Source organism: Sphaerotilus natans (genome assembly GCF_900156335.1).
Classification (GTDB): Bacteria; Pseudomonadota; Gammaproteobacteria; order Burkholderiales; family Burkholderiaceae_C; genus Sphaerotilus; species Sphaerotilus natans.
The window spans coordinates 221306-277032 of record NZ_FTMZ01000001.1 but is presented as its reverse complement, the minus strand read 5'-3'; the positions used below and the strand labels follow the sequence as shown (position 1 = coordinate 277032).

The window sequence follows — 55727 nt, the reverse complement described above, 5'->3', positions numbered from 1 at the left end:
ACGAACAGCGCCATGTCGTTCAGGAGGTCCATGTGGATTGCTGCAAATATGGATTGGTCACTTCCATTGTGCCGTCTTTATCCCACTGTTGATTACCCAGAAGATCTCGCCATCGACACCGCGGCGCCCCGGCACCGGCACCGCACACACCACCGGAGACCCGCGCCATGACCGCCTTCGCACGCCAGCAGCGCATGAACCACGGCCGCCAGTTCCATGCCTATGGACTGCATGCCGCGGAGCTGACCAATCCCTTCCTGGGCATCGACCACGCCTGGATGAGCGGCCCGACCTTTCCGCCGCATCCGCATGCCGGCTTTTCTGCGGTGTCCTACCTGTTCCTGGACTCGCAGACCTGGATCGAGAACCGCGACTCGCTGGGCGGGCGCCAGAAGATCCTGCCGGGCGGCCTGCACTGGACGGCCGCCGGCCGCGGCGTGGTGCACGAGGAGAACCCGGCCGAGCCCGGCCAGACGGTGCACATGCTGCAGATCTTCGTGAACCTGCCGCAGCACCGGCAGGGCGACGCGCCCTTCGCACTGGCCCTGGCACCGCAGGACGTGCCGGTGGTCACGCGGCCCGGCGCCCAGGTGCGCGTGCCGCTGGGCGAGTTTGCGGGCCAGCGCTCGCCGCTGCGCCCGCCCACCGAGGTGCAGCTGCTCGACATCGCGCTGGACGCCGACGCCGAGCTGAGCGTGCCGGTGGCCGCCGGCCTGACCCACTTCGTGCTGCCGATCTCTGGCCGGGTGGCGATCAATGACCATGTGTTGGACAGCAGCACCGGTGCACCGGTGCCGGTGCAGGTGGCGCAGGCAGTGGCCAGCAGCACCCGCCTGCACGCCATCGGTGGCCCCGCCCAGGCCGTGCTCTTTGCGGGCCAGCCCTTGAATCAGCCGGTGTTCTGGCAGGGACCGCTGGCCATGGCCTCGGCCGGGGCGCTGCAGCAGGCCCTCAGCGCTTACCGGCGCGGCGAATTCGGACAGATCTGATCCGCGATGGGGCCGGCGCACAGGCCCCGACTCCCCCACCCCCGACGTTCACGTCACCCCTGAATCCCAAGGAGCAATCACATGGCCTTCAACAAGTTCACCGCCGCCGACACCGCCCTCCTGCTGATCGACCACCAGGTCGGCACCATGGGCTGGGTCAAGTCCATCTCGTTCGACGAGATGAAGCGCAACGCCGTGATGCTGGCCGAAACCGCCCGCATCCTGAAGATCCCCACCGTGCTGACGTCCAGCATGGAGGAATACACCCAGGGCCCGCTGCTGAGCGAGCTGCAGAAGTCGCTGCCCCAGGCCTTCGAGCAACGCATCAAGCGCATGGGCATCGTCAACGCCATGGACGACGCCAACTTCGCCGCCGCGGTGACCGCCACGGGCCGCAGGAAGGTGGTCGTGGCCGGCGTGACCAACGACGTCTGCACGGTCTACCCGGTGCTGACCCTGATCGACCAGGGCTACGACGTGCAGGTGGTGGCCGACGCCGGCGGTTCGCCCACCAAGCTGGCCGATGAGGTGTCGCTGCGTCGCATGGAGCGCCACGGCGCCACGATCACCACCACCAACCAGCTGATCGCCGAACTGGCCGGCACCTGGGCCACGCCCGAAGGCGGCGAGCTGGTGCAGCTGATCATCGGCGCGCTGCAGGCCTGATCGGCGCGATGGCGGTGGCAGCGACTCGTGTCAGCCGCGCAGCGCAGCGTCGAGCACTTCCACCCAGTGCCGCACCGGCGTCGCGCAGCCGGCCTGCAGGTGCGTGATGCAACCGATGTTGGCCGACACGATGGTGTCGGGCGACAGCGCCGCCAGGTTGGCCTGCTTGCGCTCGCGCAGCTGCTTCGAGAGCGCCGGCTGCAGCACCGAGTAGGTGCCGGCCGAGCCGCAGCACAGGTGGCTGTCGGCCGGCAGCGCCACGGTGAAGCCCAGCTCGCGCAGGCCCGCCTCCAGACCGCCCTTGAGCTTCTGCGCATGCTGCAGCGTGCACGGCGGATGCAGCGCCAGCCGCCCGGCCTGCGCGGCCGCCGCCAGCTTCGGCTTGAGCACCGGCACCAGCGCGGGCAGCAGCTCGCTGAGGTCGCGCGTCATCGCGCTGACCTTCGCCGCCTTGGCCGCGTAGGCCGCGTCGCCGGCCAGATGGTGGCCGTATTCCTTGACGGTGGCGCCGCAGCCCGAGGCGTTCATGACGATCGCCTCGACCTCGCCGCGCTCGATCAGCGGCCACCAGGCGTCGATGTTGCGGCGCATGTCGGCCAGGCCGCCGTCGCGGTCGTTCAGGTGTGCGCGGATCGCGCCGCAGCAGCCCGCGCCCGCCGGCACCACCACCTCGATGCCCGCGGCGTCGAGCACCCGCGCGGTCGCCGGGTTGATCTCGGGCGACATCGCCGGCTGCACGCAGCCGGCCAGCATCAGCATGCGCCGCGCATGGCGCTTCTGGGGCCAGCCGCGCGCATCGGCCTCGCGGCGCTCGGGCACCTTGGCCTGGAGCGTCTCGGGCAGCAGCGGGCGCATCACCTGGCCAAGCTGCAGTGCCGGCGCGAACAGCGGCGAGGTCAGGCCTTCCTTCAACGCCCAGCGCACCAGGCGCTCGGTGGCCGGGCGCTCGACGCGCGCATCCACCAGCCGGCGGCCGATCTCGGCCAGCTCGCCATACTGCACGCCCGACGGGCAGGTGCTCTCGCAGTTGCGGCAGGTCAGGCAGCGGTCGAGGTGGGTCTGCAGCTCGCGGGTGGGCGCCTCGCCTTCGAGCAGGTTCTTGATCTGGTAGATCCGCCCGCGCGGGCCGTCGAGCTCGTCGCCCAGCAGCTGGTAGGTCGGGCAGGTGGCGGTGCAGAAGCCGCAGTGCACGCATTTCTGCAGCAGGGCCTTCGCGGCCTCGCCGTCGGCGGTGCCGGCGTGTTCAGGAGACAGTTCGGTGTGCATGACAGGCTCGGGATCAATCGCGGGTGAACAGGCCGTGCGGGTCGAAGGTCTGGCGCAGGCGGCGCTCGATCTGCGCCTGCACCGCCGGCAGCGGCGCGGCGCGGGTCTGGCCCGGCGCGCCGCCGGCCTGCAGCTCGGCATGGCCGCCGGCCTCACGGGCAGCGGCGTGCACCGCCTCGGCCGGCTCGTCGCTGAGCCACCAGCGCTGGCCGCCGTGCCACTCGATCAGGCCGCTGCCGCGCAGCTTCAGCGTCGGCGCATGCGGCGCCACCGCCAGACGCCACAGCCGCTGCCCCGCCGGCAGGCCCTGGGCCGCGAACTGCCACAGCGCATGGCGGCGGTCGCGCAGCGCGGTCCAGAAGGTCTGCGCCTCGGCCGTCGGCACCGGCTCGCCGCCGAGCTCGCGCCGCGCCGCGTCCACCGCCGCCTGCGCGCCGGCCAGGCGCAGCATCAGCACGCCCTCGTGCCAGGCGCTGGCCTGCAGCGGCAGCGGTCGGCGCGACCAGCCGGTCAGCGCCGCCAGTGCCTCGGCCTGGCCCATCGCGAAGCGCAGCGTCAGGCCCGCCACCGGCTCGGGCAGCACCTTCAGCGAGACCTCGCACAGCACGCCCAGCCGGCCCCAGGAGCCGGCCATCAGCCGCGAGACGTCGTAGCCGGCGACGTTCTTCATCACCTGGCCGCCGAAGCTCAGCAGCTCGCCGCGACCGTCGAGCATCGTCACGCCCAGCACATGGTCGCGCACCGAGCCGGCGGCCATGCGCGCCGGGCCCGACAGGCCGGCGGCGACCATGCCGCCCACCGTGCCGCGCCCGCGCGCGCGCGGCGTCTGCAGCCGCGGCGGCTCGAAGGCCAGATGCTGGCCCTCGGCGGCCAGCGCAGCCTCCAGCACCTCGATCGGCGTGCCGGCGCGCACCGTCACCACCAGCTCGCTGGGCTCGTGGGCGCTGATGCCCGACAAGGGCGTCAGGTCGAGCGGCTCGGCGCCGTCGGCCGGGCGCGCGTCATCGGGCACCAGGCCCGCCTTCGAGCCGTGGCCGCAGATCGCCAGCGGCGTGCGGGCACGGCCGGCGGCCAGGATGCGCTCGCGCAGCCGCGCCAGCGCGGGATCGTCGTGCGTGACGGCGGAGGAAGTTGCGGCGCTCATCAGAAACGCTCCAGTTCGGGAAACGGCAGCAGGCCGCGACGCACATGCAGACGGCCGTACTCGGCGCAGCGATGCAGCGTCGGGATGACCTTGCCGGGGTTGAGCAGACCGGCCGGATCGAAGGCGGTCTTCAGCGCCAGCATCGCCTCGCGCTCGGCGGGCGAGAACTGCACGCACATCGAGTTGAGCTTCTCCACGCCCACGCCGTGCTCGCCGGTGACGGTGCCGCCCATGGCGACGCTGGTCTCCAGGATGTCGGCGCCGAAGAGCTCGCAGCGGCGCAGCTGGTCCGGGTCCTGCGCATCGAACAGGATCAGCGGGTGCAGGTTGCCGTCGCCGGCGTGGAAGACGTTGCAGCAGCGCAGCTGGTACTTGCGCTCCATCTCGGCGATGGCGCGCAGGATGTCGGCCAGGCGCTTGCGCGGGATGGTCGAGTCCATGCACATGTAGTCGGGGCTGATGCGCCCCGAGGCCGGGAAGGCGTTCTTGCGGCCCGACCAGAAGCGCAGGCGCTGCGCCTCGTCGCGGCTGACCTCGATGCGGCTGGCGCCGCAGCGCGTCAGCACCGCGCTCATGCGGCCGATCTCCTCCTCGACCTCCTCGGGCGTGCCGTCGCTCTCGCACAGCAGGATGGCGGCGGCGTCCAGGTCGTAGCCGGCGTGCACATAGTCCTCGACCGCGGCGGTCATCGGCTTGTCCATCATTTCCAGCCCGGCCGGGATGATGCCGGCGGCGATCACCGCCGCCACCGCGTCGCCGGCGGCCTCCACCGTGGGGAAGCTCGCCATGATGCAGCGCGCGAGCTGGGGCTTCGGGACCAGCTTGACCGTCACCTCGGTGATGACCGCCAGCATGCCCTCGCTGCCGACGACCACGCTCAGCAGGTCCAGCCCCGGCATGTCGGGCGCCTCGCCGCCGAACTCGACCCGCTCGCCCTCGGCGGTGAAGCCGCGCACCTTGAGCACGTTGTGCAGCGTCAGGCCGTATTTCAGGCAATGCACGCCGCCGGAGTTCTCGGCGACGTTGCCGCCGATGGTGCAGGCGATCTGGCTGGACGGATCGGGCGCGTAGTAAAGCCCGTAGGGGGCGGCGGCCTCGCTGATGGCGAGGTTGCGCACGCCGCACTGCACGACCGCCAGACCGGCCTGGGCATCGAGCCGCAGGATGCGGCTGAACTTCGCCAGCGACAGCGTGACGCCGTCGCGGTGCGGCATCGCCCCGCCCGACAGGCCGGTGCCGGCGCCGCGCGCCACCACCGGCACGCCCATCGCGTGGCAGGCCTTGAGCACCGCGGCGACCTGGTCTTCGGTCTCGGGCAGGGCGACCAGCAGCGGGCGCTCGCGGTAGGCGGTCAGGCCGTCGCACTCGTAAGGGGTCAGCTCGCCGCGGCGCGACAGCAGCGCGTGCGCCGGCAGCACCTCGCGCAGGCGCGCCAGCACCTGGGCGGCGTCAGTGGAATTGGTGGGATCGCTCATGTCTCCTCCCGAACGGGAGGCCGATCTTCAAGGCTGCCTCCGGGGCGCGGATTGAGAGTTGTTGGGGCCGACGATGAAGCTTTTTCAAGCCATCCCCCGCCACGGTTCGCCGCCGTGCCATGATTTCGGCCCCAACGAACCCGATCCGCGCATGACGACGCCTGCCCCCGATGCCCTGACCGTGGCCCTGCAGCCGCTGATGATTCCCGCTTTCACGCTGTGGGAGGCGCCCTTCACCTGGCTGGAAATGGTGGCCTTCGTGCTGTCGCTGGCGATGGTGGCGGCCAACATGCGGGTGATGCCGGTGGCCTGGCCGCTGGCCATCGTGTCCTCGCTGCTGTATTTCGGGCTGTTCTGGAGCTACCAGCTCTACGGCGACGGCTCGCTGCAGATCTTCTTCGCGGTGGTCTCGCTGTGGGGCTGGTGGCAGTGGCTGCGCGGCACCGACCAGGGCGCACCGCTGCAGGTGCGCCATCTGCCGCGCCGCGCCTGGCTGCCGGTCTTCGGCGCCGGACTGCTGCTGTGGCCGGCCATCGGCTGGTTCCTCGACACCCGCACGCCCACCGACGTGCCGTACTGGGATGCCTTCCCGACCGCCTTCAGCCTGATCGGCCAGTGGCTGCTGGCGCGCAAGTATGTGGAGAACTGGCCGACCTGGATCGGCGTCAACCTGGTGGCGACCGCGCTGTTCGCCTACAAGGGCCTGTACCTGACCGTCATCCTGTACGCGATCTTCGTCGTGCTGTCGGTGCTGGGCTGGAAGGCTTGGCGCGCGCAGGTCCGCCAGCCGTGAACCCGGGCCTGCGCGCGGCGCGGCCGGCGGCGCTGATCGCCATCGTCGGCGCCGAGAGCTGCGGCAAGTCGACGCTGGCACGCGCGCTGACCGCGCGGCTGCGCGCCGACGGGCTGGAAGCCGTCTGCATCGACGAATACCTGCGCGAGTTCTGCGAGCAGCACGGCCGCACGCCCCGCCCCGACGAGCAGGCCGCGATCGCCGCCGAGCAGAGCCGGCGCATCGCGGCGGCGCGGCAGTCGCGGCTGCTGCCGGTCGACGTGGTGGTGGCCGACACCACCGCGCTGATGACCGCGGTCTACAGCGAGCTGATCTTCGATGACCGCTCGCTGCACGAGGCTGCACTGGCCGCGCACCGCCAGGCCGACCTGACGCTGCTGATGGCCACCGACCTGCCCTGGGTCGCCGACGGGCTGCAGCGCGACGGCCCGCAGGTGCGCGCGCCGGTGGACCGGCTGCTGCGCGGGCTGCTGCTGGGCGCGGGGCTGGGCTTCTCGGTGATCGCCGGCCAGGGCGAGGCGCGGCTGCAGGCGGCGCTGTCGGCCTGGGAAGCCTGGCAGCGCGGGCGCAGCCCGAAGCCGAAGATCCGGTGGAATCATGTCTGCGGCCGCTGCGGCGACCCCGCATGCGAGCGGCACGGTCTCGGACAATCAGCCCGGATGTAACAGGGTGTGGCAGCATCGATCGGGTGAAGTCGACCGCCCTGCCCTCCACCTCGAACGCCGCCCGCCCTGCCCTGGGCGGCCTGCCGGAGCACCTGCCCTCGCTCGACGGCCTGCGCGGCCTGGCGATCGTGCTGGTGCTGCTGCACAACCTCGACGTGCTGGCGCCGGCCGCCGACCGGCCGCTGGCGGTGGCGCTGCTGAAGGAGACGCTCTATGTCGGCTGGATCGGCGTGCAGCTCTTCTTCGTGCTCAGCGGCTACCTGATCACCCGCGGTCTGCTGGCCAGCCGCGGCCAGCCCGGCTGGATGCGCGACTTCCTGGTCAAGCGCGGCCTGCGCATCCTGCCGCTGTACTGGATCGCGCTGCTGCTGCTGACCGTCGTGCTGCCGCTGCTGGGCGTGACGCTGCCGCACCCCTCGCACTTCAGCACCGCCTGGCTGTGGCTGCATCTGTCGAACTGGACCACGCCCTTCGAGCCCGGCGGCGGGCCGCTGCCGCATGTCTGGTCGCTGTCGGTGGAGGAGCAGTTCTATCTGCTGTGGCCGCTGCTGCTGTGGCGCATGGGCCTGCGCGATGTCTGGCTGCTGTGCCTGGTGCTGATCGCCGCCAGCCCGCTGGCACGGCTGCTGATGCTCAACCTGGGCCTGCCGCAGGAGGCGGTCTACACCTTCACCGTCAGCCGCATCGACGCGCTGGCCGCCGGCGCCGCGCTGGCGGTCTGGGACGCCGGCCGCGCGCTGCACGGCGCGACCCGCTGGCGCAGCGCGCATCTGCTGCGGCTGGCGATCGTGCTGCTGCTGCTGACCGCGGCCTTCAGCGGCGGCTTCCGGCGCCTGGGCGACGCGGCGCAGATCGGCGGCTACACGCTGCTGACGCTGAGCTGCACCGCGATCATCGCCTGGGCCATCCTGGTGGACCGCGCCCACGCCCGCGGCGCGCTGCAGGGCGGCGCCAGCCGGCTGCTGCGCGGCCGGGTGCTGGCCAGCTTCGGCCGCTACAGCTACGCGATCTACCTCTTCCACAAGCCGGTGCATGACCTGATCGGCCTGCCGCTGCTGCGCCAGCTCACCGGCAGCGACAGCAGCGCCGATCCGGCGGTGGCGCTGCTCTACCTGCTGGCCAGCGGCACGCTGTGCTGGGCGATCGGCTGGCTGTCGTGGCGACTGATCGAGCGCCCGGCGCTGGCGCTGCGCCGGCACTGGCTGTCACGCCCGGCGCCGGCGCAGATCGCGCAGGCCCCCGCCCCCGCAGCGCCGCCGCTCGACCGCGCCACCTCGGCGGTGGCGCGCGGCCGGGCGGATGCGGCACGCCGGCGCGACTTCAGGGCGCCGGCACGTCCGTGGGGGATCCTGACTCGAGCCAGGCCAGCTCGGTCTCGCTGAAGCCGGCGTCCAGCCGCGCCTGACGATTGAAGGGCGGGCGCAGCCGCGGCGGCACGTACTGGCGCACCAGCTCGCGGTAGTGGCTCACCGGCTCGAGCCCCTCGCGCTCGCAGGCCCATCGGTACCAGTGATTGCCGATGGCGACATGGCCGATCTCCTCGCGCAGGATCACGTCGAGGATCTCGACCGCACGCAGGTCGCCCGCACGGCGCAGCTTGGCCTGGATGAGCGGCGTGGCGTCGAGTCCGCGGGCCTCCAGCGTGCGCGGCACCAGCGCCATGCGGGCGACGAAGTCCTCGCGGGTCTTCCAGGTCATCGTCCACAGCCCGTCATGCGCCGGAAAGTCGCCGTAGGCATGGCCGAGCGTGGCCAGATGCCCGGCCAGCAGCAGGTAATGCTTGGCCTCTTCCGCCGCGACCCGCATCCAGTCGATGTAGAACGCCTCCGGCAGGCCCGAAAAGCGAAAAACGGCATCGGCGGCCAGATTTTGCGCGTTGAACTCGATGTGCGCGATGGCGTGCAGCAGCGCCGCGCGCCCCTGCGGCGTGAAGGGCGAGCGCTGCGGCACCTCCACCGCCGGCACCAGTGGCGGCCGCTCAGGCCGGCCGGGCAGGTCGCCGGGGTCGGCGATCACCGCCTCGGTGTCGATGCGCAGGCCCGGATCGCGTGCCTCCAGGCGCGCCCACAGCGACTGCAGCGCGTATGCTTTGCGCACCGGATCGGTCACGCACAAGGCCTCCAGGGCCATCTGTCTCAGGTCCATCCGTAGAATTCTGCCCCCTCCCGCCGCACCGTTCCGTTTCAAGGAGAGACGATGGCCCTCTATCAGCTCGGCGAGCACATTCCGCAGATCCACGAGACGGCGCACATCGCCGACAGCGCCGACGTCATCGGCCAGGTCGAGATGGCCGAGCACAGCAGCGTCTGGTATGGCGTCGTGGTGCGTGCCGACACCGACCGCATCCGCATCGGCCGCGGCAGCAACATCCAGGACAACACGGTGCTGCACACCGACGCCGGCATCGAGCTGGTCATCGGCGAGAACGTCACCGTCGGCCACCAGTGCATGCTGCACGGCTGCAGCATCGGCGACGGCTCGCTGATCGGCATCGGCGCGATCGTGCTCAACCGCGCGCGCATCGGCCGGCACTGCGTCGTCGGCGCGGGCGCCCTGGTCACCGAAGGCAAGGAGTTTCCCGACTACGCGATGATCCTGGGCAGCCCGGCCAAGGTGGTGAAGACGCTCAGCCCCGAGGAGGCCGAGCGCTTCCAGCACGGCGCGGCGCACTACGTCGAGAACGCGCAGCGCCACCGCACGCAGCTGCGCCGCATCGACCGCTGACCTTGACTTGCGCCCCGGTGCCCGCACCTGCCTCCCCTTTCTTTCCGAACAAGGACCTGTCCATGACCATCCACGGCGGCGAGCTGCACAAGTTCATCTTCGAAGGCCTGCCGGTGCGCGGCGTGCTGGTGCGCCTGACCGGCGCCTGGACCGAGATGCTGGCGCGGCGCCAGGGCGCCGGCGGCTACCCCGCGCCGGTGCAGCAGCTGCTGGGCGAGATGAGCGCCGCGGCCACGCTGATGCAGGCCAACATCAAGTTCAACGGCGCGCTGGTGCTGCAGATCCAGGGCGACGGCCCGGTCAAGCTGGCGGTGGCCGAGGCCCAGCCCGACCTGACGGTGCGCGCCACCGCCAAGGTCGTGGGCGACGTGCCGGTCGAGGCGAGCCTGAAGTCCATGCTCGACGCCCACCGCCAGGGCCGCTGCGTCATCACGCTCGACCCCAAGGACCGCCAGCCCGGCCAGCAGCCCTACCAGGGCGTCGTGCCGCTGCACGGCGAGCACGGCGAGCCGATGCAGCAGCTCTCCGAAGTGCTCGAGCACTACATGCTGCAGTCCGAGCAGCTCGAGACCCGCCTGATCCTGGCCGCCGACGACCAGGTCGCCGCCGGGCTGCTGATCCAGCGCCTGCCGCTGGAGGGCGCCGGCAACCTCGAGGTGCGCTCCGAGGACGAGGAGGCCCGGCTGCACGAGGGCTACAACCGCATCGCCCACCTGGCCGCGACGCTCAAGCGCGAGGAGCTGCTCTCGCTCGACACCCCGACCATCCTGCGCCGGCTGTTCTGGGAAGAAGACCTGCGCCTGTTCGAGCCGCAGACGCCGCGCTTCGGCTGCACCTGTTCGCGCGAGCGGGTCGCGCGCATGCTCGTCGGCCTGGGCCGCGAGGAGGTGGAATCGGTCATCGCCGAGCGCGGCGAGATCGAGGTCGGCTGCGACTTCTGCGGGGCCAAGTACGCCTTCGACAGCATCGACGCCAGCGCGCTGTTCGTGCCGGCCGCCGATCATCCGAGCAGCAGCGGCACGGTGCAGTGAGGCCGCGCCCGGAGCGTCGTGCGCGCGGAGATCCGCCCCGCGGGACGCCAGGCCGCCCGCACCGGACGGTTTTCCGTGCGATCCGGGCGATCGGGAAACACCGCAGGCCGCATCCGGCCCCGGCATGGAATCTGCGTTGAGTCAGGACTCCAGCTCCGGGCAGTGGCCACCCGTGCGGACGGCCCCTAAACTGCAAGGTACTCCTGTATTCCCAGAAGGACTTCCATGACGATCTCCCTGACCACCCGACGTTTCCTGAAGACCGGCGCCGCCCTGGCCGTCGCGCTGACCCTGGCCGCCTGCGGCAAGAAGGAAGAAGCCGCGCCGGCGGCGGCCGCCTCGGCCGCGGATGCGCCGCCCGCACGGGTCTATGTGGTCGGCACCGATGCCGCCTACGCGCCGTTCGAGTCGCAGAACGAGAAGGGCGAGATCGTCGGCTTCGACATCGACGTGGTCTCGGCGGTGGCGCAGAAGGCCGGCATCCAGGTCAAGTTCGTCAACACGCCCTGGGAGGGCATGTTCAACACCGTCGCCCAGGGCGACCGCGACCTGCTGGTGTCGGCGATCACCATCACCGATGAGCGCAAGCAGACGATGGACTTCTCGGCGCCCTACTTCGACGCGCAGCAGCTGATCGCGGTGAAGGAAGATTCCAAGGTCGCCAAGTTCGAGGACCTGAAGACGCTGAAGGTCGGCGTGCAGACCGGTACCACCGGCGACGAGGTGGTGACCAAGCTGATCGGCAAGGAAAGCACCGCGATCAAGCGCTTCGAGTCGACCCCGCTGGCGCTGAAGGAGCTGGAGTCGGGCGGCGTCGACGCGGTCGTGGCCGACAACGGCGTGGTCATCCACTATGTGGCCAACAACGCCGGCTCGAAGTTCAAGACCGTCAGCGACACCTCCTTCACGCCCGAGCAGTACGGCATCGTCGTCAAGAAGGGCAATGCCGAGCTGCTGGAGAAGATCAACAAGGGCCTGGCCGACATCAAGGCCGACGGCACCTACGACAAGATCTACGCCAGCTGGTTCGGCGCCGCGCCGGCCGCCGCTTCCGCATCGAAGTGATCCTGCCGCCCCGGTGACGGGGCCCAGACCTGCCACCAGGTCTCGAACTCGGCCGGTGGCATCGCGTGCGCGAACAGCCAGCCCTGGCCCTGGGCACAGCCTTCCTGCTCGAGCAGCTCGCGCTGGCCCTCGGTCTCGACGCCCTCGGCGACCACCGTCAGGCCCAGGCCGCGCGCCAGCGCGATGATGGTGGTGGCGATGCTCAGGTCACGGCGGTCGCTCTCGATCGCCGCGACGAAGCTGCGGTCGATCTTCAGCGTGTCGACCGGCAGTCGCTTCAGGTAGGACAGGCTCGAGTAGCCGGTGCCGAAGTCGTCGATCGACAGCTTCACGCCGGCCTGGCGCAGCTCGGCCAGACGCTGCTCGGGCGCGCCGCCGGCGGTCATCAGCATCGACTCGGTGATCTCCAGCTCCAGCACGCCCGGCGGCAGGCCGTGGCGCTCGCGCAGCGCCTGCAGCCGCGCCGGCAGGCCGGCGTCGGCGAAATGGCGCGCGCCCAGATTGACCGCCACCGGCAGCCAGCCGCGGCCTTGCGCGTGCCAGCGCGCGACCTGCGCCGCGACGGTGTCGAGCATGCGCTCGCCGATCGCCACGATCAGGTCGGTCTGCTCGGCCACCGGGATGAACTGCGCCGGCGACACCCAGCCCAGCTCAGGATGCAGCCAGCGCACCAGCGCCTCGGCCCCGACCAGCTCGCGGCTGTGCAGGTCGAGCTTGGGCTGGTACCAGGCGTGCAGCTCGCCGGCCGGCACAGCCCGGCGCAGCGACGACAGCAGCAGCAGCCGCTCCAGCGAGGCCTGGTGCTGCAGCGGGTCGTAGCGGCGCAGCGTGTTGCGGCCCTCGCCCTTGGCGCCACGCAAGGCGCTCTCGGCGTGGCGCAGCAGCGTGTCGGCGCTGTCGCCGTCCTCCGGAAAATGCCCCAGACCGATCGAGACGGTGATGGTCACCGCATGGCCCTGCAGCTCGATCGGCTCGGCCAGCGCGGCCAGCCAGTCGCGCGCCTCGGCCTGCACCCGCTCCAGCCCGGCATCGACCCGCATCACCACGAACTCATCGCCGCCGAGCCGGCCGACGAAGCTCTGGCCGCCGGCCAGCACCCGCAGCCGCTCGGCCATCTCGACCAGTACCCGGTCGCCGGCGGCGTGGCCCAGCGAGTCGTTGATCGACTTGAAGCCATCGAGTCCGATGACCAGCAGCGTCACCCCGCCGGAGCGATCGCTGCCGCGCCGAGTCTCGATCGCCTCGTGCAGCCGGGTGGCGATCACCTGGCGGTTGGGCAGATCGGTCAGCGTGTCATGCAGCCGCAGGTGATGCGAGCGCTGCTCGGCCTCGTGCAGGCGCGACAGATCGGCGCCGACGCCGACATAGTGGGTGATGCGCCCGACCTCGTCGCGCAGCACGGTGATGGTCTGCAGCAGCGGATACAGCCGGCCGTCGCGCGCCCGGTTCCAGAACTCGCCCTGGAATCGGTCGTGCACCGCCAGCTGGCGCCACATCCGGGCCGCGAAGGCCGGCCCCTGGCGGCCGGAGCGCAGCAGGCGCGGATTGCGGCCGATCACCTCCTGGGCCGGATAGCCGGAAATCCGGCTGAAGGCGGCATTGACCGCGACGATGTCGCCTGCCGCGTCGGTCACCAGGATGGACTCGCCGACCGACTCGAAGATGCGCGCGGCCAGCCGCAGCGCCTCGTCCTGGTGATGCTGGCGGGTGATGTCGCGCGCCACGCCCAGCACGCCGATCAGCACCTCGTCCTGACCGCGCAGCGGCGTCTTCAGCACCTCGTAGCGGCGGCGCTCGCCGGTATCGCGAAAGGTCAGCCATTCCTCGTTGACATGCAGCCCGTCGCGCTCGAGCGCGCCGCGGTCGTTGCTGCGGAAGAAGGCGGCCTCCTCGGCGGAAAAGACATCCACATCGGTGCGACCGCGCAGCTCGGCCTCGCTGCAGCCGACGATGCGCTCGAAGGCGGCGTTGCAGCTGAGATAGCGCCCTTGCGGATCCTTCAGCCAGGCCAGATCCGGCAGGCCCCGGAAAAGAATCCGCGCAAGATCGGCCCCGGCGGCCCAGAGGCTGCCCCCGTCCTGCGCCGCGACGCCGCTGGCGCCACGCGCGTCTGCTCCGACTCCCTGAGCGTCCATGATGCCGACGACCTCGAGAAATTGATGCACTGCAGTAGACCTCAGGAAGCGGTCGCGCCCAAGAGAAATTGCTCCTTTTCGTGACATATTCTGCGATGGCACCCCTCTTGCTCGCTGAAGTCATGGCGGCGCCATGCACGGGCTGTGCCGAGACGGGCCCCTGCCGCTCAGGGTGGGTCCGGCTCAACATCGACCGGCGTGGCGCGTAGACTCGCGCACCTGCCACGGGCACGACCCGCCCGTCCCGAACCTTCCACCCTCTTTTCCTTCCTTCCCGATCATGGATCTTCGCTGGGACATCCTCGCCGGCTACGGCCCGCTGTTCGCCGCTGGCGTGGTGACCACCATCAAGCTGACCCTGGTGGCCATCCTGGCCGGACTGGTGCTGGGCGTGGCCTTCGGCCTGATCAGCAGTTCGGCCAGCGCACCGAAGCCCCGCTCGGGCACGACGGCCCTGCTGATGAAGCTGCTGCGCGGCCTGACCACCGCCTATGTCACCTTCTTCCGCGGCACGCCGCTGTTCGTGCAGATCCTGCTGGTGCATTTCGCGCTGATGCCGGCGCTGGTCCATCCCGAGACCGGCCTGCTGCTGTCGGGCGAGGTCGCGCGCACCTTCCGCCAGGAGCACGGCGCCTTCTTCTCCGGCTGCGTGGCGCTGAGCCTGAATGCTGGCGCCTACATCTCGGAAATCTTCCGCGCCGGCATCCAGAGCATTCACCTCGGCCAGACGCAGGCGGCCTACTCGCTGGGCTTCACGCACGCGCAGAGCATGCGCTTCGTGATCCTGCCGCAGGCCTTCCGGCGGATGGTGCCAGCGCTGGTCAACGAGGGCGTCACGCTGATCAAGGACTCCTCGCTGGTGTCGGCCATCGGCCTGGCCGAGCTGGCGCTGGCCGCACGCACCGTCGCCGGCGCCTACTCGCGCTACTGGGAGCCCTATCTGGCGATCTCGGCGATCTACCTGATCCTGACCCTGGTCCTGACGATGCTGGCGCGGCGGCTGGAGGCCCCGGCACACCTGCGCGGCCGCTGACACGCCGGACGTGGCGGCACCGCCTCAAGCCCTGTGTGGTGCATCACGCCCGGGACGGAGGCGGTGGCTGCACAAGCCTTGTGCCGCGTTGTTTCATCACAACGAAACACACCGTCTTCCGTCACGTCAAGCGCGTCAAATCAGCATATCCCCGAATCTTCGCTCCTAGAATGGATCGCAATCGGCGCCTTTCGAGCAAGCCGTGGACCCCGAATTCACTCCTCTCCTCTAGGACGAAACTCATGATCAAGCGCTCCATCGCTCTGGCCGTGCTGGCCACCCTGGCCTCCGGTGCGGCTCTCGCCCAAAGCTCCGTCACCCTGTACGGCCGCCTGAACGTGACCGCCGAGCGCCAGAAGGTCGGCAGCGCCGACGCCGTGGTCGAGCTGAACAACACCGCTTCGCGCATCGGCTTCAAGGGCGAAGAAGATCTGGGCGGCGGCCTGAAGGCCGGCTTCATCATCGAGCACGGCTTCGACCCGACGACCGGCGCTGCTGCCTCGACCTTCTGGGGCCGCCAGTCCGAGGTCTACCTGTCGAGCAAGCTGGGCATGCTGCGCCTGGGCAACTTCACCCAGGAATCGATCAATGCCACCGCCGACGTGGTGAGCATGCACAACCACGACACCGGCACCTCGGCCGACGCGCTGTACAGCTACTTCGGCAGCGACGTGAACAAGGTCGCCTACCGCACTCCGGAATTCGTCAAGGGCCTGTGGGCTGAAGCCTCGATCGCCGAAGCCACCGCCGGCACCGGCGGCAAGCGTCCGGTCGACCTGGCCGTGAACTACGACCTGGGCGCGCTGCAACTGGGCGCCGGCTACACCAAGGCCGACCAGGACAACCAGTTCGCCGTGCGCGCTTCCTACGGCATGGGCCCGTTCACGCTGGCCGCCTACGCCCAGCGCACCAAGAGCGATGACGTGTCGCGCAACGCCTTCCGCGTCGCCGGCATGTACACCCTGGGCGCCTCGGAGTTCCACGTCAACGTCGGCTACGCCGGCAAGATCGGCGACGTGGCCAACACCCAAGCCACCCAGGCCACGCTCGGCTACAACTACAACCTGAGCAAGCGCACCAAGGTCTACGGCTTCGTGACCAAGGTCGACAACAAGGCCAACGTCGGTTACGCCACCGGTGTCGAAGGCGCCGACTTCAGCTCGGTCGCCGTCGGCGTGCGCCACAACTTCTGATCGATCCTTCGGGATCGCGGACCGGCCCGGCCGGTCCGTCAGAAGACAAGCCATGCAGAAGGGCCGGTCTCGCGACCGGCCCTTCTTCATTCCAGCGTCAGCTTCTGCTTCTCCACGACCTGCCGGTAGACCTCGAACTCCGAGCGGATCTGCGCGGCGAACTGCTCGGGCGTGTTGGCCACGATCAGCGAGCCGGTGTCCTCGATGCGCTTCCTGACCGACGCATCCTCGAGCGTGCGCCGTGCCGCGGCCGAAACCTTGTCGACCACCTCGCGCGACAGCCCCTTCGGGCCGACGAAGCCGTAGAAGGCCATGCGGTTGACCGGCTCCAGCCCGACCTCCTTGAAGGTCGGCACGTTCGGCAGCACCGCCAGACGCTCGGGCGCGGCCACCACGATCGGGATCAGCCGCCCTTCGCGGATGAAGGGCAGCGCCGAGGGCAGGTTGTCGAAGATGATCGGCACCTGACCGGCGACCGTGTCATTGAGCGCCGGTCCCGCGCCGCGGTACGGAATGTGGGTGACAAAGACACCGGCCAGGTTCTTGTAGAGCTCCATCTGCAGATGCCCGATGCCGCCGGTGCCGGAGCTGGCGTAGCTATATCGGCCCGGGCTCTTCTTCAGCACCTCGAGGAACGTCCTGTAGTCGCGCGCCGGAAAGCTCGGATGCACCGCGATGACATTGGGCGTGGCCGCCAGATTGATGATCGGCGTGAAGTCGCTCAGCGGGTTGTAGGGCGTGCGCGGATTGATCGCCGGGTTCGAGGCCACCGTCGAGACGGTGGCCATGCCCAGCACATGGCCGTCGGCCGGTGCCTTGACCAGCTCGGCCGCACCGACGATGCCGCCGCCACCGGCCTTGTTCTCGACCACCACCGTCTGCCCGAGCGCCGCGCCCATGCGCTCGGACAGGATGCGGGCGATGATGTCGGTGGTGCCGCCCGGCGCGAACGGCACGACGACGCGCACCGGCTTGGACGGATAGCTCTGCGCCAGCACCGGCAGCGACAACGGAGCGACGGCCAGCGAGGCCAGGGCAGCAAGGACCGGACGACGATTCATTCAGCGGACTCCAGGAAAGCGGCAGCAAGGACAAGGATCGCGCGATCCTAAGGCCGCCGCCGCGGCTGTGGATCGCGCGTAGTGGAAAACCTCGAGCGTCGGGCTACGCTGCGGTCATGCTCGACACCGCCCTGCTGCTGCTCCCGGACTTCCTGCTGATCGTCGCCGGCTGGACGATCTGCCACCGCACCGCGCTGAACCGCCCGGTCTGGGACAGCGTCGAGCGGCTGGTCTACTGGCTGCTGTTCCCGGTGCTGCTGTTCGTGTCGATCGTGCGCAGCCCGCTGGCGCCGGCCGCCACCGCCGGCCTGGCGGCGGGCGGCGTGCTGACGGTGCTGGCCGGCATCGCGCTGGCGACCGCGCTGCGCGGGCTGCCGGGCATCGACCCGAAGCTGCAGGCCAGCGGCGCGCAGGTGGCCTTCCGCTTCAATTCCTATGTCGCGCTGGCCCTGGCCGAGCGTCTGGGCGGCGCGCAGGCGCTGGCCTGGGTGGCGCTGCTGATCGCGCTGTGCGTGCCGGTGTGCAATGTCGGCGCGGTCTGGAGCCTGGCGCGCCACGGCGGCCACCGCATCGGCGCCGAGCTGGTGCGCAATCCGCTGATCCTGGCCACCGTGGCCGGACTGGTCTGCAATCTGGCCGGCCTGCAGCTGCCGACGCCGGTGGCCACGACGCTCTCGCGCATCGGCGCGGCGGCGCTGCCGCTGGGGCTGATGGCGGTGGGCGCGGGCCTGCAGTTCGGCGGGCTGCGCAAGGCGCCCGGCCTGGCGGCGGCGCTGCTGTCGATCCGCCATGCGCTGCTGCCGGCCGTCGGGCTGGGGCTGGGCCTGCTGCTCGGGCTGCCGACCGGACAGGCGCAGGTGCTGCTGCTGTTCGCCGCGATGCCCACCGCGTCGAGCTGCTTCGTGCTGGCCGCGCGCATGGGCGGCGACGGGCCGTATGTCGCCGGGCTGGTCACCGCCTCGACGCTGCTGGGCATGATCGGCCTGCCGCTGGCGCTGGCGGCCTTCCAGGCGCTGCACGGCGGCTGAGCACCCCACGGCGCGCGCCCTTCACGCCCGCTGCGCCAGCGCCCAGTCGATGTGCTCGGCCAGCAGCGCGTCGGCGCCGTCGCGGGCGGCGCGCAGCGCCTCGGCCAGCGCCGGCTCGCCCGTCTCGCGCCAGGCATTGCCCAGCGCCACCGCCAGATTGCGCCGCCAGCGCGCATGCCCGATGCGCCGGATCGGGCTGCCCTCGGTGCGGCGCAGGAAGCTCGCCTCGTCCCAGGCCCAGAGCTGCAGCAGCGTCGCGCCGCCCATGCCGGGACGCACGTCGAAGTCGGCCAGCGTGCTGGTGCGCGCGTACTTGTTCCACGGGCAGACCAGCTGGCAGTCGTCGCAGCCGTAGATGCGGTTGCCCATCGCCGCGCGCAGCTCGACCGGAATCGGGCCGTCGTGCTCGATCGTCAGGTAGCTGATGCAGCGCCGCGCATCCAGCCGGTAGGGCGCGACGATGGCCGCGGTCGGGCAGGCGTCGATGCAGGCGCTGCAGCGCCCGCAGCGCGGCTCGGCCGGCGCGTCCACCGGCAGCGGCAGGTCGACGAAGAGCTCGCCCAGGAAGAACATCGAGCCGGCCGAGCGGTCCAGCAGCAGCGTGTGCTTGCCACGCCAGCCCAGGCCGGCGCGCCCCGCCAGCTCGACCTCGAGCACCGGCGCCGAGTCGCAGAAGACCCGGTGGCCAAAGGGGCCGATCTCGGCGGCGAGCCGGTCGGCCAGGCGCTGCAGCCGCGCGCGCACCACCTTGTGATAGTCCCGCCCGCGGGCATAGACCGAGATCACCGCCTCGCCGGGCTGCTGCGCACGGGCATGCTCGATCGTGCGCCAGTCGGTGCCCGTGTCCGGCGGCAGATAGGGCATGGCCACGCTGATCACCCGCACCGTGCCCGGCACCAGCTCGGCCGGCCGCGCGCGGCGCAGGCCGTGCGCGGCCATGTACTGCATCGAGCCGTGAAAGCCCGCCTCCAGCCAGGCCAGAAGACCCGGCTCGGCTGTAGCCAGATGTACATCGGCCACGCCGATCTGGGAAAATCCCAGCGCATGCGCCCACTCGCGCAGCTGCCGCACCAGCCGAGGCCCGTCCAGGGCCGGCTGCCCCTCATTCCGATCGTCATCCGTCATCCGGTGATTCTAGAAACCCGCCACCAGACCTGGGCCGACGAGGCCGACTGCGAGGCCGCCGCGCAGGCGCTGGCCCGCGCGCCGCAGGTCCGCCGCGCCTGCATCGCCCTGCATGGCACGCTCGGTGCCGGCAAGACCACCTTCGTGCGCCACCTGCTGCGCGCGCTGGGCGTGCAGGGGCGGATCAAGAGCCCCAGCTATGCGATCGTCGAGCCGCACGAATTGCCGGATTGGCCGGATCTGGGCGTCTGGCACTTCGATTTCTATCGCTTCGGCGACCCGCGGGAATGGGAAGATGCCGGCTTTCGCGACCTGTTCGCCAGCCCCGGGCTGAAGCTGGTCGAGTGGCCCGACAAGGCGGCCGGCCTGCTGCCCCAGCCCGATCTGGTGCTGACCCTGGACCTGCAGACCGACGGACGGCGCCAGGTGACCTGGCAGGCAGGCAGCCCCGAAGGCCGCCAGCTGCTGGACGCCCTGGGCCTGATGAACCCAGCCCGATGAACTGAAGAACCGGACGCGAGGAGGACCCGATCATGACCACCCCGTTCCATGCCCCCCAGGAAGAAACACTCCGCCACGCCGATGCTCCCGAGGAGCCGGCCAGCGACCGCCGCCGCTGGCTGCGCCAGGCCGGCGCGCTGGTGCTGACGCTGGGCGCCGGCGATCTGGCCTTCGGTGCGACGCTGGTGGCGGTGCGGGTCTGGCCCTCGGCCGACTACACCCGGGTCACGCTCGAGTCCGATGTCGCGCTGGAAGCGCAGCATTTCATCACCGAAGGCCCGGCGCGGCTGGTCATCGACATCGACGGGCTGGAGCTCAGCGCGCAGCTGCGCGAGCTGGTGGCGCGCGTCGGCAGCGACGATCCGCAGATCGCCGGCGTGCGCATCGGCCAGAACCAGCCGCGCCGGGTGCGCATGGTCTTCGACCTGAAGCGCCAGGTCGCGCCGCAGGTCTTCACGCTCGCGCCGATCTCGCCCTATCGCCACCGGCTGGTCTTCGACCTCTACCCGAGCAAGGCACCCGACCCGCTGCTGAGCCTGGTCAAGGAGCGCGAGAGCGCACCGGTCGCGAAGGCGCCGGTCAGCGCAAGCGGCATGAACAGCGCGAACAGCGCCGACAGCGCGGAGGCCTCGCAGCGGGCGGCCTCCGACATCGAGGATGCGCTGGGCGAATTCATCGGCCGGGTCGATCGCCCGGTGGCGCCGCAGGACGGCGCACCGGTGCCGCCGTCTGCATCGCCCCAGCCGCCGCGTGTGGCCGCCTCGCCCGCACCGGCGCCGGCGGAAGGCGCACCCGCGGTGCCGCCCGGTCGTGGCGGCATCAACCGGCTGGTCATCGTCGCGATCGACCCGGGCCACGGCGGCGAGGATCCCGGCGCGATCGGACCGACCGGCCTGCGCGAGAAGGATGTCGTGCTGGCGATCGCCCGGCAGCTGCAGGAGCGCATCAACGCCCGCCCGGGCATGCGCGCGATGCTGACCCGCGACGGCGACTATTTCGTGCCGCTGCAGGAGCGGGTGCGCAAGGCCCGGCGGGTGCAGGCCGACCTGTTCGTCTCGATCCATGCCGACGCCTTCATCACGCCGAAGGCCCGCGGCGCGTCGGTGTTCGCGCTGTCGGATTCCGGCGCCACCAGCACCACCGCCCGGCTGATGGCCCAGCGCGAGAACGCGGCTGACGCGATCGGCGGCATCAATGTGCGCAGCAAGGATGCGCATGTGATGCGCACGCTGCTCGACATGAGCACCACCGCGCAGATCCAGGACAGCCTGCGCATCGGCCGCGAGGTGCTCGGCCACATCGGCCAGGTCGGCCGGCTGCACAAGCAGCAGGTCGAGCAGGCCGGCTTCGCGGTGCTGAAGGCGCCCGACATTCCCTCGATCCTGGTCGAGACCGCCTTCATCTCGAACCCCGAAGAGGAAGACAAGCTGCGCGATCCGGGCTACCAGTCGCAGCTGGTCCGGGCGCTGTATGTCGGCATCACCCGCTACTTCGCGCGCAATCCACCGCTGGCGCGGGTGCGCATGCTCTGAACCCGGGGGCGGCCACGTCATGCGGGTGCAGTAATCTGCGCGCATGAGCTCCCGCATGGCCCCACCCTTCTTTCGTCCGGCGCTGACCGCCCTTGCGGCGGCGGCGCTGCTGCCCCTGTCGCTGCCCATGGCCCGTGCCGCCGCGCCCGAGCGGCCCGCCGCGCCGAGCGAGCGGGTCTGCCCCGCCGGTCTGCCCGAGGCCACACGCTGCCTGTCGGGGCGCGACCACCTCGGCGCCTGGTACTGGATCGCGGTGCCGAAGGACTGGAGCGGCGTGCTGGTGGTGCACGCGCACGGCGGCCCGTCGCTGGGCGAGCCGACGCTGGCACGCGTCACCGGCGACCTGCAGCGCTGGAAGGTCATGCTGCAGGCCGGCCACGCCTGGGCCGGCACCAGCTACCGCCAGGGCGGCTTCGAGGTGCTGGCCGCCGGCGAGGATGTCGACCGGCTGCGCCGCATCGCGGTCGAGGCGCTGGGCCAGCCGCGGCGCACCGTGCTGCACGGCCAGAGCTGGGGCGCGTCGGTGGCCGCGCGCATGGCCGAGCGCTACACCACGCCCGACATCCGCCCCGGCCAGACCGCGCCGGGCCCGCAGCCCTACGACGGCGTGCTGCTGAGCAGCGGCGTGCTGGCCGGCGCCACCCGCGCCTATGACGTGCGCGTCGACCTGCGCGCGGTCTACCAGGCGGTCTGCAACAACCATCCGCGCCCGGACGAGCCGGTCTATCCGCTGTGGATGGGCATGCCGCCGGAGTCGACGCTGACCCGGCTTGATGTCGCGCAACGGGTCGACGACTGCACCGGCGTGCAGCGTCCGCGCGCCGAGCGCAGCACCGAGCAGCAGAAGCGCCTGGACACGCTCACCCGCGTGCTGCGCCTGCCAGAAACCGCGCTGATCGGCCATCTGCAGTGGGCGACCTGGCATTTCCGCGAGCTGACGGTGCGCAAGCTCGGTGCGCGCAATCCCTTCACCAACGAGGGCGTGATCTACAGCGGCAGCGCCGACGACGAGGCGCTGAACCGGCGCGTGCCGCGGCTGCGCGCCGACCTGGCCGCCCGTGCCGAGCTGGCCCGCGACGGCGACCCCACCGGCCGGCTGCTGCTGCCGACGCTGGCGCTGCACGGCATCGACGACCCGGTCGCCTTCGTCGAGATGGAGAGCCGCTTCCGCGACACCGTCACCGAGGCCGGCGCAGCCGAGCGGCTCGCGCAGGCCTACACCCGCGATGCCGGTCACGAGTACCTGTCGGATGCGGCCTATGTCAGCGCGGTCGACGCGCTGCTGGACTGGGCCGGCGGTGGCGCCCGGCCGGATGGCGCGGCGCTCGAGCAGCGCTGCCGCGCGCTGCCGTCTCGCTGGAATCCGACGCAGGACTGCCGCTTTGCGGCGAGCTACCAGCCCGCCGCGCTGGAGGCGCGGGTACCGATGCGCGGACCGCAGTCGCCGCTGGAGTTTCCGCCGCCGGCGGCCGGCATCCGCCGGCCCTGAGCGCTCAGGCCGCGGCGCGGGCCTCGTTGCGACGCGCCTTCCAGGCGCCGAAGATCGCGATCAGGCCCGGAATGATGATCAGCGCCCAGATGATCTTGCTGAGATTGGCCTGCACCCAGGGCAGGTTGCCGAACAGGTAGCCCGCCAGCGTCAGGCCGATGACCCAGAGCATCGCGCCGACGACATTGAACATCACGAACTTCGCGCGCGTCATCTCGGCCACGCCCGCCACGAAGGGCGCGAAGGTGCGGATGAAGGGCATGAAGCGCGCGATGATGATCGTCACGCCGCCGTGGCGCTCGTAGAAGTCGTGCGCCTGCATGAAGGCGCGCTTGTTGAAGAAGCGCGAGTTCTCCCACTGGAAGACCTTCGGGCCGAAATGGCGACCGATCGAGTAGTTCACCTGATCGCCCAGCACCGCCGCGACCAGCAGCAGCGCCATCGCCAGCGGCAGGTTCATCAGCCCGGCGCCGCACATCGCGCCGACGACGAACAGCAGGGAGTCACCGGGCAGGAAAGGCATCACCACCAGGCCGGTCTCCACGAAGATGATCGCGAACAGCAGCGCGTACACCCAGGCCCCGTAGGCCGCGATGAACTCGGCCAGGTGCTTGTCCACATGGAGGATGAAGTCGATCAGGAAGGGAATCATGTCCATGGGCGGCGAGATTAGCATCCGAAGTGTTGTGCGCATTACGTCACGCTGGTCCGGATCCACGAATTTCAGCAGGGGACAGGACTTTTTGCGCTGGGCACACTCGCCCCCACGAAACACGGGGTTGACGCCCAGAAAAGCACGAATCGATGCACCGGAGAAGTCTTGTCCTGGCGGGCGCTGCCGCGCCGCTGGGCCTGCTGCCGCCTCGTGCGCGGGCCGCAGCCACCCCGATCCTGATCGGGCGCACCGCGCCGCAGCAGGGGCCGACTGCGGCGATGGCGCGCGCCCATGCGACCGGCGCGAACCTGGCCTTCGAGGCCAGCAATGCGGCCGGCGGCATCAGCGGGCGGCCGATCCGCTGGGCGGACCTGGATGATGGCGGCGATCCGGCGCGTGCGCTGGCGCTGGCACGCGCACTGATCGTCGAGCAGCAGGCGCTGGCGCTGTTCGGCTGCGCCGGCAGCCCGAGCCTCGCCGCGCTCGAGCCGCTGCTGCGCGAGCACGGCGTGCCGGCGGTCGGCGCGGTGGCGGTGGCCGATTCGGTGCGCTCGCTGTGCCGGGGCGTCGGCTTCTTTCCTCGTGCCAGCCACGCCCAGGAAGCCGAGGTGCTGGCGCGCCACCTGGCCACCGTCGGGCTGCAGCGGGTGGCGATCGCACACACCGCCACGCCCTTCGGCCAGGAAGGCCTGAAGCTGATCGGCGATGCGCTGGCCGCGCAGCGGCTGCAGGTGGTGGGATCGGCCGCGCTGACCGCCGAGGACGCCACCGCGCAGGAGGCCTCGCGCAAGCTGATGGCGCTGTCGCCCCAGGCGGTGGTGCTGTTCGTGCCCGGCAGCCAGGCCGCGGCCATGATGGCCACCGCCACCGGGCTGAAGCGCCATCCGGCCTTCTTCGGCCTGTCGATCGTCGGCGACGACGAGGCGATGCGCCGCATCGGCCCGCAGGCGCGCGGGCTGGCGCTGACCCAGGTCACCCCCAACCCCTGGCGGGAGACCGACCGGCAGATGGAGCTCTACCGCCAGCAGGCGCGCGCTGCCGGGGTGGAGATCGGCTACGCCAGCCTGGCGGGCTGGATCGACGCGCAGGTGCTGATCGAGGCGCTGCGCCGCTGCGGCGGGCAGCTGCAGCGCCCGCGCCTGACCGCGACGCTGCGGGTGATGCAGCTCTTCGTCGCCGGCATGGCGATCGACTTCAGCCGCCAGGACCTGGGCGGCTCGCGCTTCGTCGATCTGGTCCAGCGCAGCGAGTCCGGCCGGTACCTGGGCTGAAGCGCACCTTCCTACAATCCGGGGCATGACCCTGCCCCCGACGACCGCCCCGCTGGCCCCACCCTCCCGCCGCCCGATCCGCGAGCTGCCCGACGAGCTGATCAGCCAGATCGCCGCCGGCGAGGTGGTCGAGCGCCCGGCCTCGGTGGTGCGCGAGCTGGTCGACAACGCGCTGGACGCCGGCGCCACCCGCATCACCGTGCGGCTGATCGCCGGCGGCGTGCGCTCGATCGTCATCGAGGACGACGGCCAGGGCATCGCGCCCGAGGAGCTGCCGCTGGCGCTGCGCCGCCACGCCACCAGCAAGATCGTCTCGCTGGGCGAGCTCGAGCAGGTGATGACGATGGGCTTTCGCGGCGAGGCGCTGGCGGCGATCGGCTCGATCGCCGAGCTGTCGATCACCAGCCGCACGCCCGAGGCCTTGCACGCCCAGCGCATCGACGGCCGCACCGGCGAGCTGCAGCCGGCCGCACGCGCCGTCGGCACGACGGTGGAGGTGCGCGAGCTCTTCTTCTCGACGCCGGCGCGGCGCAAGTTCCTGAAGTCCGACGCCACCGAGCTGGCGCACTGCCTGGAGGCGGTGCGCCGCCATGCGCTGGCGCGGCCCGAGGTCGGCTTCGAGGTCTGGCACGAGGGCCGGCTGGTCGAGCAGTGGCGCCCGGGCGACGCGCAGCAGCGCCTGCGCGACGTGCTCGGCGAGGCCTTCGCGCGCGACAGCCGCGAGGTGGCGCTGCAGCTCGGGCCGCTGTCGGTGCGCGGCCGTGCCGGCCTGCCGGAGACCGCACGCGCCCGCGCCGACCTGCAGTACGTCTACGTCAACGGCCGCCATGTGCGCGACCGGCTGCTGGCGCACGGCGTGCGCGCCGCCTACGAGGACGTGCTGCACGGCAGCCGCCAGCCCAGCTATGTGCTGTTCCTGGAGATCGCGCCGGAGCGGGTGGACGTGAACGTGCATCCGACCAAGACCGAGGTGCGTTTCCGCGATTCGCGCGAGGTGCACCAGGCGGTGCGCCGTGCGGTCGAGGCGGCGCTGGCACCCTCGCGCAGCAGCCCGGCGCCGGCCGAAGCCGCGGCGGCCGAGGCGCCCCTGCCGGCCCCGAAGGCGCCGCCCGTGTCGGTGCCCGAACCGGAGCGCTCGCCCGCACCGGCGCCGCGTCCCGCCCCCGCCTGGCACGCGCCGGCGCCGGTGCAGGGCCGGCTGCTGCTCGAACAGGCCGCGCAGCTGCACGCCCGCGAGCTGCCGGCGCCGTGGCGTGCGCCCGCGCCGGCGCCCGCCGCATCGGAACCCGCCCGGGCCATCGCCCCCGTCACGCCCCCGGTGCCCGCGCACGCGCCCACGCCCGAGTCCACCGATAGCGACTGGCCGCTGGGCCGCGCGCTGGCGCAGCTCGGCGGCGTCTACGTGCTGGCCGAGAACCGCCACGGCCTGATCGTCGTCGACATGCACGCCGCGCACGAGCGCATCGTCTACGAGCGGCTCAAGCGGGCGGTGGCCGAGACGCACGGCGACGGCCAGGATCGCGCGCTGGCCTCGCAGCCGCTGCTGATCGCCGCGACCTTCGCGGCCACGCCGGCCGAGGTGGCGGCCGCGGAAACCCATGCGGACACGCTGCAGCAGCTCGGGCTGGATGTGGCGCCGCTGTCGCCGGGCGTGCTGGCGGTGCGGGCGGTGCCGGCGGCGCTGCAGGGGGCGGATGCCGCCGCGCTGGCGCGCTCGGTGCTGGCGGATCTGGCCGAGCACGAGGCCAGCACCCTGGTGCAGCGCGCCCGCGACGAGCTGCTGGCGACGATGGCCTGTCACGGCGCGGTGCGCGCCAGCCGCCGGCTCACCATCGAGGAAATGAACGCGCTGCTGCGCGACATGGAGCGCACCGAGCGCGCCGACCTGTGCAACCACGGCCGCCCGACCTGGCGCCAGGTCACGCTGCGCGAGCTCGACACGCTGTTCCTGCGCGGGCGCTGAGGCCCTACGCACGCGCAGTCGCGCGTGCAGTCGTGCGCTCAGTCGCTGACGGTGCGCACCTCGTCGATGCTGACCAGCCCGGCCAGCATCTTCTCGACCGCATCCTGGCGCAGCGTGCGCAGGCCTTCCTGCAGGGCCTGGCGGTGCAGGTTCCAGGCCGGCGCACCGGCGCGAATCATGCGACGCAGCTCGCGACTGACGAACATCAGCTCATGCGCGACCGCACGCCCGCGCAGCCCGGTGCCGCGGCAGCGCTCGCAGCCGGCGCTGTGGTAGCGGCGCAGCTTGCCGTCGCGGCCGTGGCGGATCAGCCAGTCGGCGCGCAGCTGCTCGCGCGCCTCTTCGGCGGCTTCGACATGGCCGCCGTGAAAATGGCCCTCGATCCATTCGGCGATCTCGGGCTCGCGCGCGGAGCGGCTCATCCGGCAGCTGCTGCAGAGCCGGCGCATCAGGCGCTGCGCATGCACCGCCTGCAGCGTGTCGCCCAGCAGCCAGCGATCGACGCCCAGGTCGAGCAGGCGCTGCACCGCCTCAGCGGTGTTGCGGCCGGTGGTGGTGGCCAGCACCAGGCGGCCGGCGGCGGCCGCCTCCAGCGCGAGCTGCGCGCTGTCGACATCGCGCAGGCCGTCGATCGCGATCACGTCGGCATCGGCCTGCAGCACCGCCTGCAGCGCGGCGGCCATCGGCCGGCCGGCGCGGGCATCGACCTCGATCTGGCGCACGCCCGGCAGCGTCGCCTCCAGGCGCTCGCCCAGCGAGACGATCTTGCGCTCGGGCTGGTTGAGCCGGCTCAGCTCGGCCAGCAGCGTGGTGGTGCGCCCGGATCCGGCCGGACCGACCCCCAGGATCAGGCCACCGCCCGGGCGCTCCAGCAGCGCGCCCAGGCGCTCCTGGTCAGGCGCGCTCAGGCCCAGGGCCTCGAACTTCAGCGCCTTGAGCCGGGTCGGCAGGCCGATGACGATGTCTTCCATCCCGCCGTGGGTCGGCAGCGTGGTCACCCGCAACTCGATGCGGTGCTGCGGCATCAGCCGCGCGAAGGCCAGCCGACCCGACTGCGGCCGGCGGTGCTCGGCCACGTCCAGCTCGGCCAGCGACTTGATGCGCGCCATCAGCCCGGTGCGCCAGCGCCCGGGCAGCTCGGTGTGCGGCTCCATGCGGCCGTCGCGGCGCAGCCGCACCCACAGCTTGTCCTCGCTCGGGTGGTTCTCGATGTGGATGGCGCTGGCGCCCTTGCCCATCGCGTCGGCCACCAGCGTGACCAGCAGTTGCTGCACCGGATGGTCGCGGCCGGCCCGCACGCCCTCCGCCTCGCGCGGTTCGCCCGCCGGCCGGGAGCTGTCGGCCGGTGAGCCGGTCGACGCCGAGGAGGCTGGCGCGGTGGCTGCCGGCAGGGTGGCCGGCGTGTCGGCCGCCTCCGGATCGACCGGCACCGGCAGATCGGCGTAGGCGCGCTCGATCGCCGCCTTCAGGTCGCCGGCACCGGCCAGCGCCGGCGCGATCGCGCAGCCGCTGAGCTCGGCAAGCTGCTCGAGCACCGCCTGGCGCGACACGTCCTGCATCGCCACCACCAGCCGGCCGGCGCGGTGCACCAGCGGCAGCACCTCCAGCACCCGGGCCGTCTCCAGCGGCAGCCGCGCCAACGCCTCGTTCTGCGGATGGAAATTCGTCAGGTTGACGACCGGATAGCCCATCTTGCGCGCCATCGCCACCCGCAGCTGCTGCGGCGTGACCCAGTCGCGCTCGAGCAGCACCTCGCCGAGCGGCTGCACCCGCTCGCTGACCTGCTGGCCGAGCACCTCGTGGAGCTGCTCCTCGCGCAGGTAGCCCAGCGCCACCAGCGCCTCGCCCAGACGCACCATCGGCATGCGCGCCTGCTTGTCGAGCGCGGCCAGCAGCTGGTCGGGCGTGACGATCTGGCGTGCGACCAGGATCTCGCCGAGCTTCTGCCCGCGCGAGCGCTTCTGGATCTGCATCGCCTGCTCGACCTGCGCCGGCGTGACCGCAGCCTCCTCGACCAGCAGCGCACCGAGCCGCTCGCCGAGCACCGCCCGGTCATAGGCCGCACGCGGCAGCAGGCTGCACTGGACCGCGCCCCGGTCGTCCAGCGGCATGAACAGGAACAGCCCGACCTCGTTCTCGACATGCCCGACCGTGACCCCGCCAAAGCTGCCGCCGCCGGCCAGATGCACGGTGAAGGGCTGGGCCGGATGGTGCTCGAGCACCTGCGCCTGCGCCTCGCTGAGCGGCTCGGCGGGCGCCGGCAGGCCCTCGCGGCGCGACAGCGGCAGGATCGGCGCCTGCAGCGTGATGCGGCGGATCTGGTCGAAGCGCATCGGCAGCGACACCCGGTCCGGCGGCACCTGCACCCGGGCGATGCCGGCGGCTGGCTCCAGCGCGACCAGCAGTCCGCTCATCAGGTTGCCGCTGCGCCCCTCGATCTCGACGGCCAGCGGCTCGCGCTGCGGCTCAGCAGGTGGATAGGACGCAAACGGCGGCATCGGCCAGACAAAAGGCTCGGCCGCCGCGCGGCGCGACCGGGCGGCCGGGGCCAGCGCGGACCGCAGCGAGGCAGCGCCCGTCTCGGGGGCGGGCTGGGAAGGAAGCTCGGACAGGTCGGACATGGGCGTTCCAGAAGGGGCGGCAAGGCTCTCGGCGCGATGCTAGGCAGGTCACCCGGCCGGCGAAGGCCGGAAATGAGCCCCCAATGCGGCGCTGCGGCCCGCACCAGTACCAAGCCCGCCCGCCGCTCAGAGCCGCGAGATCAGCCAGGCCAGCTTGTCCAGCGCCAGCCGCGCCTGCGTCAGCGCCTCGGCGGTGCCGCGCGCGCCGGCGGTGGCGGCCGAGATGTCGCGTGCGCCCACGCACAGACGCAGCGCGGTCAGCGCCTGGCCGTCGCGCACGCCGCAGACCACCGGCTGGCCGATCTGGAAGCGCAGCTGCGCCAGCAGCGGCACACGCTCGCCCGCCTGGGGCTCGCGCATCTGTCGGTACAGCCAGGCCATTTCCTCCGGACGCAGCGGCCGCCAGGACGGGCCCTCGCGCCGGCGCAGCAGGAAGGGAAAGATCGTCGGCTGCAGATCCCAGGAGGCGGTGTCGACACCGCGGGTGCGCCAGTCGCGCGAGCGCGCCAGCGGCGTGACCGGCAGCGGCTCGAAGACCGGATCGTCGGTCAGCCGCGCCGAGACGGCGTCGCCCCACTCGCGCAGGAAGCCGGACACCGCGGCCTGCGACACCTCGCGCAGCCGGCGCAGCTCGGCCAGCGCCGCCTCCCAGCGCAGCAGCAGGCCCGGGTTCGGGCTGCCGGGCAGCTCGCGCGCGCCCGGCCAGGACCGCGGCCAGTCGCCGCGGGCGCTGTAGGCCCGCAGCGAGCGCAGCGGCCGGCGCCGCGCCCGCGCCGCCAGCGCCGGCGGCAGCAACAGCGCCGCGCTGAAGACCGGTCCGCCCAGGAACTTCGAACCGGTCAGCGCCACGCCAAAGTCCTGGCGCAGGCAGGCCGCCACCGATTCCGGCGCCAGCCGGAACTGGCAGGCATCGACCAGCACCTCCAGCCGCTCGCCCCAGCGGTGGCGCAGCCGCAGCGCACAGGCCGGCGACGGCGCCACCAGCCCGGTCTTGGACACGTCGACCAGCACCAGCAGGCAGCGCCGGCCGGCGCGCAGGATGCGCTCGGCCTCGGCGGTGAAATCCGCATCGATCTGCTCGACCGCGCGGGGCCGGCCGTCCATCTCGCGCAGCGCGACGGTGCGCGGCGCCTCCATCGCGCTGCCGGGCAGAGCCAGCCCGGGCACCACCGTCGCGCCCTGGGCGCTGCGGGTGTTGAAGTGGCGCGCAGCCAGCGCCTTGGGCACGCCGCTGCCGGTCTCGGCCGGATCGGCCATCAGGGCCTGCAGCGGCGCGGCGGTCTCGTCGCCATCGGCCAGCAGCTGGCTGGCGATCAGGTGCAGATCGGTGCCGGAGGCCGACAGCACCACCTGCGTGCCGGGCACCTGGTCCGCGCCGGAGAGCGCCAGCAGCTCGGCACGCACCCGGTCGACCTCGCCTGGCCAGCAGCCCGGATCGGCGCCCAGACGCAGCATCAGCCGCGAGGCTGCCTCGAAGCCGCGCGCCGACACCACCGACGCGGTCGACGAGCCCAGCGCGATCAGCCCCGGATCGGGCCGGGACGGACAGCCGTAGAGGTTCAGGCCCTGCGCATCGAGCTGCAGCCGCGTGTCGCCGCCCTGCGTCAGCCAGTAGGCGGTCGCCTCGGCCAGCTCGGGGTCGTCGATCAGCGTGGAGGCGGTGGCCATGGCGGCGTGAGAGCGGGTGGACAGCAGAGTGCGCAGAACGATGGACGAGGCGCGGTGCTCGATCTGCGCCGTCATCGGCCAGCCTGCCGTGCCAGCAGGGCTCGGAAGGCCTGCCGGACACGCCGCATCGCCGGGTGCTTGTACGGAAACATGTCCTCCGGATCCATCGAGTGCACCACCGCGCCCGGATCGACCTCGAAGACCAGCAGGCGGCCGTCGGGCATCTCGGCGCAGTCGATCACCAGATAGTCCAGGCCGAAGCGCGCACCGATGCGGCGCAGCGCCTCGGCATGGCGCGCGCCGAAGCCGGTGTCGAAGCCGGTCATGAACTCGGCCTCCTGCTGGCGCTTGAGCGGGCAGTCGGTCATGCCAGCGTTCAGGTAATGCACCATCCAGTGCGAGGACACGCCCAGATGGCCGGCAAAGGCCTGATCGCCGACCAGCACGACCCGGCACTTGCGGAACTGGCCGTCGGCGCCGCGGTAGTCGATGAAGCTCGACAGGTAGAAGGCCTCGCCGGCGGTCGCCGCCAGGTAGCCCGCCAGCGCGGCCGGCGTGTCGACCTTCTCCAGGTCGTGGCCGGCATGCGAGTCGAGCGGACGGATGATCAGCGGCCAGGCGGCGTCGGGCAGCAGCGTGCCCAGCGGGCGCGTGCCCTCGGCCAGCTCCTGCAGCACGCCGCGCTCATGCAGCGCGGTGGCCGGCATCAGCAGGCCCGGCACATCGTGCAGCATCTGCCAGGCCTCGTCGCGCGAAGTGTGCAGGATGGCGCCCGGCCGGTTGACCTGCCGCAGCCCCCAGCGCGCGCGCTGCGCCTCCAGGCGCGACAGCAGCGGGCGGCTCGCGGCCGACTCCGACACCGCGGTCCACACCACATCATGCGGCGGCAGCGTCTCGGGCAGCGGCTCGCCCGGCAGCAGGTAGAGCATCGACAGCTCGATGTCGCTGCCCTCGCACAGGAAGGGCAGCGGCGCATTCGTCATCAGGTCGCCGGGCATCATCAGCGCCAGCAGCCGCAGCGGCCGGCCCTGGGCCGGCGGGCACGGCGCCTCCAGCCGGTACAGGCGGCTGACCTGCAGCGCCTGCGCCTGAGTGGCCAGGCCGACCTCGCGCAGGCCCTGCAGGAACAGCGCAGTGGAGAGGTCCATCAGCGCCTCGGCATCGTGCTCGTCGGCGCCGGCGCGATCGATCAGCGCCTGCGCCAGCGGCCGCAGATCGGTGCCGCGAAAGGCCTGGGTCATCAGCGTGGCCAGACCCAGCAGCGGCTTGCGGGTGGCAATCGGGGAAGCGGTCACGGTCATCGGGAGCTTTCGTCGGAAAGGATCGGCAGGCCTGCGCCGGACACCCGCGCCTGCCGCAGGCGCAGTTGTCCGAAGTGATGCAGGGCCTCGAGCAGCAGGTCGAGGTCGGCCTCGACGGTGCGGTGATTGACCAGCGCGACGCGCACCGCGGTGCGCCCGCCGATCATGGTGGTGGACGGCGCGGCCACGCCGCTCTCGTGCAGGTCGGCGACCAGCTCGGCGTTGAGCGCGTCGAGCGCGGCCTCGTCGAGACGCGGGCCGTCGGCCGGGTCCGCCGCCGCGCCGACATAGCGCAGGCAGACGATGTTGAGCGCCACCGGCGCGAGCAGCGCCAGCCGTGGGTCGGCCTCGACCCGCTCGGCCAGCCGGCGCGCCAGGCGGCAGTTCTCGGCGATCGCCGCGCCCAGGCGCTCGCGGCCGTGGGCCATGACGGTGAACCAGACCTTCAGCGCCCGGAAGCCCCGCGACAGGTCGGGCCCGAGGTCGCAGGGCCAAGGCGAGCCGGCCGCCAGCCCGCGCGGATGGCGCGCCAGATAGGCCGCCGGCGAGGCGAAGGCCGCCAGCTGCGCGGCCTGATCGCGCACCAGCACGAAGCCGGCGTCGTAGGGCACCTGGCCCCACTTGTGGAAGTCCAGCGCCAGCGAGTCGGCGCGCTCGATGCCGGCCAGGCGGGGCGCCAGCCGGGGCGACAGCCGCGCCAGCGCACCGAAGGCGCCGTCGACATGGAACCAGAGCCGCTCGGCCGCGCACAGATCGGCCAGCGCCTCCAGATCGTCGATCGCGCCGACATCGACCGTGCCGGCGGTGCCCACCACCAGGAAGGGCTGCAGGCCGGCGGCGCGGTCGGCCGCCAGCATGCGGCGCAGCGCAGCGACCTCGATGCGGTGATCGGCGTCCACCGGCACCCGGCGCAGCGCCGCGCTGCCCAGCCCGGCGATCGCCATCGCCTGCGCGACGCAGCCGTGGGCGGCCGCGCTGGTGTAGGCCACCAGCCGCAGGCCGTCCGCGCCCAGCCCGTCGCGGCGCGAATCGACGCCCAGCGCGCGGGTGCGCGCCACCAGCACGCCGATCAGGTTGGCGGTCGAGGAGCCGGTCACCAGCAGGCCGGAGGCGGTGTCGGGAAAATCGAACAGCTCGCGCATCCAGTGCACCACCTGGCGCTCGACCTCCAGCGGCATCTGGTCACGGCCGCCGACATTGGCGTTCAGCCCGGCGGCGAGCATCTCGGCCAGCAGGCCCTCAAGCGTGCCGCCGCCCTGCACCCAGCCCATGAAGCGCGGATGCGCGTTGCCGACCGCATGCGGCAGCACCTCGGCCATGAAGCGCCGATGCAGCTCGGCCACCGGCACCGGCTGCGCCGGCAGCGGCTCGCGCCAGCGCGCGCGCAGCGCCTCGGGAATCGGCCGCCAGACCGGCTGCTCGCGCAGCGTGCGCAGGTGGCCGATCATGTCGTCGAGCATGCGGTGGGCCTGGGCGCGGAAATCCTCCCAGGCCGCCGGATCGGCGGGATCCAGCGACGTCGGCGAGGTCGGCGAACAGGCGGCGGTGTCAGTCATCGTGACACGAGGTTATTTGCCGGATCGGGAAAACATTAGCGGGATGAGAGCGGGAAAGCCGGCCCGCCAAGAAGGATCGCGGCGGGGCACGGGGCTTGCTGGACAATCGATCCATGAGCACGCCCGCCGCCCTGCCCCGCCCGCTGCTGGTCCATCAGGCCGACCTGATCGCCACCTTCGACGACACCCGCCGCGAGCTGCGCGGCGCCAGCCTGCTGATCCGCGGCGAGCAGATCGCGGCGGTCTACGCGGCGGGCGAGGTGCCGGCGCCGATCCTCGACGAGGTGCGCGCCCATGGCGAGGTGATCGACGCGCGCGGCCACGTCGTCACGCCGGGGCTGGTGAACACGCACCACCACATGTACCAGTCGCTGACCCGCGCCGTGCCCGCCGCGCAGAACGCCGAGCTGTTCGGCTGGCTGAAGACGCTCTACCCGATCTGGGCCGGGCTGACGCCGGAGATGGTGCAGGTCTCGACGCAGGTCGCGATGGCCGAGCTGCTGCTGTCGGGCTGCACGACGAGTTCGGACCACCTCTACATCTACCCGAACGGCGTCACGCTCGACCACCAGATCGAGGCGGCGCAGCAGGTCGGCATGCGCTTTCACGCCGCGCGGGGCAGCATGAGCGTGGGCGAGTCGGCGGGCGGCTTGCCGCCGGACCACCTCGTCGAGCGAGAGGACGCGATCCTGGCCGACACGCAGCGGCTGATCGAGACCTACAACGACAACGGCCGCTACAGCCGGCTGCGCGTGGTGGCGGCGCCGTGTTCGCCGTTCTCGGTCAGCCGGGAGCTGATGCGCGACTCGGCGGCGCTGGCCCGCAGCCTCGGCGCGCGGATGCACACCCACCTGGCCGAGAACGACCACGACCTCGCCTACAGCCAGTTCAAGTTCGGCATGACGCCCACGGAATACGCCGAGAGCGTGGGCTGGCTGGGCGAGGACGTGTGGCACGCGCACTGCGTCAAGCTCGACGCGCACGGCCTGGCGCGCTTTGCCGCGACCGGCACGGGGGTCGCGCACTGCCCATGCAGCAACATGCGGCTGGCCTCAGGGATCGCGCCGATCCGGCGGATGCTGGACGCGGGCGTGCCGGTCGGCCTCGGCGTGGACGGCAGCGCGAGCAACGACGCGGCGCACTTGTTGAACGAGGCGCGTCAGGCGCTGCTGCTGGCGCGGGTCGGGCGGGCGATGCAGCCGCCGGAGAGGGACGCGGGCGGCGTGCTGCGCTACGGCTGCGACCTCGGGCCGGCGGAGATGACGGCGCGCGATGCACTGGAGATCGCCACGCGGGGCGGCGCGAAGGTGCTCGGGCGCGACGACATCGGGCACCTGTCGGTGGGGATGGCGGCCGATCTGGTGCTGTGGCCCACGGGCGGTCTGGCGATGGCCGGCGGCGCGGTGCATGACCCGCTGGCGGCGCTGCTGCTGTGCGCGAGCCCGTCGGTGGCGTGGAACATCGTCGGGGGGCGGGTGCTGGTGCGTGAGGGGGAGTTGACGACGGTGGATCTGGGGCCGCTGGTGGAGCGGCATGATCGGTTGGCGCGGGTGCTGGTGGCAGGCAGCGACACGCCGGGCTGACACCCGCCGGCACCCTCGCGAAGGCGAGGGCCCACACCCCACCGTCACTGCGGCACCTCGTGGCTGCCTGCCTGCGGCCGCACCGGCACGCCGCGATCACCCCCGAATATCATCCAGCCCCGCCATCCGCGACGGCCGCAGCCGGGTCTTGGCCAGCGCGCCGGCCGGCTCCAGGATCGGGTAGGCGATCGAGCAGATGTGCGAGTTGATGCGCTTCAGGTCGCTGATCAGGTCCAGGTGCAGCGAGCTGGTCTCGATGCTGTCGGCCGTGTTCTCCTTCAGCCGGTCGAGGTGCTTGCCGGCATAGGCATGCTCGAGCTCGCGGAATCGCGCCTTCTCCTCGAGCAGGCGCTGTGCATCGCGCGGATGACCGTCGAGGAACACGCTCATGCCCAGGCGCAGATTGGCCATCAGCCGCTCGTGCAGATGGATGATCTCGGCCATGCCGGCCTCGGAGAAGCGGCGCTGCTTGCGGATCTTCTTGTCCTCCACGTCCTGCAGCACCCGCTCGATGATGTCGCCGATCTGCTCCATGTTGATGGTGAACGAGACGATCTCGGTCCAGCGCTGGCTCTCGCGCTCGGACAGCGGCTGGCGCGAGATCTGCGTCAGGTAGAGCTTGATGGCGCTGTAGAGCGCATCGACCACGTCGTCCATCTTGCGCAGCCGCTCGGCCTCGCCGAGGTCGTTGCCGCGGATGACCGGCACGATGCCGCGCAGCATCGTCTCGACCGCGTCGGCCTGGCGCAGCGCCTCGCGCGCGGCGCAGCTCAGCGCCAGCGACGGCGTGTCCAGCGCCAGCCGATCGAGGTGGCGCGGCGTGCGCTCGTCGATCTGCGGCGGCGGCGCCATCCAGCGCTCGAGCGCCTGCGCCAGCGGCTTCACCACCGGCACGAACAGCAGCGCCTGCGCCGCGTTGAAGATCAGGTTGAAGACGACGATCTGCTGCAGCACCTGCGGCACCCCCTCCTGCAGCCAGACATGGAAGGTCGCCATGAAGGGCGCGGCCAGCGCGCAGGCGGCGATCTTGAACACCAGCGTGCCCATCGGCAGGCGCCGCGTCGCCACGTCCGAGCGCAGCACCGACAGCACCGCCACCAGCGCCCGGCCCAGATTGGCACCCAGCACCAGCCCGAGCGCGGTCGGCACCGGCACCAGCCCCTGATCGGCCAGCGTCGCCACCAGCAGCACCACCGCCAGGCTGGAATACGACAGGATCGCCAGCACTGCGCCCACCGCCAGCTCGATGCCCAGATCATTGGGGATCGACACCAGCAGCGTGCGCACCAGCGGCGCCTCCACCAGCGGCCGGGTGCTCTCGACGATGAGCTGCAGCGCCAGCGTGATCAGCCCCAGGCCGATGCCGATCTGGCCGAGCTGGCCGGTGCTGCTCTTCTCGCGCGAGAGGTGCGCGACCACGCCGACGAAGATCAGCAGCGGCGACAGCCACGACAGATCGAAGGAATAGACCAGCGCCATCACGCTGGTGCCGATGTCGGCGCCGAGCATCACCACCAGCGCCGGCGCGGTGGCCACCAGCCCCTTGCCGACGAAGGACGACACGATCAGCGAGGTCGCGGTGCTCGACTGCACGATGCAGGTCACCACCATGCCGGAAAGCATCGCCTTGGGCCAGGCGCCCATGCTGGCGGCCAGCATGCGGCGCAGGCTCTCGCCGAACAGGCGCAGCACGCCGGTGCGCACCAGCTGGGTGGCCCAGATCAGCAGCGCGATCGCAGCGAACAGGTTCAGCAGATGCAGCATGATCCCCCCTTCGGAGCCAGCCCGGCCACCGCGCCCGATGTTCCAGGCCTCGGGAATGCGCCGATGGCGTGCACATGCACCAACTGTATACAGTCGAATGCACAGTTTTCGGGAGTTCCTGAAAACCGGGTCGTGAAGTGCTGCGACAGACTGGCCTCCGTATTGCGTAGGTCACCGGCATGTTCCGGTGGATCGTTCGGAACCGATTTTTTCATCATGAGTCGTTCATGAGTCGTGCCAGCTCCCTGATGCCCAAGGCCCTGCAGGCCGATGCCAGCCCCCCGACCGAGGGCGACAGCGCCGATCCCGGCGCCACCATGACCCGGCGCATCGCCGAGGCGATCACCGCGGCGATCGTCGAGCGCCGCCTGATGCCGGGCACCAAGCTCGCCGAGCAGCCGATCGCCGACATCTTCAAGGTCTCGCGCACCATCGTGCGCCAGGCGCTGATGCAGCTCAGCCGCGACCGGCTGATCACGCTGGAGCCCGCGCGCGGCGCCTTCGTCGCCCGGCCGAGCGTCGAGGAGGCGCGCCAGGTCTTCGGCGTGCGCCTGATGCTCGAGACAGCGATGGTGCGCCAGCTCGCGCGCGACATCACGCCGGAACAGGTCGAGGAACTGCGCGCACATCTGCGCGCGGAAGCCTCGGCGGTGCAGCGCACCGACGTGCCCGGACGCACGCGGCTGCTGGCGGACTTCCACATCATCCTGGCGCGCCAGCTCGGCAACGAAGTGCTCGCGCAGCTGCTGGCCGACCTGCTCTCGCGCTCCTCGCTGATCTCGCTGATGTACCAGTCCTCGCATTCGGCCGAGCACTCGCAGGCCGGCCATGTGCAGATCGTCGACGCACTGGCCTGCGGCGATGCCGACGAGGCGGTGCGGCTGATGGAGGCGCACATCGCCGAGGTCGAGAGCAATCTGCGCCTGCACCCGCGCATCGCCGATCTCGCCACGGCGCTGGCCCCGGCCGCCGGCCCCTGATCCCGGACCGCCCCGGTTTTTCGGCTTGCGAGGCGCGCACGGATATTGCAAGCCAGGTTCTCCGCAAACTGTATACAGCTTGGAGCCCACAACGATGTCCGTTCTCTCGCCGATCCGACGCACCGCGATGGTGCTTGCCGCTGCCTCGACGCTGGGCCTGCTCGCCAGCCCGGCGCACAGCCAGGAGACCCCGGTCAAGTTCCAGCTCGACTGGCGCTTCGAGGGTCCGGCCGCGCTGTTCCTCGCGCCGGTGGCCAAGGGCCACTTCAAGGCCGAGAAGCTCGACGTGACGATCGACGCCGGCAACGGCTCGGGCGGCACCGTCACCCGCGTGGCCTCGGGCACCTACGACATGGGCTTCGCCGACCTGGCCGCGCTGATGGAGTTCCACGCCAACAACCCCACCGCGCCGAACAAGCCGGTCGCGGTGATGATGGTCTACAACAACACGCCCGCGGCGGTGCTGGCGCTGAAGAAGTCGGGCATCAAGACGCCGGCCGACCTGAGCGGCAAGAAGCTGGGCGCGCCAGTCTTCGACGCCGGCCGCAAGGCCTGGCCGATCTTCGCCAAGGCCAACGGCGTCAGCAACGTCACCTGGACCGCGATGGACCCGCCGCTGCGCGAGACCATGCTGGTGCGCGGCGACATCGACGCGATCACCGGCTTCTCCTTCACCTCGCTGCTGAACCTGGAGGCCCGCGGCGTCAAGACCGAGGATGTGGTCGTGCTGCCCTACCCCGCGCACGGCGTGAAGCTCTATGGCAACGCGATCATCGTCGGCGAGGCCTTCCTGAAGAAGAACCCGGAGGCGGTGAAGGCCTTCCTGCGCGGCTTCACCAAGGGCGTGAAGGACGTGATCGCCGACCCGAAGGCCGGCGTGGATCTGGTCAAGGCGCGCGACGGCATCATCAACGCCGACTTGGAGCTGCGCCGGCTGAAGCTGGCGCTCGAGGCCTCGGTGCTGACGCCGGATGCCCGGGCCGAGGGCTTCGGCGCGGTCAGCGGCCCGCGCCTGAGCCTGATGGCCAGCCAGGTGGCCGACGCCTTCGCCACCAAGGAGCGCATCAACCCGGACGCGGTCTGGAACGGCAGCTTCCTGCCCCCGGCCACCGACCGCAACCTCTTCGCCACCGCGAAGAAGTGACCGACATGACCGCACAGGACTGATGCGATGAGCGCCTTCGTCGATTTCAAGGATGTCTGGCTGGCCTACAACGACGAGCTGCTGGCCCAGCAGCAGTTCGCTGTCGAGGACATCAACCTGCAGGTCGGCGAGGGCGAGTTCATCGCCATCGTCGGGCCCTCGGGCTGCGGCAAGTCCACCTTCATGAAGCTGGCCACCGGCCTGAAGCGCCCGAGCCGCGGCACCGTCACCATCGGCGGCCAGGAGGTCACCGGCCCGCTGAAGATCACCGGCATGGCCTTCCAGGCGCCGAGCCTGCTGCCCTGGCGCACCACGATCGACAACGTGCTGCTGCCACTGGAGATCGTCGAGCCCTACCGCTCGTCCTTCAAGCAGAAGAAGGGCGAGTACCGCGAGAAGGCGCGCCGGCTGCTGGCCAGTGTCGGCCTGGCCGGCATGGAAGACAAGTTTCCGTGGCAGCTCTCGGGCGGCATGCAGCAGCGCGCCAGCATCTGCCGCGCGCTGATCCACGAGCCGAAGATGCTGCTGCTCGACGAGCCCTTCGGCGCGCTCGACGCCTTCACCCGCGAGGAGCTGTGGTGCGCGCTGCGCGACCTGCAGGCGGCGCAGAAGTTCAACGTCATCCTGGTCACGCACGACCTGCGCGAGAGCGTGTTCCTGGCCGACACGGTCTATGTGATGAGCAAGAGCCCAGGCCGCTTCGTCGTCCGGCGCGAGATCGACCTGCCGCGCCCGCGCGATCTGGAGATCACCTACACGCCCGAATTCACCGCCATCGTGCATGAGCTGCGCGGCCACATCGGCGCCATGCGCAAGCCCGTCGCCGGCCTCGCCACCGCATCGGAGATCGCCCAATGAACGCCCGCCAGATGGAACGCTGGTCGCCCTGGATCCTGCTGGTCGCGGTGCTGCTGCTGTGGCAGGCACTGTGCGCGGGCCTGGGCATCTCGGAATTCATCTTCCCGAGCCCGGCGGCGATCGGCGCGGCGCTGGCCGAGCATGCCGCCACCATCGCCGGCCACGCTTGGCGCACCTTCTGGGTGACGATGGCCGGCTTCGGCCTGTCGATCGTCGTCGGCGTGCTGCTGGGCTTCCTGATCGGCAGCTCGCGCGCGGCCTACGCCGCGGTCTATCCGCTGATGACCGCCTTCAACGCGCTGCCCAAGGCCGCCTTCGTGCCGATCCTGGTGGTGTGGTTCGGCATCGGCATCGGTCCGGCCATCCTGACCGCCTTCCTGATCAGCTTCTTCCCGATCATGGTCAACATCGCCACCGGCCTGGCCACGCTCGAACCCGAGCTGGAGGACGTGCTGCGGGTGCTGGGCGCACGGCGCTGGGACGTGCTGGTCAAGGTCGGGCTGCCGCGCTCGCTGCCCTATTTCTACGGCTCGCTGAAGGTGGCGATCACGCTGGCCTTCGTCGGCACCACGGTGTCGGAAATGACCGCGGCCAACGAGGGCATAGGCTATCTGCTGATCTCGGCCGGCAGCTCGATGCAGATGGGACTGGCGTTTGCCGGGCTGGTGGTGGTCGGCGCGATGGCGATGGTGATGTACGAGCTGTTCTCGGTGGTGGAGAAGCGCACGACCGGCTGGGCCCATCGCGGCTCGAACGCGCACTGAAGCGGCAAAAAGGCGCATGATCGGACCATGCACGCCTTCACCACGCCCGACCCGACGATGGAGCAGATGCTGCTGCACCTGCGCCAGGCCAGCGACATCGCACGCGCCGCGATGGAGCAGGGCCATCACCCCTTCGGCGCCTTGCTGGTGGGGCCGGACCACGAGACGGTGCTGCTGATCCAGGGCAATGTCGACAGCGTCAACCATGCCGAGGCGGTGCTCGCGCGCCAGGCCGCGGCCAAGTTCGACGCCGAGCTGCTGTGGAACTGCACGCTCTACACCACCGTCGAGCCCTGCTGCATGTGCTCGGGCACCCAGTACTGGGCAGGCATCGGGCGGCTGGTCTACGGCATGAGCGAGACGCGGCTGCGCGCCACCACCGGCCGCCATCCCGAGAATCCGACGCTGGATGTGCCCTGCCGCGAGGTCTTCTCGCGCGGCCAGAAGCCGATCCGCGTCTGGGGGCCGATTCCCGCGATCGAGGACGAGCTCGCCGCAGTGCACGCGCGCTTCTGGCTCGGCCGCTGAGCAGCGCTCCGCCGCCCGCGATCGGTGCATCGCGGGCGCAAGCGGCTGGCATGGCTCGTGCGATTCTTCGTGACGAATCTCTCATTTTTCGCCATCAGGAGCGCCCCATGCCGGACAGCCCGCTGCCGGTGATCGATCTGGCCCCCAGCTTCGGTCACGACCCCCAGGCCCTGCACGCCATCGCCGCCCGCATCGATGCGGCCTGCCGGCGCGACGGCTTCTTCCATGTCACCGGCCACGGCGTGCCGCTGGCGCTCAGCCATCATCTTTTCATGCTGTCGCGCCGGCTGTTCGCGCTCCCCGAGGAGGTCAAGCGGCGCTGGCATGTCGATCTGTCGGGCGGCCTGTGCCGCGGCTTCGATCCGGTGGGCTGGCAGGCGCTGGAATCCGGCCGGCCCGCGGACCTGAAGGAGAGCTTCTACCTCGGCGTCGACCGCGGCCCCTGGGACGCGCTGGTGCGCGCCGGCACCCCCAACCATGGCCCGAACCAGTGGCCCGACGAGGCGCTGGTGCCCGGCTTCCAGGCCACCGTCGAGGCCTACCAGGCGACGATGACCCGCCTCGGTCGCCACCTGATGGGCCTGATCGCGCTGGCGCTGAAGCTGCCGCGCGAGCATTTCGAGCCCTTCCAGCGCAATCCGATGCCGGTGCTGCGGCTGCTGCACTATCCGCCGCAGTCGGCCAGCCGGCTCGACGGCCAGATCGGCTCGGGCGCCCACACCGACTGGGGCGGCCTGACGCTGCTGGCCCAGGACGAGTCCGGCGGCCTGCAGGTCCAGCGCGAGGGCGAGTGGATCGACGTGCCGCCGATGCCCGGCACGCTGGTGGTCAACCTCGGCGACCTGATGCAGCGCTGGACCAACGACCGCTACCGCTCCTCGCTGCACCGGGTCGTCAACCGCCACAGCGGGCGCGAGCGCTTCTCGATCGCCTGGTTCCACGACATCGACTACCACGCCCAGGTGGCCACCCTGCCCGGCTGCCATGACGCCAGCGATCCGCCACGCTATCCGGCCATCACCGCCGGCGAGCATATCGTCGAGATGTACCGCCGCACCACGCTGCCCGAGGCGGCCTGACGCGGTTCGACGCAGGACCACTGCGCCAGGCCGGCCCGCTACACTCCCGCCCTTTCGCCCTTGCCATTCGTCCTTTCCTCGACACGCCCATGAGCTGGCCCGGCCGCCTGAACCTGCACTACACCCGCGATGGCGAGCGCACGATCGCGCTGGACCGCCACCATGGCCCGCTGCGCGTGCTGCAGCGCCTGTACCCGGAAGGCCCCGGCATCTGCCATCACGTGCTGGTGCATCCGCCCGGCGGCATCGTCGGCGGCGACACGCTCGAGATCGAGGCGCAACTGGAAGAAGGCACGCATGCGCTGATCACCACGCCCGGCGCGACCCGCTACTACCGCAGCGCCGGTGCGCCCGGCATGCAGCAGGTGCAGGCGCGGCTGGCCGACCATGCCCGGCTGGAATGGCTGCCGCTGGAGACCATCGCCTACCGCGACTGCCATGCGATCAACCGGATGCACTTCGATCTGGCCCCGAAGGCCGAAATGATCGGCTGGGATCTGCTGGCGCTCGGTCTGCCTGCCGCCGGGGAAGCCTGGAGCCGGGGCCGCTACCAGCAGCACCTGGAACTGCCCGGCGTCTGGCTGGAGCAGGCCCGCATCGACGCCAGCGACACGCTGCTGCTCGACGGTCCGCTTGGCTGGGCGGGCCGGCGGGTGCTGGGCACGATGTGGTTCGGCAGCGGCGAGGCGATCGGCCGAGAGCGCACGGCACGGCTGCTCGAGGTGGCCCGAGATCGGCTGTCGGCCTCGCCGCTGGCGGACAGCGCCGGGGTCAGCGCTGTCCATGACAGGGTGATCGTGCTGCGTGCACTGGCCGAGCGGGTCGAGCCGCTGATGCAGCTGCTGGTGGCCGTGCGGGCAGCCTGGCGCCAGGACGGCTGGTCGCTGGCCGAGTCCGCGCCCCGGATCTGGCGGACATGACGTGAACAGCCGCACACCTTTTGGTCAGGGTTTCCACTGATCAGATCGTGACTCCCTGAATAGAATGGGGCCGTACCGTCCCAGGCGTGACATCCGATCGATGCCGGGACGGCGCCTCGATTCGGCCGCGACATTCGGCCGCAACGCCAGGGAAGCCCGACATGTTCACTCTCACTCTCTCCGCATCGCCACACCTGTCGCATCGGTCGCTGAGACGGATCGCGGCAGGATCGGCGCTGAGTCTGCTGGGCTGCACCGCCGCCTGGGCGATGCCTGCGCATCAGGCGCCGCCCGCACCGCCGACGGTCTCTGCCTCGGCCAGTACCGGGGCGCTGTCGGACGGCGAGTCCCATCCGGCCGCGCTGGCCGCCGCGGGCCTGCTCTCGATCGCGCTACTGCAGCGCCGGCTGATGCGCCGCCAGCGCCATCACCACGACTGAGGCCGGAGTCGGGCGGTTTTCTGCCGACACCCGCACAGGGGGTCGATAGACTGGCGCGCATGGACACGGCCTCCTCCCTCCCGGCGATGCTCCCGCCCCCTGTCCGGTCGCAGCCGCGCACCGGGCTGCTGCTGACGGGCGGTGGAGCGCGGGCTGCCTATCAGGTCGGCGTGCTGAGAGCGATTGCCGACATCGCCCGCGAGGTCGGCGCGCCGACGCACAGCCCCTACCAGATCATCGCCGGCACCTCGGCCGGCGCGATCAACGCCACCGCCCTGGCCTGCCAGGCCGACCGCCATGATGCGGCGGTGCGCGAGATCGCCGATGTCTGGGCGCAGTTCCGCTCCGAGCAGGTCTACCGCACCGACTCGCTGGGCGTGCTGCGCACCGGTGCCCCTTGGCTGACGATGATGTCCTTCGGCTGGCTGCTGCACCGCTGGCGGCGACTGCGCCCACGCTCGCTGCTGAACAACAGTCCGCTGGAATCGCTGCTGCTGCGCATGGTGCGCTTCGACCGACTGCAGCGGCTGATGAACGACGGCCATCTGGATGCGCTGGCGGTGACGGCCTCCAGCTACACCAGCGGCGAGCATGTCACCTTCTACGAGAGCCGCGAGAACATCGCGCCCTGGAACCGCTCGCAGCGCCTCGCGGTGCCGGCCCGGCTCGGGGTGCGCCACCTGCTGGCCTCGGCAGCGATTCCCTTCGTCTTTCCAGCGGTCGAGCTGCCTTGCGGCGAGCGCACCGGCTGGTTCGGCGACGGCTCGATGCGCCAGGCCGCACCGATCTCGCCCGCGGTGCATCTGGGCGCGGAGCGCATCCTGATCATCGGCGCCGGCCGCATGCACGAGCCGCCGGGCGTTCATCTGGAAATCAGCGGCTACCCGACGATCGCGCAGATCGCCGGCCATGCGATGTCGAACATCTTTCTCGACGCGCTGGCGGTCGATGTCGAGCGGCTGCAGCGCATCAACTCGACGCTGGCCCTGCTGCCACCGCAGGCCCGGGCGCAGACCACGCTGCGGCCGATCGAAGCGCTGGTGATCGCGCCCAGCCAGCGTCTGGACGAGATCGCAGGCCGCCATCTCGACAGCCTGCCGCTGACGGTGCGCAGCCTGTTGCGCGGCGTCGGTGTCAGTGGCCGGGGCAGCTCGGCACGCGGCGCGGCGCTGGCCAGCTACCTGCTGTTCGAGTCCGGCTACACCCGAGAGCTGATCGCACTGGGCGAGGCGGACGCGATGGCGCGGCGTGCCGATGTCCTGCGCTTCTTCGGCTGGCAGCCGGACGACACACAGGGCCCTACGCCGCCCCAGGCCCGGCTCGCCAACGGCGATGCGGCCCGCCCCGCGCTGACGGCCTGCGCCGACAGCGGCACATCGGGGCAACCGCTCACGGTCAGGGCTTCTTCACCGGCGTGAGCGCCGTCGCCGCGGGGCCCGCCGCAGCCACCGGCGTGGTGGCAGGCGCGGCGGGCAGAGCGAAGGCGCCCCCATTGACCGTCAGCCCCCCGCTGGAGAAGCGAGTCGCGGTGGCCTGCTTGATGCCCTTGACACGCTCCATCACATCGGCCCAGTCCCGGAACGGGCCCTTCTTGCGCTCCTCGAGAATGCGGCCGGACATCGCAGGGCCGATGCCCTTGATCGACTCCAGCTCGGCCTGAGAAGCCTTGTTGATGTCGGTGGCCAGACAGGTCACCGAGGCCAGGGCCAGCGCCAGGCCAGCCAGCAGATTGCGGATCGTCATCATCGTGATGCTCCCGGACCCCGTGCGGGGGTGGTTCGCGGACAGGGATGATCCGCTCGCAGCGGGGCGGATCGGCGGCGCCGGCGGCACGGATGCCGGCGTGGATCCACGATAGGAGCGCGGTCAGACTCGGTGCATCCCCATCAGGAGGGCCCTCTTCCGGGGGCCCTCCGATGGGGGAGAGCTCAATGATCCTCGAGGCGGCGCGGAGGGAAGGTCTCCCAGCCCTGGCAGCCGGGGCACTGCCAGAAATACTGCTGCGCCTCGAAGCCGCAGGCCGCGCAGCGGTAGCGCTGCAGCGGCCGCAGCGCCTGCGCGACGCTGCCCTGCACCGCCTGATGCTCGTCGCCAGACAGGGACGCACCACCGGGCTCGCGCAGCAGCCTCAGCACCGGGCCCAGGCCGGGCTGAACCTTCATGTGTTCGAGCAGCAGCCGGCGGCGCGAGGCCGCATCGGCATCGAGCCCGAGCAGCGCGGCCAGCAGGTCGGAGGTCGGCACCTGGCGATGCAGTTCGGACAGCGCGGCACGGGCCTCGTCCACCCGGCCACAGGCCTGCGCACTGGCCGCGAAGTCCGCCGCGATGACCGACAGGGCCCCCGGCGACAGCGTGACCAGCGGCAGCCAGGCCTGCAGCGCCTGCGCATGCGCACCAGCACGCGCCGCACGCTGGCCGGCCAGCACCAGGGGACGCGCCGACTGCGGCGCGGCCTGGCGCGCCTTGTCCAGTGCGACCAGCGCATCGTCGCCCTGGCCACGGGCATCGGCCTCGAGCGCCAGCTCGCACCAGTAATGGGCAAGGCGGGGCGCAAATGATCCAGCCGCCACCGCCTCGAGCTGGCGTGCCACCTCGATCGCGGCCTTCCAGTCGCGCGAACGCTCATGCAGCGTCAGCAGTGCCATGCGGGCATCGGTCGCGAAGGCGGATCCCTCCAGTGCCCGGTAGGCCGCCTCGGCCCGGTCGAACAGACCGGCCTTCAGGAAATCCTGCGCCAGCGCGTACTGGGCGCGGTCACGCTCGGAGGTCGGCAGGTCGGCACGTGCCAGCAGATGCTGATGCACCCGCACCGCCCGCTCGTACTCGCCCCGGCGCCGGAACAGGTTGCCGAGCGCAAAGTGCAGGTCCGAGCTGCCCGGGTCATGCTGGACGGCCTCGATGAACGCATCGATGGCCTTGTCCTGCTGCTCGTTGAGCAGCAGGTTCAGGCCCTTGAAATAGGCGCGCGGAGACGACTCGATGTCGCGCTTCCACTGGCGCATGTCCAGGCGCGAGGCCAGCCAGCCCAGCCCGAAGGCCAGCGGCAGGGCCAGCAGCAGCCACTGCAGGTCAAAGTCCATCGCGGGGGGGAGCGCCCAGGGGAACGTCAGGCAGGACAGGGGTGACGCCGGACACCGCCGGCACGGCCGCGGTGGTGATCACCGGGGTCTGCGGCTCGGTCGAGGCACGGGCGCGGCGGCGCTGGCGCCACCAGTTCGGCATCATCGCCAGGACGCCAAAAAGCGCACCGGCAGCAAAGACCACGAGCACCATCAGCACCATCGGTGCACGGAACTCGAAGCCGAAGAACCAGCGGATCCGGGCCTCGTGCTGATTGTTCAGCGCGAAGGCGAACAGCACGAAGAAGATGGCGGCTCGAAATAGCCAGGAGAAGAATCGCATCGCACCGGGATTCTAGTGCGTGTCGTGCGGCATGCGCCGCGCGGGGTGCGCGGCCGTCCGGGCGGACGGTCAGGCCTTGTCGCCGGAGGCGGAGGCAGGCGGTGCGACGACTGCAGCAGCAGGCGTGGGCATGGCAGAAGCGGCGGTGCGGTCGACGGCTTCGCGCAGGGCCTTGCCCGGCTTGAAGTGCGGCACCAGCTTCTCGGGAATGACGACCGGCTCGCCGGAACGGGGATTGCGCCCCATGCGCGGCGGCCGGCGATTGACGGCAAAGCTGCCGAAGCCACGGATCTCGATGCGGTGGCCCCGCCCCAGGGCCTCGGTCATCGTGTCGAGCATCGTCTTGACGGCGAACTCGGCATCACGATGGGTCAGCTGGCCGAAGCGTGCGGCCAGCAGATTGACGAGGTCGGAGCGGGTCATGCAGACGGCAGGTCCGTGGCGTCCGGCATCAGGATCAGTTGCCCTGATCCAGCTTGGCCTTCAGCAGGGCGCCCAGGCTGGTGGTGCCAGCGTTCTCGCGGCTGGAGTCAGCCGACAGGCGCTGCATGGCTTCCTGGTTCTCGGCGTTGTCCTTGGCCTTGATCGACAGCTGGATCGAGCGCGTCTTGCGATCGATGTTGATGATCAGGGCGGTGACTTCGTCGCCTTCCTTCAGCACGTTGCGGGCATCTTCCACGCGCTCGCGGGCGATTTCCGAAGCACGCAGGTAACCGGTGACTTCCTCGTTCAGCTGGATCTCGGCACCACGCGGGTCGACCGACTTGACCTTGCCGGTCACCGTCATGCCGCGGTCATTGACCGAGGTGTAGTTGGTGAACGGATCGGCGTCGAGCTGCTTGATGCCCAGCGAGATGCGCTCGCGCTCGACATCGATGCCCAGGACCACGGCCTCGACGTCCTGACCCTTCTTGTAGTTGCGGACCGCGGCTTCGCCCGGCTCGTTCCACGACAGATCGGACAGGTGCACCAGGCCGTCGATGCCAGCAGCCAGACCCACGAACACGCCGAAGTCGGTGATCGACTTGACCGGGCCCTTGACCTTGTCGCCGCGCTTGAAGTTCTGCGCGAACTCGTCCCACGGGTTGGCGCGGCACTGCTTCATGCCCAGCGAGATACGACGCTTGTCTTCGTCGATCTCCAGGACCATGACTTCGACTTCGTCGCCCAGCGAGACGATCTTGGACGGAGCGACGTTCTTGTTGGTCCAGTCCATTTCCGAGACGTGCACCAGGCCTTCGATGCCCGGCTCGATCTCGACGAACGCGCCGTAGTCGGCGATGTTGGTGACCTTGCCGAACAGGCGGGTGCCCGACGGGTAGCGGCGCGAGACGCCGAACCACGGATCGTCGCCCATCTGCTTCAGGCCCAGCGAGACGCGGTTCTTCTCGGCGTCGAACTTCAGGACCTTGGCGGTCAGTTCCTGACCGACCGTCACCACTTCGCTCGGGTGACGGACACGGCGCCAGGCCATGTCGGTGATGTGCAGCAGGCCGTCGATGCCGCCCAGGTCAACGAACGCACCGTATTCGGTGATGTTCTTGACCACGCCGTTGACGATGGCGCCTTCGCGCAGCGTTTCCAGCAGCTTGGCGCGCTCTTCGCCCATCGAGGCCTCGACCACCGCGCGACGCGACAGCACAACGTTGTTGCGCTTGCGGTCGAGCTTGATGACCTTGAACTCCATGGTCTTGCCCTCGAACGGGCTCATGTCCTTGACCGGACGGGTGTCCAGCAGGGAACCCGGCAGGAAGGCGCGGATGCCGTTGACCAGCACGGTCAGGCCGCCCTTGACCTTGCCGTTGACGGTGCCGGTGACGAAGTCGCCCGACTCCAGGGCATTTTCCAGCGACAGCCACGAGGCCAGACGCTTGGCCTTGTCGCGCGACAGGATGGTGTCGCCGTAGCCGTTCTCGATGGCGTCGATCGCGACCGACACGAAGTCGCCGACCTGGACTTCCACTTCGCCCTGGTCGTTCTTGAACTCTTCCAGCGGAACGTAGGCTTCGGACTTCAGACCGGCGTTGACGACGACGAAGCTGTGCTCGACGCGGACGACTTCAGCGGAGATCACTTCGCCGGCGCGCATGTTGGCGCGCTGGAGCGACTCCTCGAACATCGCGGCAAAGGATTCCATGCCGAGATCGGCCATAGATGCTTGGGACATTGGGGACTTTCTGCACCGGCGACGGGCCGGCGGCGGGTGCCACTTCCGTGGCGGGGTTGAGTTGATGATCCGGGGCGCCGTCGGTGCATTGCGCACTCGGCCGGAACTCCGGGCCAGAAGGCAGGAAAGGTGGCGGTCGATCCGGCTCGCTCAGGGCGCGTCGAAGGGCTGCCGTGCGTTCCACCAGGCCACCACCTGCTGCACCGAAGCCTCGATGCCGAGCTGGGAGTTGTCGAGCCGGAGCGCGTCTTCGGCCGGTCTCAAGGGGGCGGTCTCGCGGGTGCGGTCCCGCTCGTCGCGCGCCTCCAGATCAGCACGAAGATCGTCGAGGCTAGCAGAAATTCCCTTGGCGATCAATTGGTTGAGCCGGCGCTCGGCGCGCGCGGCCGCCGTCGCGGTCAGGAAGATCTTCAGGCCGGCGTCGGGGAAGATGACGGTGCCCATGTCGCGGCCGTCTGCCACCAGACCGGGCAGCTGGCGGAAGCCGCACTGCAGGTCGTAGAGCGCGGCGCGCACCGCCGGCCAGGCCGAGATGCGCGAGGCCATCATGCCCACCGCCTCGTCGCGCAGCTGGTCGCTGACGTCCTCGCCGGCGAGCAGCACCCGCACGCCCTCGAAGCGCAGCTGCATCGCACGCGCGGTCGCGGCCAGGCCCGGCTCGTCGTCGGCCGAAACGCCGGCGCGGCGCGCCGCCAGTGCGGTCACCCGGTACAGCGAGCCCGAATCCAGCGTGTGCCAGCCCAGGCCGGCGGCCACGCTGGCCGACAGCGTGCCCTTGCCGGAGGCGGTCGGGCCGTCGATGGTGATCACCGGAATGTCGGCCGCGCGCGCCTCGACCACCGAGAACAGCGCCTCGAAGTAGTCGGGGAAGGTCTTGGCAACGCACTTCGGATCGAGGATGCGCACCGGCACCGCCGTCTCGCCGTCGCCGGCCGGATTCAGCCGGTTGAAGGCGGCCAGCGACAGGCACATCGCCATGCGGTGGTCGTCGTAGGTGTGGATCGACGCGGGCTGGAAGCGCGCCAGCGGCTCGACGCGGATGAAGTCCTCGCCCTCCTCGACCGTGGCGCCGAGCTTGCGCAGCTCGCAGGCCATCGCGGCGATGCGGTCGGTTTCCTTGACGCGCCAGCTGGCGATGTTGCGCAGCGTGCTGGGACCGTCGGCGTAGAGCGCCATCACCGCCAGCGTCATCGCCGCGTCGGGAATGTGGTTGCAGTCGAGATCGATCGCCTTCAGCGGCCAGGCGCCGCGGCGGATCTCCAGCGCGTTGGGCTCGGCCGTCACCTGCGCGCCCATCGCCTCGGCGGCCTCCTTGAAGCGGATGTCGCCCTGGATGGAGGCTGCGCCCACGCCCTCGATGCGCACCGGCGCGTCCACGCCGGCGATCGCGCCCAGCGCGATGAAGTACGACGCCGACGAGGCATCGCCCTCGACATGGACCTCGCCCGGCGTGACGTAGCGGCTGCCGGCCGGAATGACGAAGCGCTCCCAGCCCTGGCGCTCGACCGCGATGCCGAAGCGCGCCAGCAGGTTCAGCGTGATCTCGATGTAGGGCTTGGAGATCAGCTCGCCGACCACCTCGATGGTGACGGCGCGGTCGGTGGCGGCCAGCGGCAGCGCCAGCAGCAGCGCGGTCAGGAACTGGCTCGACACGTCGCCGCGCACCTTGACCGGCGCGGCCAGGTCCAGCGTACCGCCGGCCACCCGCAGCGGCGGATAGCCCTCGGTGCCCAGGCACGCGACCGTGCAGCCCAGGGCGCGCAGCGCATCGACCAGATCGCCGATCGGGCGCTCGTGCATGCGCTTGACGCCGCCCAGCGTGTAGGCCGCGCCGTCCTGCTGCGTGGCTAGCACCGCCAGCGCGGCGGTCAGCGGGCGCATCGCGGTGCCGGCGTTGCCCAGGAAGAGCTCGGCCGAGGCCACCGCGGGTCGACCGGCGAAGCCGGTGATGCGGGTGTGGCGACCGTCCTGGACGATGGCGCAGCCCAGCGTGCGCAGCGCCGCCAGCATCACGCGGGTGTCGTCGGAGTCGAGCAGGTCGACCAGCGTCGTCGTGCCCTCGCTCAGGCCGGCCAGCAGCAGCAGCCGATTCGAGATGCTCTTGGAGCCGGGCAGCTGCACGGTGCCGGCGGCGTGGCCCAGCGGCGGAAGGTCGAGATGCGGGATCGAGTACATGCGCGGAGGGAGAGTCTTCGGCGGAATCTGCGGCGAGAAATCAGCGGGCGGTGGCCGGGCGGGCATTCATCTGCCAGCCCGAGCGACCGTCGGAGGCGGTGCGGATCAGGTCCTCGAGCGCCTCCTGGTTGCCGGAGCGCATCACCACCTCGAAGGCGTCGAGCGCGTGGCGCAGGCGCTGCGACTGCTTGAGCACTTCCTCGCGGTTGGCCAGCAGGATGTCGCGCCAGACCGTCGGATCACCCGCGGCGATGCGGGTGAAGTCGCGGAATCCCGGCCCGGCCAGCGACAGGAACTCGCGCCCGGCCGGCTGCGAGATCACCGCATTGAAATAGGCGAAGGCCAGCAGGTGCGGCAGATGGCTGACGGCGGCGAAGGCCGCGTCGTGGTTCTCCGGCGTCATGCGCAGCACCTGGCAGCCGATGGCGGCCCAGACGTCGGTGGCCTTCTGCACCATGACCGGATCGGTCTGCGCCAGCGGCGTGAGGATGACCTGCTTGCCCTGGTAGAGCTGCGCGTCCGCATGCTCGACACCGGCGACTTCCTTGCCGGCGATCGGATGCGCCGGCACGAAGCTGCCGATGCGCTCGCGCAGCACGCGCCGCGCCACGTCGACCACATCGCGCTTGGTGCTGCCGACATCCATGAACAGCGTGCCGGGCTCGACCATGTGGCGGATCGCCTTGAAGGTCGCGTCGCTGGCGGCCACCGGCACCGAGATCAGCACGATGTCCGAGCCCGAGACCGCCAGCAGCGCCGATTCGGCCGCGATGTCGATGACGCCGAGCCGACGCGCGCGCTCCACCGTCGAGGGCGACTTGCTGTAGCCGACCACCCGCTGCACCAGACCGGCGCGCTTGAGGGCCAGCGCGAAGCTGCCGCCCATCAGGCCGCAGCCGATCACCCCGAGTTGATTGAACATGATGGAAGAACCTGGCGGAGATCAGTGGGGCTCAGTGAGCGTCGATCGGATAGGCCCCGAGCACCTTGAAGAAGGCGCAGGCCTCGCGCAGCTCGTGCATCGCGGTCTGCACCGCCGGCTGCTCGGGATGGCCCTGCAGGTCGATGAAGAAGTAGTACTCCCACTGCCCCGAGCGTGCCGGGCGCGACTCCAGCCGGGTCATCGACACGCCGTGGCGCTTGAGCGGCGCCAGGATGTCGTACATCGCGCCGGGGCGGTTGACCACCGACACCACCAGGCTGGTGCAGTCGTGGCCCGAGGCCTTGGGCGCCGGGTGGCGGTGCGGATCGGTGACGATGGCGAAGCGGGTGCGGTTGTGCGGATCGTTCTGGATCGCCGGGGCGACCACATGCACGCCGTACTCGCTGGCCGCGCGCGCACTGGCGATGCCGGCCAGGCGGCTGTCCTGCGCGGCCAGGCGTGCGCCCTCGGCGTTGCTCGAGACCGGCCGGCGCTCGGCGTGCGGCAGGTGCAGCGACAGCCAGTCGTGGCACTGCGCCAGCGCCTGCGGATGCGCGCAGACCGCCTCGATGCCGTCGAGCGCGTTCTCGCGGCGCAGCAGGTTGTGGCGGACGAACAGGCTGGTCTCGCCGATGATGAACAGCGGCGTGGTCAGGAAGATGTCGAGCGAGCGAGCGACCATGCCCTCGGTCGAGTTCTCGACCGGCACCACGCCGAAGTCGGCCACGCCGGCCGAGGTGTTGCGAAAGACCTCGTCGATGCTCGCGCACGGCACGCGCACGATGGACGAACCGAAGAAGCCCAGCGCCGCCTCCTCGCTGAAGGTGCCGGCCGGGCCGAGATAGGCCACGCGGGTGGGCGTCTCCAGCGCGCGGCAGGCGCTCATGATCTCGCGCCAGATGGGTGCGACGCTCTCGTTCTTCAGCGGGCCCGGGTTGAACTGCTTCAGGCCGTCGATGACCTGCGCCTCACGCTCCGGGCGGAAGACGACCGAGCCCTCCTTCTTCTTGATCTCGCCGACCTCCTGCGCCAGGCGGGCTCGGCGGTTGAGCATCGCGATCAGCTCGCGGTCGAGCGCGTCGATGCGGTCGCGCAGCTCCGGCAGGGTCGGCGCGGGCGACGCGGCGTCGTGGTCGGGCGTGGTCATGGCGGAGTTTCCCGGTCTTGTTGTCGAGAGAGGTCGGATCAGCCGTGGGTGGCGGCGAACTCGCGCAGGTAGTCCACCAGCGCCTGCACACCGGCCAGCGGCATGGCGTTGTAGATCGACGCGCGCATGCCGCCCACGCTCTTGTGGCCCTTGAGCTGCAGCAGGCCGCGCTGCTGCGCGCCCTTCAGGAAGTCGGCGTTGAGCGATTCGTCGCGCAGCTGGAACGGCACGTTCATGCGCGAGCGGCAGGCCGCATCGATGCGATTGACGTAGAAGCCCGCGCCCTCGCCGTCCAGGTAGCCGTAGAGCAGCCCGGCCTTCTCGACCGCGCGGCGCTCCATCTCGGCCACGCCGCCCTGGCGCTTGACCCACTGGAACACCAGCCCGGCGATGTAGATGCCGTAGGTCGGCGGCGTGTTGTACATCGAGGCGTTGTCGGCGACGAGCTTGTAGTCGAAGGCCGAGGGGCAGATCGCCAGCGCGTGGCCGAGCAGGTCCTCGCGCACGATGACGATGGTGACGCCCGCCGGGCCGATGTTCTTCTGCGCGCCGGCGAAGGCCAGGCCCACCCGGGACCAGTCGATGCCGCGCGACAGGATGTGCGAGGAGCAGTCGATCACCAGCTCGGCCGCGCTGCCCAGGGCCTTCAGATCCGGCAGCGTCTGGAACTCGACGCCGTGGATCGTCTCGTTGCTGCAGATGTGGACGTAGCGCGCGTCCGCGCGCAGCGCCCAGCCGGCGGCATCCGGAATCGACAGGTGGCCGCCCGCGGCATTGCTGGCCGCGACCTTTGCGTCGCAGTAGCGCTGCGCCTCCTTGGCCGACTTCTGCGACCAGGCGCCGGTGATGACGAAGTCGGCCGCGCCGCCCCTCGACATGTTCAGCGGCACGATCGCGTTCTCGGCCAGGCCACCGCCCTGCATGAACAGGATGCGGAAGTTCGCCGGCACCGCCAGCAGCTCGCGCAGATCGGCCTCGGCGGCCTCGGCGATCGAGATGAACTCGCGCCCGCGGTGGCTCATCTCCATCACGCTCATGCCGGAGCCGTGCCAGTCGAGCATCTCGGCCGCGGCCTGCTGCAGGACCTCCTCGGGCAGAGCGGCCGGGCCGGCGGAGAAGTTGTAGGGGCGCGCGGTCATCGTCATCGTCAGATCAAGAGGTCTTCAGGAGCGTCACTTCTTCGCCGGCGCCGAGGCCGGCGGCTGCACGCCCAGGCGGGCGCTGATGCTGCGGTCGAGCGCCTGCAGCTTGGGTTCGACCGCGGCGCGGGTGTCGGCCACCAGCTTCTCGGACAGGCCCTTCTGGATGTCGGGCGTCATCTGCTGGTAGCGGCGCACCACCGGCGACTCCAGCCAGGCGACCAGCTGCTTGAGCTCGTCTTCGGTGAAGCGCTCGTCGAGCAGCGCGCCCATCACGCCCGGCGCGGCCTTCTGCGCGCGCTCGCGCACGATCGGCGTGGCCTCCTCGACATACTTGCGCACGTCGGCCTGGATCTCCTTGGCCAGCGCCTCGCGCTTTTCCGGCGCGACACGGGTCTGCAGGATCATGCCGGCCTGCTGCATCAGCGCCATCGCCGGCTGCTCGACCAGCCCGCGGGCGATGCCGTCGATGCCGCCCTGCTGCAGCGAGACGACCTTGGCGATCAGCTCCTTCTTGGCCGGGCTCGGCTCGGCGGCCTGCGCCGGCAGCGCCGCCAGCAGCACCAGCGTCGCGGCAGGAATCAGCGCCAGACGACGCAGAGTGGACAGGCAAGTCATCAGGCAGTCTCCCCGGCGCTGGCGCCGGTGTCGGTGGGGGAATCGGTGGCGGCCTCGGCAGCGGAATCGGCAGATTCAGCAGATTCGTTGGCGTCGTTCTCGACGATGCGCTGCAGGCCCGAGAGCTGCGAGCCCTCGTCGAGCGCG

51 protein-coding genes (2 of these 51 running past the window's edge) are annotated in these 55727 nt (G+C 71.1%); 26 read left to right on the top strand and 25 right to left on the bottom strand.

What is annotated here, in order from left to right; translation table 11 throughout:
* On the bottom strand, window positions 1-32 hold the 5' portion of the coding sequence (locus BW996_RS01305) for a LysR family transcriptional regulator (RefSeq protein WP_037485407.1). It extends 868 nt beyond the left edge of the window; only the first 32 of its 900 coding nucleotides appear in the window; it begins with the start codon at window positions 30-32; the stop codon falls past the left edge of the window.
* Between the two features lie 135 nt (window positions 33-167).
* On the opposite strand from BW996_RS01305, the gene BW996_RS01300 reads away from it, so the two are divergent.
* Both BW996_RS01300 and BW996_RS01295 read left to right on the top strand, forming a co-directional pair.
* Entirely contained in the window at window positions 168-989 is an 822-nt protein-coding gene (locus BW996_RS01300; protein WP_037485408.1) for a pirin family protein, read from the top strand.
* Between the two features lie 81 nt (window positions 990-1070).
* On the top strand, window positions 1071-1655 hold the full coding sequence (locus BW996_RS01295) for an isochorismatase family protein (protein WP_037485410.1): 585 nt from the start codon (window positions 1071-1073) through the stop codon (window positions 1653-1655).
* A 30-nt stretch (window positions 1656-1685) separates the two neighbouring features.
* On the opposite strand, the gene glcF is transcribed toward BW996_RS01295, so the two are convergent.
* From glcF to BW996_RS01280, 3 genes are read right to left on the bottom strand one after another with little or no spacing between them, the layout of a single operon-like run.
* Window positions 1686-2921: a glycolate oxidase subunit GlcF gene (gene glcF / locus BW996_RS01290; RefSeq protein WP_037485412.1), complete on the bottom strand. Its 1236-nt coding sequence runs from the start codon at window positions 2919-2921 to the stop codon at window positions 1686-1688.
* Window positions 2922-2934: 13 nt separating this feature from the next.
* Window positions 2935-4065 carry a glycolate oxidase subunit GlcE gene (gene glcE, locus BW996_RS01285; RefSeq protein ID WP_076458469.1) on the bottom strand — a complete coding sequence of 377 codons (1131 nt, stop codon included), beginning with the start codon at window positions 4063-4065 and terminating at the stop codon, window positions 2935-2937.
* Window positions 4065-5540, bottom strand: coding sequence for an FAD-linked oxidase C-terminal domain-containing protein (locus BW996_RS01280; protein ID WP_037483456.1), 1476 nt, complete (start codon window positions 5538-5540; stop codon window positions 4065-4067). Before BW996_RS01280 ends, glcE begins: the two co-directional genes overlap by 1 nt.
* Window positions 5541-5691: 151 nt before the next feature.
* On the opposite strand from BW996_RS01280, the gene pnuC reads away from it, so the two are divergent.
* Genes pnuC through BW996_RS01265 form a run of 3 tightly spaced genes read left to right on the top strand, consistent with a single transcriptional unit; the run spans window position 5692 to window position 8380 of the window.
* The gene (gene pnuC, locus BW996_RS01275) at window positions 5692-6333 is read left to right on the top strand and encodes a nicotinamide riboside transporter PnuC (RefSeq protein WP_051632074.1); all 642 of its coding nucleotides are present in this window, start codon (window positions 5692-5694) and stop codon (window positions 6331-6333) included.
* The gene (locus BW996_RS01270) at window positions 6330-6998 is read left to right on the top strand and encodes an AAA family ATPase (protein ID WP_241462013.1); all 669 of its coding nucleotides are present in this window, start codon (window positions 6330-6332) and stop codon (window positions 6996-6998) included. The genes pnuC and BW996_RS01270 overlap by 4 nt, the downstream gene beginning before the upstream one ends.
* Before the next feature lie 23 nt (window positions 6999-7021).
* The gene (locus tag BW996_RS01265; RefSeq protein WP_051632075.1) at window positions 7022-8380 is read left to right on the top strand and encodes an acyltransferase family protein; all 1359 of its coding nucleotides are present in this window, start codon (window positions 7022-7024) and stop codon (window positions 8378-8380) included.
* Here the strand turns inward: BW996_RS01265 and BW996_RS01260 are convergent.
* Window positions 8319-9143, bottom strand: a complete 825-nt coding sequence (locus tag BW996_RS01260; RefSeq protein ID WP_037483459.1) for a ferritin-like domain-containing protein — start codon at window positions 9141-9143, stop codon at window positions 8319-8321. The genes BW996_RS01265 and BW996_RS01260 overlap by 62 nt on opposite strands.
* A 51-nt stretch (window positions 9144-9194) precedes the next feature.
* On the opposite strand from BW996_RS01260, the gene BW996_RS01255 reads away from it, so the two are divergent.
* The 3 genes from BW996_RS01255 to BW996_RS01245 all read left to right on the top strand — a co-directional run bounded on the left by BW996_RS01255 (window position 9195) and on the right by BW996_RS01245 (window position 11818).
* Window positions 9195-9722: a gamma carbonic anhydrase family protein gene (locus tag BW996_RS01255; protein ID WP_037483461.1), complete on the top strand. Its 528-nt coding sequence runs from the start codon at window positions 9195-9197 to the stop codon at window positions 9720-9722.
* Window positions 9723-9784: 62 nt separating this feature from the next.
* On the top strand, window positions 9785-10753 hold the full coding sequence (gene hslO / locus BW996_RS01250) for an Hsp33 family molecular chaperone HslO (RefSeq protein WP_037483463.1): 969 nt from the start codon (window positions 9785-9787) through the stop codon (window positions 10751-10753).
* A gap of 225 nt (window positions 10754-10978) precedes the next feature.
* On the top strand, window positions 10979-11818 hold the full coding sequence (locus BW996_RS01245) for a basic amino acid ABC transporter substrate-binding protein (protein ID WP_037483466.1): 840 nt from the start codon (window positions 10979-10981) through the stop codon (window positions 11816-11818).
* On the opposite strand, the gene BW996_RS01240 is transcribed toward BW996_RS01245, so the two are convergent.
* Entirely contained in the window at window positions 11767-13953 is a 2187-nt protein-coding gene (locus BW996_RS01240) for a putative bifunctional diguanylate cyclase/phosphodiesterase (RefSeq protein WP_162177991.1), read from the bottom strand. The two genes, BW996_RS01245 and BW996_RS01240, sit on opposite strands and share 52 nt — an antisense overlap.
* A gap of 280 nt (window positions 13954-14233) precedes the next feature.
* Here BW996_RS01240 and BW996_RS01235 point away from each other — a divergent pair, with 280 nt between their 5' ends.
* Both BW996_RS01235 and BW996_RS01230 read left to right on the top strand, forming a co-directional pair.
* A complete protein-coding gene (locus BW996_RS01235; RefSeq protein WP_037483492.1) occupies window positions 14234-14986 on the top strand; it encodes an amino acid ABC transporter permease in 753 nt (250 codons plus the stop codon).
* A gap of 242 nt (window positions 14987-15228) precedes the next feature.
* Window positions 15229-16179 carry a porin gene (locus BW996_RS01230; protein WP_037483469.1) on the top strand — a complete coding sequence of 317 codons (951 nt, stop codon included), beginning with the start codon at window positions 15229-15231 and terminating at the stop codon, window positions 16177-16179.
* 86 nt (window positions 16180-16265) lie between these two features.
* Here BW996_RS01230 and BW996_RS01225 read toward each other — a convergent pair whose 3' ends face one another.
* Entirely contained in the window at window positions 16266-17240 is a 975-nt protein-coding gene (locus tag BW996_RS01225; RefSeq protein WP_081838192.1) for a tripartite tricarboxylate transporter substrate binding protein BugE, read from the bottom strand.
* Between the two features lie 116 nt (window positions 17241-17356).
* Between BW996_RS01225 and BW996_RS01220 the strand changes: the two genes are divergently transcribed.
* Window positions 17357-18268 (top strand): AEC family transporter, encoded by a 912-nt coding sequence (locus BW996_RS01220; RefSeq protein WP_037483471.1) that lies wholly within the window; start codon window positions 17357-17359, stop codon window positions 18266-18268.
* 21 nt (window positions 18269-18289) lie between these two features.
* On the opposite strand, the gene queG is transcribed toward BW996_RS01220, so the two are convergent.
* The gene (gene queG / locus BW996_RS01215; protein WP_169740579.1) at window positions 18290-19393 is read right to left on the bottom strand and encodes a tRNA epoxyqueuosine(34) reductase QueG; all 1104 of its coding nucleotides are present in this window, start codon (window positions 19391-19393) and stop codon (window positions 18290-18292) included.
* A 3-nt stretch (window positions 19394-19396) separates the two neighbouring features.
* On the opposite strand from queG, the gene tsaE reads away from it, so the two are divergent.
* Genes tsaE through BW996_RS01200 form a run of 3 tightly spaced genes read left to right on the top strand, consistent with a single transcriptional unit; the run spans window position 19397 to window position 22915 of the window.
* The gene (tsaE, locus tag BW996_RS01210; protein WP_245801897.1) at window positions 19397-19894 is read left to right on the top strand and encodes a tRNA (adenosine(37)-N6)-threonylcarbamoyltransferase complex ATPase subunit type 1 TsaE; all 498 of its coding nucleotides are present in this window, start codon (window positions 19397-19399) and stop codon (window positions 19892-19894) included.
* 32 nt (window positions 19895-19926) lie between these two features.
* Window positions 19927-21426 (top strand): N-acetylmuramoyl-L-alanine amidase, encoded by a 1500-nt coding sequence (locus tag BW996_RS01205; RefSeq protein WP_081838193.1) that lies wholly within the window; start codon window positions 19927-19929, stop codon window positions 21424-21426.
* Between the two features lie 55 nt (window positions 21427-21481).
* Window positions 21482-22915 (top strand): alpha/beta hydrolase family protein, encoded by a 1434-nt coding sequence (locus BW996_RS01200; RefSeq protein ID WP_081838194.1) that lies wholly within the window; start codon window positions 21482-21484, stop codon window positions 22913-22915.
* A 4-nt stretch (window positions 22916-22919) separates the two neighbouring features.
* On the opposite strand, the gene BW996_RS01195 is transcribed toward BW996_RS01200, so the two are convergent.
* Window positions 22920-23573 (bottom strand): DedA family protein, encoded by a 654-nt coding sequence (locus BW996_RS01195; RefSeq protein WP_037483474.1) that lies wholly within the window; start codon window positions 23571-23573, stop codon window positions 22920-22922.
* 146 nt (window positions 23574-23719) lie between these two features.
* On the opposite strand from BW996_RS01195, the gene BW996_RS01190 reads away from it, so the two are divergent.
* Both BW996_RS01190 and mutL read left to right on the top strand, forming a co-directional pair.
* A complete protein-coding gene (locus BW996_RS01190) occupies window positions 23720-24841 on the top strand; it encodes an ABC transporter substrate-binding protein (protein ID WP_037483477.1) in 1122 nt (373 codons plus the stop codon).
* Between the two features lie 25 nt (window positions 24842-24866).
* Window positions 24867-26804 (top strand): DNA mismatch repair endonuclease MutL, encoded by a 1938-nt coding sequence (gene mutL / locus BW996_RS01185; protein ID WP_076458466.1) that lies wholly within the window; start codon window positions 24867-24869, stop codon window positions 26802-26804.
* Window positions 26805-26842: 38 nt separating this feature from the next.
* On the opposite strand, the gene BW996_RS01180 is transcribed toward mutL, so the two are convergent.
* The 4 genes from BW996_RS01180 to BW996_RS01165 form a co-directional block, all read right to left on the bottom strand.
* Window positions 26843-29425 (bottom strand): GspE/PulE family protein, encoded by a 2583-nt coding sequence (locus BW996_RS01180; protein ID WP_051631648.1) that lies wholly within the window; start codon window positions 29423-29425, stop codon window positions 26843-26845.
* Window positions 29426-29551: 126 nt separating this feature from the next.
* Window positions 29552-31093 (bottom strand): hypothetical protein, encoded by a 1542-nt coding sequence (locus BW996_RS01175; protein ID WP_076458499.1) that lies wholly within the window; start codon window positions 31091-31093, stop codon window positions 29552-29554.
* Between the two features lie 71 nt (window positions 31094-31164).
* Window positions 31165-32388, bottom strand: a complete 1224-nt coding sequence (locus tag BW996_RS01170) for an ATP-grasp domain-containing protein (protein WP_139330684.1) — start codon at window positions 32386-32388, stop codon at window positions 31165-31167.
* A gap of 2 nt (window positions 32389-32390) precedes the next feature.
* Window positions 32391-33950: a pyridoxal phosphate-dependent decarboxylase family protein gene (locus tag BW996_RS01165; RefSeq protein WP_037479087.1), complete on the bottom strand. Its 1560-nt coding sequence runs from the start codon at window positions 33948-33950 to the stop codon at window positions 32391-32393.
* A 113-nt stretch (window positions 33951-34063) separates the two neighbouring features.
* On the opposite strand from BW996_RS01165, the gene BW996_RS01160 reads away from it, so the two are divergent.
* Window positions 34064-35533 (top strand): 8-oxoguanine deaminase, encoded by a 1470-nt coding sequence (locus tag BW996_RS01160; RefSeq protein ID WP_037479090.1) that lies wholly within the window; start codon window positions 34064-34066, stop codon window positions 35531-35533.
* Window positions 35534-35629: 96 nt separating this feature from the next.
* Here the strand turns inward: BW996_RS01160 and BW996_RS01155 are convergent, their stop codons facing one another.
* Window positions 35630-37297, bottom strand: coding sequence for a Na/Pi cotransporter family protein (locus tag BW996_RS01155; RefSeq protein ID WP_037479094.1), 1668 nt, complete (start codon window positions 37295-37297; stop codon window positions 35630-35632).
* A 317-nt stretch (window positions 37298-37614) separates the two neighbouring features.
* Between BW996_RS01155 and BW996_RS01150 the strand changes: the two genes are divergently transcribed.
* From BW996_RS01150 to BW996_RS01115, 9 genes are all read left to right on the top strand, one after another.
* The gene (locus tag BW996_RS01150) at window positions 37615-38277 is read left to right on the top strand and encodes a GntR family transcriptional regulator (RefSeq protein ID WP_375131189.1); all 663 of its coding nucleotides are present in this window, start codon (window positions 37615-37617) and stop codon (window positions 38275-38277) included.
* A 94-nt stretch (window positions 38278-38371) separates the two neighbouring features.
* Window positions 38372-39421, top strand: a complete 1050-nt coding sequence (locus BW996_RS01145; RefSeq protein ID WP_037479099.1) for an ABC transporter substrate-binding protein — start codon at window positions 38372-38374, stop codon at window positions 39419-39421.
* 27 nt (window positions 39422-39448) lie between these two features.
* Window positions 39449-40279 (top strand): ABC transporter ATP-binding protein, encoded by an 831-nt coding sequence (locus tag BW996_RS01140; RefSeq protein WP_037479102.1) that lies wholly within the window; start codon window positions 39449-39451, stop codon window positions 40277-40279.
* On the top strand, window positions 40276-41043 hold the full coding sequence (locus BW996_RS01135) for an ABC transporter permease (RefSeq protein ID WP_037479105.1): 768 nt from the start codon (window positions 40276-40278) through the stop codon (window positions 41041-41043). The genes BW996_RS01140 and BW996_RS01135 overlap by 4 nt, the downstream gene beginning before the upstream one ends.
* Before the next feature lie 27 nt (window positions 41044-41070).
* Entirely contained in the window at window positions 41071-41571 is a 501-nt protein-coding gene (locus tag BW996_RS01130; protein WP_037479108.1) for a nucleoside deaminase, read from the top strand.
* A 107-nt stretch (window positions 41572-41678) separates the two neighbouring features.
* Complete coding sequence (locus tag BW996_RS01125) at window positions 41679-42650, top strand: isopenicillin N synthase family dioxygenase (RefSeq protein ID WP_037479112.1); 972 nt, start codon at window positions 41679-41681, stop codon at window positions 42648-42650.
* A gap of 89 nt (window positions 42651-42739) precedes the next feature.
* On the top strand, window positions 42740-43570 hold the full coding sequence (locus BW996_RS01120; protein WP_037479115.1) for an urease accessory protein UreD: 831 nt from the start codon (window positions 42740-42742) through the stop codon (window positions 43568-43570).
* A 161-nt stretch (window positions 43571-43731) separates the two neighbouring features.
* Window positions 43732-44010: a hypothetical protein gene (locus BW996_RS21155; protein WP_139330682.1), complete on the top strand. Its 279-nt coding sequence runs from the start codon at window positions 43732-43734 to the stop codon at window positions 44008-44010.
* 86 nt (window positions 44011-44096) lie between these two features.
* Entirely contained in the window at window positions 44097-45428 is a 1332-nt protein-coding gene (locus tag BW996_RS01115; protein WP_081837991.1) for a patatin-like phospholipase family protein, read from the top strand.
* On the opposite strand, the gene BW996_RS01110 is transcribed toward BW996_RS01115, so the two are convergent.
* The 11 genes from BW996_RS01110 to gyrA all read right to left on the bottom strand — a co-directional run.
* Window positions 45406-45753: a ComEA family DNA-binding protein gene (locus BW996_RS01110; RefSeq protein ID WP_037479362.1), complete on the bottom strand. Its 348-nt coding sequence runs from the start codon at window positions 45751-45753 to the stop codon at window positions 45406-45408. The genes BW996_RS01115 and BW996_RS01110 overlap by 23 nt on opposite strands.
* 185 nt (window positions 45754-45938) lie before the next feature.
* Window positions 45939-47090, bottom strand: coding sequence for a lipopolysaccharide assembly protein LapB (gene lapB / locus BW996_RS01105; protein ID WP_037479118.1), 1152 nt, complete (start codon window positions 47088-47090; stop codon window positions 45939-45941).
* The gene (locus BW996_RS01100; protein WP_037479121.1) at window positions 47080-47412 is read right to left on the bottom strand and encodes a LapA family protein; all 333 of its coding nucleotides are present in this window, start codon (window positions 47410-47412) and stop codon (window positions 47080-47082) included. The genes lapB and BW996_RS01100 overlap by 11 nt, the downstream gene beginning before the upstream one ends.
* A 69-nt stretch (window positions 47413-47481) precedes the next feature.
* A complete protein-coding gene (locus tag BW996_RS01095) occupies window positions 47482-47835 on the bottom strand; it encodes an integration host factor subunit beta (protein ID WP_051631651.1) in 354 nt (117 codons plus the stop codon).
* Window positions 47836-47869: 34 nt separating this feature from the next.
* A complete protein-coding gene (gene rpsA / locus BW996_RS01090) occupies window positions 47870-49549 on the bottom strand; it encodes a 30S ribosomal protein S1 (protein ID WP_037479366.1) in 1680 nt (559 codons plus the stop codon).
* A gap of 180 nt (window positions 49550-49729) precedes the next feature.
* Window positions 49730-51754 carry a bifunctional 3-phosphoshikimate 1-carboxyvinyltransferase/cytidylate kinase gene (locus BW996_RS01085; RefSeq protein WP_037479124.1) on the bottom strand — a complete coding sequence of 675 codons (2025 nt, stop codon included), beginning with the start codon at window positions 51752-51754 and terminating at the stop codon, window positions 49730-49732.
* A gap of 40 nt (window positions 51755-51794) precedes the next feature.
* On the bottom strand, window positions 51795-52676 hold the full coding sequence (locus BW996_RS01080; RefSeq protein ID WP_037479127.1) for a prephenate dehydrogenase: 882 nt from the start codon (window positions 52674-52676) through the stop codon (window positions 51795-51797).
* 31 nt (window positions 52677-52707) lie between these two features.
* Window positions 52708-53823 carry a prephenate dehydratase gene (gene pheA, locus BW996_RS01075; RefSeq protein ID WP_051631652.1) on the bottom strand — a complete coding sequence of 372 codons (1116 nt, stop codon included), beginning with the start codon at window positions 53821-53823 and terminating at the stop codon, window positions 52708-52710.
* A 38-nt stretch (window positions 53824-53861) separates the two neighbouring features.
* Window positions 53862-54968: a 3-phosphoserine/phosphohydroxythreonine transaminase gene (gene serC / locus BW996_RS01070; RefSeq protein ID WP_037479129.1), complete on the bottom strand. Its 1107-nt coding sequence runs from the start codon at window positions 54966-54968 to the stop codon at window positions 53862-53864.
* A gap of 27 nt (window positions 54969-54995) precedes the next feature.
* Window positions 54996-55580: a DUF2059 domain-containing protein gene (locus BW996_RS01065; protein WP_139330680.1), complete on the bottom strand. Its 585-nt coding sequence runs from the start codon at window positions 55578-55580 to the stop codon at window positions 54996-54998.
* Window positions 55580-55727 carry the 3' portion of a DNA gyrase subunit A gene (gyrA, locus tag BW996_RS01060; RefSeq protein ID WP_037479132.1) on the bottom strand. It continues 2522 nt past the right edge of the window, so the window shows 148 of its 2670 coding nt (coding positions 2523-2670); the start codon falls outside the window, past its right edge; the stop codon is at window positions 55580-55582. The genes BW996_RS01065 and gyrA overlap by 1 nt, the downstream gene beginning before the upstream one ends.

What these genes read in the sequence shown, in the direction of transcription:
- BW996_RS01115 (WP_081837991.1), top strand. Translation starts at nt 44,097, where the DNA reads ATGCTCCCGCCCCCTGTCCGGTCGCAGCCGCGCACCGGGCTGCTGCTG.
- BW996_RS01085 (WP_037479124.1), bottom strand. Translation starts at nt 51,754, where the DNA reads ATGTACTCGATCCCGCATCTCGACCTTCCGCCGCTGGGCCACGCCGCC.
- BW996_RS21155 (WP_139330682.1), top strand. Translation starts at nt 43,732, where the DNA reads ATGTTCACTCTCACTCTCTCCGCATCGCCACACCTGTCGCATCGGTCG.
- rpsA (WP_037479366.1), bottom strand. Translation starts at nt 49,549, where the DNA reads ATGGAATCCTTTGCCGCGATGTTCGAGGAGTCGCTCCAGCGCGCCAAC.
- BW996_RS01125 (WP_037479112.1), top strand. Translation starts at nt 41,679, where the DNA reads ATGCCGGACAGCCCGCTGCCGGTGATCGATCTGGCCCCCAGCTTCGGT.
- BW996_RS01230 (WP_037483469.1), top strand. Translation starts at nt 15,229, where the DNA reads ATGATCAAGCGCTCCATCGCTCTGGCCGTGCTGGCCACCCTGGCCTCC.
- BW996_RS01180 (WP_051631648.1), bottom strand. Translation starts at nt 29,425, where the DNA reads ATGTCCGACCTGTCCGAGCTTCCTTCCCAGCCCGCCCCCGAGACGGGC.
- BW996_RS01175 (WP_076458499.1), bottom strand. Translation starts at nt 31,093, where the DNA reads ATGGCCACCGCCTCCACGCTGATCGACGACCCCGAGCTGGCCGAGGCG.
- BW996_RS01300 (WP_037485408.1), top strand. Translation starts at nt 168, where the DNA reads ATGACCGCCTTCGCACGCCAGCAGCGCATGAACCACGGCCGCCAGTTC.
- BW996_RS01120 (WP_037479115.1), top strand. Translation starts at nt 42,740, where the DNA reads ATGAGCTGGCCCGGCCGCCTGAACCTGCACTACACCCGCGATGGCGAG.
- BW996_RS01280 (WP_037483456.1), bottom strand. Translation starts at nt 5,540, where the DNA reads ATGAGCGATCCCACCAATTCCACTGACGCCGCCCAGGTGCTGGCGCGC.
- BW996_RS01220 (WP_037483471.1), top strand. Translation starts at nt 17,357, where the DNA reads ATGCTCGACACCGCCCTGCTGCTGCTCCCGGACTTCCTGCTGATCGTC.
- BW996_RS01235 (WP_037483492.1), top strand. Translation starts at nt 14,234, where the DNA reads ATGGATCTTCGCTGGGACATCCTCGCCGGCTACGGCCCGCTGTTCGCC.
- BW996_RS01165 (WP_037479087.1), bottom strand. Translation starts at nt 33,950, where the DNA reads ATGACTGACACCGCCGCCTGTTCGCCGACCTCGCCGACGTCGCTGGAT.
- BW996_RS01205 (WP_081838193.1), top strand. Translation starts at nt 19,927, where the DNA reads ATGACCACCCCGTTCCATGCCCCCCAGGAAGAAACACTCCGCCACGCC.
- BW996_RS01140 (WP_037479102.1), top strand. Translation starts at nt 39,449, where the DNA reads ATGAGCGCCTTCGTCGATTTCAAGGATGTCTGGCTGGCCTACAACGAC.
- BW996_RS01225 (WP_081838192.1), bottom strand. Translation starts at nt 17,240, where the DNA reads ATGAATCGTCGTCCGGTCCTTGCTGCCCTGGCCTCGCTGGCCGTCGCT.
- BW996_RS01080 (WP_037479127.1), bottom strand. Translation starts at nt 52,676, where the DNA reads ATGTTCAATCAACTCGGGGTGATCGGCTGCGGCCTGATGGGCGGCAGC.
- pnuC (WP_051632074.1), top strand. Translation starts at nt 5,692, where the DNA reads ATGACGACGCCTGCCCCCGATGCCCTGACCGTGGCCCTGCAGCCGCTG.
- BW996_RS01135 (WP_037479105.1), top strand. Translation starts at nt 40,276, where the DNA reads ATGAACGCCCGCCAGATGGAACGCTGGTCGCCCTGGATCCTGCTGGTC.
- BW996_RS01145 (WP_037479099.1), top strand. Translation starts at nt 38,372, where the DNA reads ATGTCCGTTCTCTCGCCGATCCGACGCACCGCGATGGTGCTTGCCGCT.
- glcF (WP_037485412.1), bottom strand. Translation starts at nt 2,921, where the DNA reads ATGCACACCGAACTGTCTCCTGAACACGCCGGCACCGCCGACGGCGAG.
- BW996_RS01295 (WP_037485410.1), top strand. Translation starts at nt 1,071, where the DNA reads ATGGCCTTCAACAAGTTCACCGCCGCCGACACCGCCCTCCTGCTGATC.
- BW996_RS01095 (WP_051631651.1), bottom strand. Translation starts at nt 47,835, where the DNA reads ATGACCCGCTCCGACCTCGTCAATCTGCTGGCCGCACGCTTCGGCCAG.
- lapB (WP_037479118.1), bottom strand. Translation starts at nt 47,090, where the DNA reads ATGGACTTTGACCTGCAGTGGCTGCTGCTGGCCCTGCCGCTGGCCTTC.
- BW996_RS01195 (WP_037483474.1), bottom strand. Translation starts at nt 23,573, where the DNA reads ATGGACATGATTCCCTTCCTGATCGACTTCATCCTCCATGTGGACAAG.
- hslO (WP_037483463.1), top strand. Translation starts at nt 9,785, where the DNA reads ATGACCATCCACGGCGGCGAGCTGCACAAGTTCATCTTCGAAGGCCTG.
- BW996_RS01255 (WP_037483461.1), top strand. Translation starts at nt 9,195, where the DNA reads ATGGCCCTCTATCAGCTCGGCGAGCACATTCCGCAGATCCACGAGACG.
- BW996_RS01200 (WP_081838194.1), top strand. Translation starts at nt 21,482, where the DNA reads ATGGCCCCACCCTTCTTTCGTCCGGCGCTGACCGCCCTTGCGGCGGCG.
- BW996_RS01065 (WP_139330680.1), bottom strand. Translation starts at nt 55,580, where the DNA reads ATGACTTGCCTGTCCACTCTGCGTCGTCTGGCGCTGATTCCTGCCGCG.
- BW996_RS01190 (WP_037483477.1), top strand. Translation starts at nt 23,720, where the DNA reads ATGCACCGGAGAAGTCTTGTCCTGGCGGGCGCTGCCGCGCCGCTGGGC.
- BW996_RS01150 (WP_375131189.1), top strand. Translation starts at nt 37,615, where the DNA reads ATGACCCGGCGCATCGCCGAGGCGATCACCGCGGCGATCGTCGAGCGC.
- BW996_RS01245 (WP_037483466.1), top strand. Translation starts at nt 10,979, where the DNA reads ATGACGATCTCCCTGACCACCCGACGTTTCCTGAAGACCGGCGCCGCC.
- serC (WP_037479129.1), bottom strand. Translation starts at nt 54,968, where the DNA reads ATGACGATGACCGCGCGCCCCTACAACTTCTCCGCCGGCCCGGCCGCT.
- BW996_RS01100 (WP_037479121.1), bottom strand. Translation starts at nt 47,412, where the DNA reads ATGCGATTCTTCTCCTGGCTATTTCGAGCCGCCATCTTCTTCGTGCTG.
- BW996_RS01260 (WP_037483459.1), bottom strand. Translation starts at nt 9,143, where the DNA reads ATGGACCTGAGACAGATGGCCCTGGAGGCCTTGTGCGTGACCGATCCG.
- BW996_RS01240 (WP_162177991.1), bottom strand. Translation starts at nt 13,953, where the DNA reads ATGGACGCTCAGGGAGTCGGAGCAGACGCGCGTGGCGCCAGCGGCGTC.
- BW996_RS01160 (WP_037479090.1), top strand. Translation starts at nt 34,064, where the DNA reads ATGAGCACGCCCGCCGCCCTGCCCCGCCCGCTGCTGGTCCATCAGGCC.
- mutL (WP_076458466.1), top strand. Translation starts at nt 24,867, where the DNA reads ATGACCCTGCCCCCGACGACCGCCCCGCTGGCCCCACCCTCCCGCCGC.
- BW996_RS01110 (WP_037479362.1), bottom strand. Translation starts at nt 45,753, where the DNA reads ATGACGATCCGCAATCTGCTGGCTGGCCTGGCGCTGGCCCTGGCCTCG.
- glcE (WP_076458469.1), bottom strand. Translation starts at nt 4,065, where the DNA reads ATGAGCGCCGCAACTTCCTCCGCCGTCACGCACGACGATCCCGCGCTG.
- queG (WP_169740579.1), bottom strand. Translation starts at nt 19,393, where the DNA reads ATGACGGATGACGATCGGAATGAGGGGCAGCCGGCCCTGGACGGGCCT.
- BW996_RS01130 (WP_037479108.1), top strand. Translation starts at nt 41,071, where the DNA reads ATGCACGCCTTCACCACGCCCGACCCGACGATGGAGCAGATGCTGCTG.
- pheA (WP_051631652.1), bottom strand. Translation starts at nt 53,823, where the DNA reads ATGACCACGCCCGACCACGACGCCGCGTCGCCCGCGCCGACCCTGCCG.
- BW996_RS01155 (WP_037479094.1), bottom strand. Translation starts at nt 37,297, where the DNA reads ATGCTGCATCTGCTGAACCTGTTCGCTGCGATCGCGCTGCTGATCTGG.